Below are 54,184 nucleotides of genomic sequence, written 5' to 3' on the forward strand. Positions count from 1 at the left end.
GGTCCTTGCCGGTGGCCTTGGTGTACTGGCTCTGCGTTCCCGTGAACAGCATCTGGAGGGCGATGGCCCCGGCCACCGCGACGGCGATGCCGTTCACCATGCGTGCCGCGGTGCCGCTGCTCAGCTGGAGCCGCCGCACCGCGAGCTGCCAGGACAGCGCTCCCGTGCCGAGGCGGACGACGACCGCCTCCACGACCCAGGGGAGCAGCGCGGTGATGCCGATCAGCAGCAGGATCACACCGCCGATGACGAGGTACTGGTTGAAGTCGCCGTTCTCGTGGCCCTTGCCGATCATCGGGTAGAGCATCGCGAGACCGGCGAGCGGCGGCAGCAGCCGCCACCACAGCCGGCGGCGGCGCTGCGTGGCCGCCCGTACGACGCCGAGCGGCTCCACCACCACGCCGCGCATCGCGAGCAGCGTGACCAGGACGGCGGCGACCGGCACCGCCAGCGCCACCAGCGCGGCGAGCAGGGGCGAGGGGTCCAGGTAGCTGGGCCAGACGCTCACGCCGAGAACCTGGGTGGAGCCCAGCGTCGAACGGCCGAGGAGGAAGAAGCCGGTGCCGATGACCAGGCCGAGCAGGGCGCCGGCGAGAGCCTCACCGGCCGCGATCCGCCGCGTCATGCGGCTGTCCGAGCCGACCAGGCGCAGCGCGGCCAGGCGCCGGTCGCGGCGCTCGCCGCCGAAGCGGACGGCGGCGGCGATGAACACGGCTACCGGGGTCAGCAGCACCACGAACACGACCAGGATCATGAGCAGCAGCACCGGGTCGGTCTTCTCTGACGCCGTGTCCGGTTCGCCGTACCGGGTCAGCCGGTGCACCGGGGAGACGTCCGTGAGCTTCAGTCCCGAGGCGCCCGCGTAGTAGGCCAGTTCGTGGGAGCCGATGAGCCCGCTCTCGCCGATCGTGCCGGTGATCTTGTACGGCAGCCGCTGGCGCAGCAGCTCGGCGCCGTCCGAGGCGAGCAGGTCCTCGAGCGCGGGGGAGACGACCATCTCGCCCGCGCCCGGGAAGCTGTCGACGCCCGGCGGCAGCGGCGCCCGCCGGCCCTCGGGCTCGACGATCCGGCCGCGGATGTCGTCGTCGTGCCAGGTGGTGTCGGTGTCGGCGATCAGGAACGTGTCGTCGGCCTTCGGCGGGGCCTTGTCGGTGAACGTGAAGTCGAAGCGCGCGTGCTCGACCCTGTCGCGGGCGGCGAACACGTTGGGCAGGGCGGTGCACAGCAGGAGCAGAGCCACGCCGATGCCGACGCCGACGGCGGTGAGCGTCATCCGGACCCAGCCCTCGCGCCCTCCGGCGAGCGCGAAACGGGCCCCCAGGGCCAGGTCCTGGGCCCACTGGCGAGGACTCATACGGCGCGCTCCATGTCACGGGACTTGCCGTCGCGGACGACGACCTCACGGTCGGAGTACGCGGCCACGCGCGTCTCGTGGGTGACGAGGACGACGGCGGCGTCGGTCGAGCGGGCCGCCTGGGTCAGCAGCTCCATCACGCGTTCGCCGTTGAAGGAGTCGAGCGCTCCGGTGGGTTCGTCGGCGAACAGCAGGCGCGGCCCGGTGACCAGCGCGCGGGCCACGGCGACGCGCTGGCCCTGGCCGCCGGACACCTCGCCGGGGCGCTTGGCCTTGAGGTCGTCGACCTCCAGGCGCTCCATCCAGCCGAGCGCGGCCCGCTCGGCGTCCTTGCGGGAGGAGCCGTTCAGCCGCAGCGGCAGGGCGACGTTCTCCACGCACGTCAGCTCGGGCACCAGCTGGCCGAACTGGAACACGAACCCGAAGTCGGTGCGGCGCAGAGCGCTGCGCCGGGCATCGCTCATCGTCGTCAGTTCGCGCCCCGCGTAGGTGATCGATCCGGAGTCGGGCGGCACGATCCCGGCGAGGCAGTGCAGCAGCGTGGACTTGCCGGACCCGGAGGGCCCCATGACGGCGACGACCTCGCCGGGGCGTATCGAGAACTCCGCGCCGTCCAGCGCGTGGGTCGGGCCGTACGCCTTGCGCAGGTCGCGCGCGGTGAGCAGGGCGCCGGGGGTGGAAGTCGTCATCGTTTCACGGCCTCACGGAGTCGGTCGAGCCGGGCGGCGGTCAGCTCCAGCCACCGCAGGTCGGCTTCGAGGTGGAACAGGGCGTGGTCGCAGATCAGTTGGTCCGCGAGGTCGCCGCCTCGCTTGCGGTCCGTCAGGATCCGCATGCTGCGCAGGTGTTCGGAGCGCTGGGTGTCGAGGATCTCGGCGGCGTCGCGCCGGGTGAGCAGCGCGAGGACGACCTTGGTGTACAGGGTCGACTGGAGGTGTTCCGCCGGCTTCTCCGGGGTCGCCAGCCAGCGCTGTACGTCGGTGATGCCGGCGTCGGTGATCGCGTAGCGCTTGCGCTCCGGACCGCCGCCGGCCTCGATCCCGTCGACCTCGACGAGGCCGTGCTTCAGCAGCCGGGACATCGTCGAGTAGACCTGGCCGTAGTGCAGCGGCCGGTCGTGACCGAACTTCTCGTCGAAGGCCCGCTTGAGGTCGTATCCGTGCCGCGGACCCGACTCCAGGAGCCCCAAAAGGGTGTGACCGATGGACATGACGCTCACTCTACACACTGTGTATACATCCCGTGTATACACCGGGTGTGCAGGCCGTGGCGGGGTGTGCGGCGGTGCAGGTGGAGGCGGGGGTGAGGGTGATCGTCACGGTTCGGAAACGGGCGCCGTGGAGCCAGTGTCGCCGCTTACCGCTTCCCGCCCACCGCCTGCTGCCCTCTGGGTGGCAGGCGGTGGGCCGCCTGGGCCCGGTCGGTCAGCTCTCCGCTTGTCGCGCCCGGGTGGTCAGTCCCGGTGTGACGAGGGCGAGCCAACGGGCGCGGGCCGCGGGTGGCTGTTCGGTGGGTGCGGTGGAGAACAGCAGGTAGATGTCGCCGACGGTGACGTCCGGATGGATGTCGCCGTCGGCCTGGCCGGCTCGGACGATGGCCGCGACGGCGGCGCCGCCACGGTCCTCGTCGTCGTGGTCACCCGGTTCGGCGCCGAGGGTCCGGGCGGCCGCCTTCACGGCGCGGTCGGTCACGGAGGCCTCGATGACGCGGCCGAGGAAGGCGGTCAGCTCGTCCGCGGCCCGGGCGCCGGCGGTGACGCGCGCGAGGGCCGCTTCCGCGTCGTCCGCGACCCGGGCGACGCGCCCGGCGACGACGGCCCCGACGAGGTCGGTCTTGGTCGGGAAGTGCCGGTAGAGCGTCCCCACGGCCACCCCTGCCGCGGCGGCGATCTCGTCCATGCCGACCTCGGGGCCGTGTGCGGTGATCTGCTCGCCCGCGGCGGCGAGGATCTTCTTCCGGTTGCGGACCGCGTCGGCGCGCGGCGCCCTGGCCTGGGTCATGGGACTCGTCTGCCCTTCCACTTGCGTAAAGGTGAACCTGGGTTCAGGATAGATGGTGAACCGAAGTTCATCTTAGTCGTGAGGAACCCTGCCATGCCTGCCAAGACCGCCCTCGTCACCGGTGCCTCCTCCGGGATCGGCGAGGCCACCGCCCTCGAGCTCCACCGCCTCGGCTACACCGTCTACGGGGCGGCCCGCCGCACCGATCGCCTGCGGGAACTCGCCGGGCACGGCATCCGGCCGCTGGCGATGGACGTCACCGACGACGCCTCCATGCGGGCCGGCATCGAGAAGATCACCGCCGAGACCGGCCGCCTCGACGTGCTGGTCAACAACGCGGGCTACGGCTCCTACGGCGCTCTCGAGGACGTCCCGCTGGACGAGGCCCGCCACCAGTTCGAGGTCAACGTCTTCGGCGCGATCCGGCTGGCCCAGCTCGCCCTGCCCCACATGCGTGCCCAGCGCTCCGGCACCGTCGTGAACATCACCTCGATGGGCGGCAAGATCCACACTCCGCTCGGCGGCTGGTACCACGGCACCAAGTTCGCCCTCGAAGCCCTCAGCGACTGCCTGCGCCTGGAGGCCAGGCCCTTCGGCGTCGACGTCGTCGTCATCGAGCCCGGCGGCATCGCCACCGAGTGGGGCGGCATCGCCGCGGACACGCTGGAGAAGTCCTCGGCAGGCGGCGCCTACGCAGCCCAGGCCACCGCCGTCGCCTCGGCCCTGCGCTCCGAGGCCAACGCCAAGCGCAATTCCCCGCCCTCCGTCATCGCCGAGGCGATCGGCAAGGCCGTCACCGCACGGCGCCCGAAGACCCGCTACGCCACGGGCTTCGGCGCCCGTCCGCTCATCGCCTTGCGCCGCGTCCTGCCCGACCGTGCCTTCGACATGGTCATCTCCCGGGCCGTCGGCCTCCCGGGCTGACAGCCCGTCCGGCCGGCGCCGCGACTCACCGACAGGCGAGGCGACACGCGAGGTCGAACAGGTCCGGCAGGCGCGGCACCCGCCCGCCGAAGCCCGGGAGCGGCACATGCAGCGGCTGCGTCCAACGGACCGGAATCGCGTCCAGCCCGTAGTACGCCCCCGCGAGACCCGGCACGGTGGTGCCGGCGCCGTGAGGCAGGGCGTGGGTTGTGCCCTGCCCTGCCTTCGCCGTCCCGGGTGCGTTGCCGTGTTGCTTCTGGCTCACGTCTCCGTGGGGGCCGGCGGGGGCCGTCCCCGTTCACGGTGTGGAGGTGGCTCAGGGAGCAGGGCAGTCGTGCAGGGTGTCCAGGGGAACGCTCACGCAGTACCGGTCTCCTCTCTCGGTGACGTTCGGAGGGAGCGTGAACACGGCGATCCGTGACCTGGGCATCGTCACCGACCCGATCCGGCGCATCAGCTTGAAGTTCTCGGACGAGCCCGACCGCTGGTAGAGGCCGACCGGAACCTGCTCGTCCTGGTCGAAGTTGAAGACGGCCAGGCGGTGCTTCGCGCCGGTGATCCAGCGCTGCCCCCGAGTCGAGGTGCCGGACACCGTCACCTTCTGCCGGTGCGACGCGCTCGTTCCCGCTTGTACCGCGCTGGTGGTGACCGCGCCCGCCGTGACGACGTCGTCGCGCACGCCGGAAGGGGGCACGAAGCCCCACTCGTGACTTTCCAGCAGGCCCGACCCCGCGTCGAACACCTGGAGCCGGTGTCCGTCGAACAGGGTCTCGGGAGGCTCGACCCGGTCCACCGTCAGGGGGGCCGAGGACGGTGACACCGTGGTGCGGTAGCCGCGCGAACCGACGGTGACCGTGACGGTCACGGGCTTCTCCGCCGAGAATCCGTGCAGACAGAGCGCGGTGTCCAGGGCCAGTGGGAGGCTCGTGGGGCCGTCCATGCCGCTCAGCCAGACCGCCGGCGAAGTGGCGAACCCCGGCGGCAGCTGCGCCAGGTCCGAGACGCAGTCGGGACCTCTCCCGCCGGCGCCCGGATGAATGACCAACTGCCCGGCCAGCACCGCTGACTTGCGCTTCTTTTTCTTCTTCTTCGTCGGGCGCGCGCCGATCGCCTGGTCCGTGACCGGGCTCGCGGACCGCACCCGCGTCGCCACGTCCGTGGCGGGGCCGGTCCCGCCGCCCGATCCGCATCCCGCGGCGGCGGTCACGCACAGCAGGGCGAGCCACCCCGCCAGTCTCCGTTGTTTCATCACGTCGCTTTCCTTCCTCGTTTCAACCGCTGCTCCCCGACCCGCACCTCGCACGGGCCTCGGACAGTCGGGATGCGTAATCCGTGCGGTAGTCGGCGTAGCGCTCCTCGGGCGCGGTGCCGGTCTGGATGGCGCTGCTCAGCTGGCTCAACGACGCCTGATGAGCCGAGGCGGCCGTGCCGAAATCGCAGTGCGCGAGCGCCACGGAGGAGAGCTGCGCCTCCCACAGCGCGCGCACGGCGAAGCGCGCTTCCAGCGCGAGTGCCTGCCTGAGGTCGGCGATCGCCGCGTCGTACCGGTCGTACAGCAGCTCGTGGTGGGCGGCGACGGACGCGGCGAGTGCCACGAGCGACCTGGTGTCCGGGGAGCGCGGGGCGCCGCGTACGCGTCGCAGCGACCGTTCGATGGTGCCGTCGTCCGCGACCAGCCCGGCGCTGACACGGCAGTTCTCCGCCTGGGCCAGGCCGATCGAGGCCTTGAGCCGGCCCGGCCGGGTGAACGCGGGATCGTCCGCCAGCCGTCTGAAGGAGGCGGAGGCCTCGGCCAGGTCTGCCGCGCGCACGGTGCCCTCGGCGCAGGAGGGATGCGGTCCGAGCGCCCGCAGATAGGTGTTGTCCGCCATGCTGAGCCTGGCCCGCAACCGGATCGGAGAGGAGTCCGCGATGGCCAGGTACTCCGTCCGGGCGGCGTCGAGTCCCGCGCGACGGATGTTCTCCGGGTCCGCGACGGCGAGGTCCTCGAGCGCGTGGCCCCGGAAGAGACGGACGAGGTCGGGTGTCACGAATCCGCTGCCGCTCTCGGACGCCGGGCTGCCGCCACCGCCCGGCAGCAGCCGGGCCAGGACACGTTCGGCCTGTGCCGCATTCCCGGCCCGCCAGGCATCCAGCGCGGAGGTGAAGTCGGCCAGTCCGCGGGCCCGCCGCACCAGTTCCGAGACCATGGCCGTGCGGCTGTACGCGGACTGCCACCCCGCGTCCATGGGGAGGGCTTCGCCGGTGTACCAACCGGCGAGCTCCGGAGCGTCCGTCACCTGGTCCGCGCGCACGTAGACGACGGGCCTCACCAGCGTCTGCCCGGCGTCGCCCGACGTGACGATCCCGCCGAGGAGGATCGCCGCGTTGGACCGGTCGACGAACTTCGCCGTCCGGTTCTCCAGGTCGTGACGGTCGCCGTGCAGAAGCCGGACGAGCGGCAGCGAGTGTTCCGCCGCGTAGTCGCGCACGGCCGAGCCCGGGAGGACCTTGCCCAGATCATGGGCGAAGGTCGCGGAGACGTCGTCCAGGACCTGCTGGTCCTGCCCGGGCCCGCTGCCCTCGAAGCCGACGACGGCGACATCGCGGGGACCCGTGAGGCGGTGCAACGGGGGAGGCGGAGCCTGGAATCTGAGGAGGAGGAAGACGGTGCCGGCGAAGACGCCGGCCACCCCGGCGGCGAACACGGCCCGTTTCCATCGAGGAACCCCGGCGAACCGGTCCCGCAGCAGCTGACCGACCGACCCGAGGAAGCCGCTCACCCCGACGAGCACGCCGACGAAGGTCGCCACCTTGCCCGGACGCGCGCCCAGCGCACTCGCCAGCGCGAGCGAAGCCGCCAGCGCCAGACTGACGCCCGCGACGACCACCCAGGCACGGGAGACGCGGGGGCCGGCGCCAGGATCCCCGTCGGAGGGGTCGCGCGCCGGATCGGGAAGGTGATGTCCGCCCATTTGTCAGCATATTACGTATGCATACTCACGATCGTCGTCAGGCGCTCCGCGGCGGTGATCATCGGAGCCAATTCGATGGGTAGGCGCGCGTGACGTGGGTACTTGCGTGCGGCGGGCCCCGGCGGACGGGTGCGCGCGGCAATGGTGCTTCGAAGCATGAGGAGATCGAATGAGGCTGCGCGAGTCGGCTCTGGTGCTGGCCTCCCGGTGTTCCACCGAGATACTGGACGGCCGCTACCGACTGGACGCGCGCATCGGCTCGGGCGGCGCGGCGGACGTCCACCGCGGCTTCGACCTCCGCCTCAAGCGCGCGGTGGCGGTGAAGGTCTTCCGGCCCGGCGCCGGGGCCGGATCCGAGGAGGGGCTGCGCAGCGAGGCGATGCTCCTCGCCCGCTTGCAGCACCCCGGGCTCGTCACCGCCTACGACGTGGGTCGTCACGACGGCCGGGCCTACCTGGTCATGCAGCTGGTGGAAGGCCGCACGCTGAAGGCGCGCATCGCCGAGAGCCCTCTGTCCTGCGACGACACCGCGCGACTGGGCGCCGGCCTCGCCCGGGCCCTGGCTCACGCCCACGAGGCCGGGATCGTCCACCGTGACGTGAAGCCGTCCAACATCCTTCTCGACCCGTCGGACCGCCCCTATCTGACGGACTTCGGTATCTCCCGGCTCGTCGACGCCACCACCGACACCGTCACCGGCACGCTCGTGGGCACCGCCGCCTATCTCTCGCCCGAGCAGGTGCTGGGCCGGACCGTCGGCCGGCCCGTCGACGTCTACGCCCTCGGGCTCGTCCTCCTCGAATGCCTCACCGGCAGGCTCGAGTACGACGGCGGTCCCCTCGAAGCGGCGATAGCACGGCTCCACCGTCCCCCCGCCGTCCCCAGCGCGCTGCCCGCCGAACTCGCCACCCTGCTGCGGGACATGACCGCCCTGGACGAGCAGGACCGTCCGTCGGCGCCCGACTGCGCACGGACGCTGGCCACCCTGGCGGGAACGCCCCTCTCCGGGCATGTGCCGACCACCGGGCCCGCGGCCCGTACGGCGGCCATCGTGCCGAGCCGTGAATCGGTGCGCGGCGACGACGCCACGCACCGCAACGCCTCGCCTGCCGCGGTACGGACCGCCGCGAAGGCCGCTCCCGCGCGCCGCCGGGTTCTGGTGGCCGGAGGAACCGTCGCGCTCGTCACCGCGATGGCGGCCACGCTGGCCGTCACCGAGGCGCTGCCCGATCACGGTCGTGACGGAAGCACGCGACAGGCCGTCAGCCGGCCCGCCGGGAGCGCCGACGCCGAAGGCGGCTCCGCGGAGACGAACGCGGCGCCCGCCACCCCTGTCGATCCCTCCGCCTCGACGCGCGAGTCCTCCGGCAGTCGCCTCCGTGACGTCACCGCCGTGAAGAGCTCCCCTTCCTCTTCCGCAGGCAGGAGCCCGAACGCCGTAGGCGTGCCCCGCGCTTCCTCCGGCCGCGCTTCCGACGTCGGGGCGCAGGCCGCTGCGAAGCCCTCGTCGGCCGGCAAGAAGCCCGGCAATCCGAATGCCACCAAGAAGGGCCAGGAGGCGGCGGAGTCGAAGCCGGGGAAGCAGAAGCAGAAGAAGCAGGGCGAAGGCGAAGCGGACTGACGCATGCTGCTTCCCCGGACCGGCCTGCCGAGCTGTCCGAAGGCCGGTACCGGGCGGTGTGCGGTGGGCGAGACTGGCCCCGGACGGCGGGTGGGCCGCCGTACGCGGTCTGTGGTCCTGGGGGGACGATGGGGAGTCTGACGGACAGAGTCGTGCTCGTGACAGGGGGAGGACGAGGGATCGGGCGGGGCATCGCCCGCCGCCTGGGGGCGGACGGAGCCCTGGTGGCGGTGCACTACGGACAGCGTGAGGACACGGCACGCGAGACGGTGGACCTGATCACGGCCGCCGGCGGGCGCGCCTTCCCGGTGCGCGCCCTGCTCGGGGAGCCGGGTGACGCCGTGGCGCTGTTCAAGGAGCTGGACGTGCGGCTCGAGGAGCTGGGCGAGCCCGCGGTCCTGGACGTCCTGGTCAACAACGCGGGGTTCAACGTCCCAGGTCGGATCGCCGAGGTGCGGCCGGAGGACTTCGACCGACTCATGGCCGTACACGCGAAAGCGCCGGTCTTCCTCGTCCAGCAGGCGATCGAACGGATGCGTGACGGGGGGCGCATCGTCAACATCGGCTCGGCCGCCACTCGGGTGGCGTTCCCCGAGTCGCTGGCCTACGCGATGGCCAAAGGTGCGCTGGAGGTTCTCACCCTGGCGCTGGCACGGGAGTTGGGGCCCCGGCAGATCACCGTCAACTCGGTGTCGCCCGGATTCGTCAAGACGGACATGAACCGCAAGCGCTGGAGCGACCCGGAGGGCGAAGCCGCCCACGCGGCGCACTCGGTGCTCGGGCGGATGGGGCGGCCCGAGGACGTGGCGGACATCGTCGCCTTCCTGGCCTCGGACGACGCGCGCTGGGTGACGGGCCAGAGCATCGACGCATCCGGAGGTTCGTTCCTGTAGGAGTCGTCCCGGGATCCTGGGGTCTGCCACCTCCGCGGTGACTGCGGCCTCCCTCCGCCGGTGGCGCGGCACACGGTCGCCAGGTCTCTTGCGGCGCGCCCGGCGGGAAGCCGCAGGGCTGACTCCGCGCGGCCTCCCGGCGTCATTCGCTGAAAGCTGCCGCCGGGTCAACCCGCCGTCGGTGTGCACAACTTGCACGAATTCTGGTGTCCGAGGGCTTGCCGGACGACACAGGTCAACATTTAAATCAAGTCGTGAACTAAGCGGGCGGCCTGGCCCAGCCTGCCGCGCTGCGCGTTCCGCTCCCGCCACCCGTACGACCGTCACGGCACGGTCCTTCACGACCGTCCTTCATCCACCCCCAGGGGAACATGGCATGAGACTCAGATCCCTCGGTGTCGCGCTCGCCAGTACGGCGGCGTTGATCACCCTCCCCGTCGTCGCGTCACCTCAGGCCGTCGCGGCCGACGCCAACCTGTCCCAGGGCCGGCCGGTCCTGTCGTCCTCGACGGAGAACGCGGGGACGCCCGCCCTCGCCGCCGTGGACGGCGACACGGGCACCCGCTGGTCCTCGGCCGCCACCGACGACCAGTGGCTCCAGGTCGACCTCGGGTCCGCGGCCTCGATCAGCCGGGTCGACCTGAACTGGGAAGCGGCCTACGCCTCGGACTACAAGATCCAGGTCTCCGCGGACGGCGGCTCCTGGACCGATCTGCGGACCGTCACCGGCGGCGACGGCGGCACCGACAGCCTCACCGTCTCCGGCCAGGGCCGCTACGTCCGTATGCAGGGCGTCCACCGGGCCACCCCCTGGGGCTACTCGCTCTGGGAGTTCCAGGTGTTCGGGACCACCGGTCCGACCCAGCCCGGCATCTGCTCGACGGCCAACTCGGCGCAGGGCAAGGCCGCTTCGGCGTCCTCGACGGAGAACGCGGGCACCCCCGCGTCCGCGGCGTTCGACGGCGACGACTCGACCCGCTGGTCCAGCCAGTCCGCCGACCCGCAGTGGCTGCGCGTCGACCTGGGCTCCTCCCAGGACATCTGCAAGATCGACCTGAACTGGGAAGCGGCGTACGGCAAGGACTTCCAGCTCCAGGCTTCCGCCGACGGCCAGAACTGGAACACCCTCAAGACCGTGACCGGTGCGACCGGCGGACGCGCCTCCTACGACGTGAGCGGTACGGGCCGCTACGTGCGCGTCCTCGGGACGGCCCGCGGGACGGTCTACGGCTACTCGCTCTGGGAGTTCGCCGTCCACACCACGTCCGGCGGCACCGGAGGCCCCGTCCAGGGCGGCGGGGACCTCGGACCGAACGTCATCGTCGTGGACCCCTCCACTCCCGACCTCCAGCAGAAGTTCGACCAGGTCTTCACCCAGCAGGAGTCGGCGCAGTTCGGCTCCGAGCGTTACCAGTTCCTGCTGAAGCCGGGCACCTACAACGGCATCAACGCCCAACTCGGCTTCTACACCTCGATCTCCGGCCTCGGACTGAACCCCGACGACACCCAGATCAACGGTGACATCACCGTGGACGCGGGCTGGTTCAACGGCAACGCCACGCAGAACTTCTGGCGTTCGGCGGAGAACCTCGCGATCACCCCGTCCAACGGCACCGACCGCTGGGCTGTCGCCCAGGCCGCGCCGTTCCGCCGCATCCACGTCAAGGGCGGCCTCAACCTGGCTCCCAACGGCTACGGTTGGGCCTCCGGCGGATACATCGCCGACTCCAGGATCGACGGCACCGTCGGCCCGTACTCGCAGCAGCAGTGGTACACCCGGGACAGCTCCGTCGGGGGCTGGACCAACGGCGTGTGGAACATGACGTTCACCGGCGTCCAGGGCGCCCCGGCGACCAACTTCGACACCGGTCCGTACACCACCCTGGACAACACGCCGACCTCGCGCGAGAAGCCGTTCCTCTACCTCGACGGCAACGAGTACAAGGTCTTCGTACCCGCTAAGCGTACCAACGCCCGCGGTGTGTCCTGGCCGGCCAACGCCGGGACCTCGCTCCCGCTCAGCCAGTTCTACGTCGTCAAGCCCGGTGCGACCGCCGCCACCATCAACACGGCGCTCGCCCAGGGCCTCAACCTGCTCTTCACCCCCGGCGTGTACCACCTCGACCGGACGATCGAGGTCACCCGGGCCGACACCGTGGTGCTGGGGCTCGGCCTGGCCACGCTCGTGCCCGACGGCGGCGTCGACGCCGTCCACGTCGCGGACGTCGACGGCGTACGGCTCGCCGGCTTCCTCATCGACGCGGGAGCCACCCGGTCCGACACGCTGCTGCGGATCGGCCCGGCCGGCGCTGCCGCCGACCACTCAGCGAACCCGACCACCATGCAGGACGTCTTCGTCCGCATCGGCGGCGCGGGCCCCGGCCTCGCCACCAACTCGGTGGTGGTCAACAGCGACGACGTCGTCGTCGACCACACCTGGATCTGGCGCGCCGACCACGGCCAGGGCGTCGGCTGGGAGACCAACCGGGCCGACTACGGACTGGTCGTGAACGGCGACGACGTCCTCACCACCGGCCTCTTCGTCGAGCACTTCAACAAGTACGACGTGCTGTGGAACGGCGAACGGGGCCGCACGATCTTCTTCCAGAACGAGAAGGCCTACGACGTGCCCAACGCCGCCGCCATCACCCATGACGGCATCGTCGGCTACGCGGCCTACAAGATCGCCGACACGGTGAACGTGCACGAGGCCTGGGGTCTGGGGAGCTACTGCAACTTCACCTCCGACCCGTCCATCGTGCAACGCCACGGCTTCCAGGTACCGGTCAAGCCGGGCGTCAAGCTGCACAGCATCCAGGTGATCTCGCTGGGCGGCAAGGGGCAGTACGCCCACGTCGTCAACGACACCGGGGCCCCGACCTCCGGGACCGACACCATCCCGTCCAAGATCACCCAGTTCCCGTGACCCGAGGCGGGCGATCCCGCCCGCCTCCCTGACGGCCAAACCGACCACGACACCGACCGAGCCACCGCCGCGGGCCGCTCTCCCGGCCCGCGGCGGAGATGCTGTCGGCACGGTTCGGTTCCGCCCCCCCCGAGCCCGTCGAGGTGGTGTTCCACAACCCCGCCGTCGCCACCTCCAACCTGGAGTTCTCGGCGAAGGCCGCCGCGTGGGACACCGTCGACGAAAGTCTCAAGACGTTCGCCCACATGGCGGTGGCCGCGCAGGTCGGATGCAGCTGGTGCCTGGACGCCAACTACTTCGCCGCACTCGACCAGAACCTCGACCTGGACAAGGCGAGCCAGGTGCCCGACTGGCGTGCGTCCACGGTGTTCACCCCGCTGGAGCGCGAGGTGCTGGAATACTCCGAGGCCATGACGAACACCCCGCCGACTGTCACCGACGAGCTGTCGGCGAGCCTGCTCGAACCGTCACGGCCGATCCCTTCGTCATCCACCGCGGCCTGCTGTTCACCGTCGCCTACGAGATGCTCGGTTCGGCCGCCGACGCCGAGGACGTCCTCCAGGAGACCTGGCTGCGCTGGGCCGGCGTCGACCGTTCCCAGGTGCGCGAGCCACGCGCCTACCTCGTACGAGCCGTCACCCGGCAGGCCCTCAACCGGCTGCGCTCGCTGTCGCGCAGCCGCGAGGACTACGTCGGCGAATGGCTCCCGGACCCGCTGCTGACCAGCCCCGACGTCGCCGACGACGTCGAACTCGCCGAGAGCGTCTCGATCGCGATGCCGACCGTGCTCGAGACGCTCGGCCCGGCCGAGCGGGCGGTGTTCGTCCTCCACGAGGTCTTCGACCTGCCCTACGCCGAGATCGCCGAGGCCGTCGGCAAGTCGCCCGCCGCCGTCCGCCGGATCGCCCGGCGGGCCCGCCACCACGTGGCGGCCCGCAGGCCCCGGGTGCGGGTCAGCCCCGTGGAACGGCAGGCGGTGGTGGAACGGTTCCTGGCGGCGCTGCGCACGGGCGCCCTGCTGGATCTGCTGGACGTCATGGCGCCCGACGTCGTCCTGGTCACCGGCAAAGGCGGCGTGGTGCCCGCCGCGCCGGCCCCCCTCCACGGTGCCGAGCAGGTGGCGTCACTGCTGGCCGGTGTGCAGGGCAAGGTGGCCGCACTGGAGTTGGCCACCGTGTGGCTCAACGGCGCGCCCGCGGGACGCATCGCGTTCGACGGCGTGCCGGCGGCGGTCAGCGTGGACGTGCGGGACGGGCGCATCACCCGGATCCACGTCGTGCGCAACCCGCACAAACCGACCCGCCTCGACACACCGGCCGCACTCACGAGGTAGCGGGCGTCGGACGACGCCGAAGCCGCGATGCGCGTGGCGAGCCCCCGCGCGCGTGGCCGGCTGAGGTGTCTGGCGGGGCAGCAGGCCGACGTGCCGCTCCTGGTGTGCCCGCGTCTGCATCCGGCCGACGGCCGAGCGGCGAACCAGACACGTGGTGCCAGGTCGTCGGCGCGGAACGGGAGGCGGGGCATGGATCTACGAGGTGCACGGATTCTGGTGCCGGGTGCCACCGGAGAGATCGGGTCGGCGCTCGCCGCACGGCTGCACGCCCTCGGTGCCCGCACGGCACTGGCCGGACGTGACCGCGAGGCCCTCACCCGTGTCTCGACGGCGTGCGAGCACGCTCCCGCTCGCACCTTCGACGCCTGGGACGCCGACTCCTGTGCGAAGACCGTCGACTGGGCGGCGGCGGAACTGGGCGGCCTGGACGGCGTCGTCGTATGTGTCGGAGTCGCGGCTTTCGGGCCTGCCGGGGAGGTGGAGGACGCGGTGTCCGAACACCTGATGGCGGTGAACGCGCTGGCCCCCATGGCGTTCCTGCGGGCCGCCGGGGACCGGTTGCCCGAGGGCGGCGTGCTCGCGGCCGTCACCGGGATCGTCGCCGAGGCGGCACCGGCCCGGATGGCGGACTACGCCGCCGCCAAGGCCGCGCTGGCCACCTGGCTGACGTCGGTCCGCCGCGAGCGGCGACGCCAGGGCGTGACCGTGCTGGAGATCAACCTGCCCCACATGGACACCGGCTTCGCCGGGCGCGCCGTTGTGGGCCAAGCGCCGCCACTGCCGCGGGGACTGCCCGTTTCGGAGGCAGTGGACGTGATCGTGCGGGCGCTCCGCGAGGGCGCGAGACGTGTGTGTCCCGGCAGCGGTGCGGCGCTCGAAGTGGTGCGGTAGCGCGGACATGCCGAGGAGACGTCCCGGATACGGCCCTTCGTCCCGCAGCGCCCGGCCCGCGGAGGCATTGACCCCGCTGGCTCCGCATACGGTGCGGCGCGTGCTGTTCCGGCAGCGCTGGCGAGACCTGGTGTTCCTGCACTGGCCCGCCGACCCGTTCGAGGTGGCCCGGCTGCTGCCGGCCGGCACCGTCCCCGACCTCCACCAGGGCCGGGCCTATGTCGGCCTGGTCTTCTTCCGCATGGACGACCTCGCCTTCGGCCGGACGCCGGCCCTGCCGTACCTGGGGAGCTTCGGCGAGGTCAACGTCCGCCTGTACAGCCGCGACGCCACGGGTCGGCGCGGGGTGGTGTTCCGTTCGCTCGACTGCGACCGACTGCTGCCGGTGCTGACGGCCCGCGGCGTGTTCGGCCTGCCCTACCGGTGGTCCCGGATCCACAGCCAGTGGTTCGACAGCCGGCTGCTGTACCGCACGGGGCGGCGCCAGGGTGCGCGAGCCGGGGCACGGGTGTGGCTGGACGTGGCGGACGAGCCGGTGGCGGCCACGCCCCTGGAGGAGTTCCTCACCCAGCGCTGGGGGCTGCACGAACGGTTCCTCGGTCGCACTTACTACCTGCCCAACGCACACCCCGCCTGGTCCTTCCGCAGGTGCAGCCTGATGGGCTGGGCGGACGACCTGGTCGCTGCGGCCGGGCTGTCCAGGCCGCAGGGCGAGCCCGTGAGCGTTCTGTACGCTCCCGGCCTCCCGGTGGTCTTCGGCCCGCCGGTGCCCCTGCCCGCGCCCGGCACGTGGTCCGGCTGACCCACCCCCGCACGAAGCGCCGGGCTCAGTGCGTCGACTTCCGCCGGTCCATGGCGGCCAGCAGCTCTCCGGCCGCCCACCCGGGTCCCCGCCGCCGTACCGCCGCGGCCAGTTCGGGCATACGCGGGCTCACGGTCGCCCACACCGCCCTGAGCGCCGTGGGGACGTCGGCCGGCGACAGCGTGTTCGGGTCGAGCACCGCACCGGCACCGGCGCGCTCCGCGTCCCGGGCCACGGAGAACTGGTCGCTGGAGAACGGCAGCACCACCGCGGGCACGCCCGCCCGCAGGCATTCGGTGAAGGAGTTGCTGCCACCGTGGTGCACCATCGCGTCCACCTGCTCCAGCAGGGCGCGCTGGGGCACCGACGGTGCCACCACGGCCCGTTCGCCCGCGAGATCGGCCAGCGCGGTGGTACGTTCCCCGGCCGCGACGACGACCGACACGTCCGGCATGCCGTCGAGCAGCCCCGTGACGACACCGCGCAGGACGTCGTCGCGCGCGGACAGGAACGTACCGAGTGCGACGAGGACGACCCTCTCGCCGCGCGAGCGCAGCATCTTCAGGTGCGCCTCCCACTGCGCGTCGAGGGGATCGGGGGCCGCGGCCATGTGCCCGGCGAACAGGCGCACCGGGCCCGGCGCAGGCGTCGGCAGCCAGCCGAACGCGGGGTAGGCGTAGACGACGGCGTGCGGCGAGCTGAGGGCGAAGGCCCGGCCCGGAGCCGGCAGGGAGGGCGCGTGCCGCCGGGCGAAGGCCGCGAACAGGGCGGTGAAGGCCTCGTCGTTCCGCCGGGCCGCGGCCCTCAGTTCCCGCAGCCGCTCCGGAACGGGCCGCAGCGCGTCGGGCCAGGCGTAGGGGACGCCGAAGTAGGCGTCGGGGCCGGAGAGCACATAGCTGGGATGTCCGGGGCAGAAGGTCGCGTAGGGCACACCCAGGCAGTGCAGGGCCAGGGTGACCGGGTAGCTGAGCTGGTCCACGACGTACCAGTCGGGGCGCAGCCGCCGGTCGGCCGAGCGCAGCGAGTCGAGGACCCCGTCCGGGTCGGCCAGCATGTCGGCCCGCCGATGGCGGGCCTGGGTCAGCAGCGCCGGTACGGCACCCTCCCGGGTTGCGTCCAGGAACTCCGCCAGCCGGGCCGCCTCCCGGGCATCCTGCTCGGTCGCCTCGGCCACCCCGGTGTTGGCATTGCGCGTCACGGACAACGGCTCGAACCCCACCCCGGCCTCCCGCGCCAGGTGCTCGAACGCGGGAGCACAGGCGAAGTACACGTCCGCACCGCGCCGGCGCAGAGCCCCGGCCAGGACCGACAGCGGTCGTGCGTGGGACATGAACGGGGGACTTACGACAACGACACGCGGCATGCGAACCCCTCGGCCAAGGCATCTTCGGCCCGCTGTCCACAAGAGCCGGGCCAGCGCATCGTAGCCACGTCCGGGCAGGTCGGACGGTGTGGCAATCAGCACCGGAGGCAGGTGCATCCGGAAGGCCGACACCCCGCGAACCACAGAGGTCAGCGCCGTCCCGAGACAGGAGAACCCGTGGCCGGCACCGTTTTCGCGCCCCCCTCGGCGGCTCACGATCCCGCACGGCCGGGAGGAACGGGCCACGAGGCCGGCGACCCCTTGGTCGCCGCCCGCACCGCGTTCTTCGACGGCTCCGGCTGGACCGCGCACCTGTCCGAGCCGAGACCGGACAGGCGTCTTCCGGACGCGCAGAGTGAACTGGCGCAACTGCTGGAAGCCGAGTACGGGCTGCCGTCGCGGGCCGTCCCGCCCGGCGAGGGACCAGCGGTGGACCACCGGGACAAGGCCGTGGCGGGGCTGCGTCGCGCCGCCCGGCTGGGCGTCCCACTGGCGCCGGAGGCCCTGCTCGCCCATCGGGAGGGCGACCCCCGCCTCATGGCCGTGCTGACGGAGCTGTGGCCGCAGACCGTTCGCTGGCACGGCCCCCGGCACGCAGAGGAGGTACTGCGCGCCATGCTCGGTGAGTCCTGCGACGGACCGGTCGCCGGCCACCTGCTGGACCTCGCGGTGGCCGCCGGCCTGCATCCCCTCACCCCGGTCGAAAGCGCATCGCTCGCGCGCACCACCACGCACCGGGCCGTCCGCCACTCAGCCTGGCGTTACCTGCTTCGACTCCCCGGCGGCCCCGCCCATGTGCCCCGGCCCTCCGAGGCCGGGGACGCCTACGAACGGCTCCTGCTGGCGCCCCCGGTACCCGCGTTCGGCCCGGAGCGGCAAGAGCCCGCGGGCCGACTCGTCGCCCAGAGCATGCTGCTGGGCGCCCTGGACACCCCGGGGCAGGGAATGAGCGGTGGACTGGCGGTGCTGCTGGGCGGGCTCGGCGACCGGCTGGCCGCGACCGAGGGGATATCCGGCGTCATCACCGTCGTCACCGCCGGGCACGAGGACCTCGCCGCCGACGACCGGCTTGCCCACGAACGCGCCCCCGGGCACTGGGTCCTGCGGCTCCCCGTGGACGCCCCCTCGGCCCCGGCCCAGGTCGAGATGCACCGCCACCGCGCCGCGCTCACCTGGTGGGCGGTCCGCCTGCTCGGCGCCATGCCGCGGCCCCTGGATGTCCTGCACGTCAGATACGCCGACGACGGCAGCCTGGCGCTCGCCGATGCCGCCGAGCGCCTGGGCGCCGCGCTGGTCTTCACGGCCACACCCGACCCGCATCGCGGACTCGCCGAACGCCATGCCGCGTGCGATGTCGCCGACCCCGCGGCGGCGGAGGCCCTCCGCAACGACCTGCACCGGGTCTTCCTGGCCGACCGGCTCGTGGAGCGCGCGGACACGGTCGTCGGTATCCCCGGACGCGGCGGCACCCGCGAACTCGTCCGCCACTTCCCCGGCCTCGCACGGCTCGACGAAGGGCGCGGACCCAGCGCCCCACCGGAAGGCATTGCTCCTTACCGGCCCGCGCCCGACGAGGACGACCGGCGGCGCGAGGCGCTGAACCGGCTCTACCGGGACGGGACAGACCCCGGCGCCCTCGACCCCCGGGACCGTGACCTTCCCGTACTGCTGTGCGTGGGCCGGCTGCACCCGGTCAAGCAGCAGGACCTCCTGGTCCGGTCCTGGCTGGCGACGGGCGCCCACCACACCACGACCCTCGTCCTCATCGGCGGCAGCCCCGGCACCGGCACCGCCGTGGAGGACGACATCCGCCGCCGCATCGACACCCTCCTCGCCCCGTACCCGCAGGCCGCGCGCCGCCTGGCGCTGCTGCCGGCCCTGCCGAACACCCAGGTACGCCGAATGCAGCGGGCCCTGGCACAGCGCACGGCCGACGCCTGCTGCTGGTACGTCTGCCCGAGCGCGAAGGAGGAGTTCGGGATAGCGGTCCTGGAGGCGATGGACGCCGGCCTTCCCGTCGCCGGTCCGCGCCGCGGGGGAGTCGCGCACTACCTCCGCGACCAGGTCAACGGCCTCCTGATGGACACGTCCGGCCAGGCGGGCCTGATGCGGGGCCTACGGCGGATCGCCGCCACCTCCGTCGACGACCGGCGCCGTTACGCGGCCGAGGGCAGGAAGCTGGTCGCCGAGCGGTTCTCCGTGACACGCATGGCGGACGAACTGGCCGCCGAGTACACCGCCCTGCGCACCGGCTGACCAGTGCGCAGGGCCCGCGACGACAGGGCTGAGCGGCGTCCGGCCTCACCGCAGGAGGGTGCCCTGCCCTGGAACGGCCGCGGCCCGACGATCTGCGGCTGCGCCGTGTGGACGCCGGTGACCGGAAGCGTGGCCGCAGGCGCCGGGGGTCTGAGGGCCCCCGGCCGCGTGCCCGCCGGGACGGTGTGTCAGAGCACGGGGAGCCGGTCCACCAGCAGCTCCACTCTCTGCGCGGCGTCCTCCGGCAGCAACCGTCCCGCCCGGCTCAGGGTCGCAAGGCCGTGCAGGGACGCCCAGAACACCTCGGTGAACAGCCCCGTGGGGACGCCGTCCCCGGCGACCTCGCCCAGGCTCTCCAGCAGCGCGGCGAAGGCGTCCTTCAGGGGCTCGGGGGTGTCTTCCTGCGCGTACGCCAGGCCGCCGTCGAGCTGGAACAAGGCGTCGTAGACCGCGGGGTTGCGCGCGGCGAAGTCGAGGTAGGCACGGGCGAGCGCGGCGACCCGCTCGCGTGGGGCGTCCGCGGCCGAGGTCGCAGCACGCACCGCCGCGGCCAGCTCGGCAGCGCCCTCCAGGGCGACGGCCCCGATGATCTCCCGCTTGCCGCGGAAGTGGCTGTAGAGGACGGGCTGGCTGTATTCGATGAGCTCGGCGAGCCGGCGGGTCGTGACCGCGTCCCAGCCCTGCTGCTCCGCGAGTTCGCGGGCTGTCGCCACGATGAGGCGCTCGCGCTCCGCCCGTTCGCGCTGCTTGCGTTCTTGAACCGACATGACCCGACTCTAGCACTGCTAGACATTCGAGCGTCAGTAGGACTAGCGTTGCCTCATCATCTAGCGGCGCTAGATCCCAGGAGGGGTCATCATGCTCAACGCACTCCAGGTGTTCACCACCGTGATCGTCGGCCTGATGGTGGGGGTCGAGTTCTCCGTCGCCTTCGTCATGAACCGGATCTTCAACGCCCTTCCCGAGGACAGCGACCAGCTCGCTCGCGCCCACGGGGGCCGGATGCTCGGTGCTCTCATGCCGTTCTGGTACATCGGCTCGCTCGTCCTCAGCGTGGTCTGGGCCGTCGCCGGATGGGACCACCCCGGTGCCGGACTCGTCGTCATCGCCGCCGCGCTGCTGATCGCGAGCGTGATCATGTCGCTCCTGCTGCTCGTCCCGATCAACAACCAGGGCAAGACGTGGACCCCCGAGAACCGGCCCGCGGACTGGAAGGAGCAGATGAACCGCTGGGACCGCTACCACTACGTCCGCGTCGCCATCATCGTCGCCGCCTTCGCCTTCCTGGTCACCGCCCTGGTCTGAGTCATGTGGACTCCGGCGCGGGGACGCCGAGGCAGCTCGGAGGTCGCGTGACTGCCGACCTCGTCACCCCGGGTGAGTCCCTGAACGACCCGCACCCGGTCGGCGGCCGGGAGAGCCGACGCGGTCTCGGACCTGCTTGGCAGGCTCGCCGTGACCTGCCCCCCCCGACCCGTCGGCGGTGCGCTCTTCGACGACGAGATCCGGTTCCTCCGTCGGGCAACGTGGTGCATGCATGCAGGAAGAGAAGGCGGGTAATGGCGCAGGTGTGAGTGGAGCATGAAGACGGCACCCGGGGGATCGCACACCGGCGGTGTCAGCCGTATCGGACCGGTCGAGCACCTGATCCGCGCGGGATACGCGCTGGACGAAGGCGACGGCTGCATCGCCGAGGCCCGCCGGCACGCGCTGGCCTTCTTCGACCAGGCCGAAGCCGACTATCGGGTGCTGGTGCGCGCCCGCGCGCGGGATCTTACGCAGCTGGTGGTCAGCGAGTTGGTCACCAACGCCTGCAAGTACGCCCCCGGCCCAGTGCTGGTGGAACTGGGCATCAACCTTCACGCGGTGGATGTCGTCGTGTGGGACAGCAATCCTGTCGTGCCCGCGGCCCGGGCGGCTGATCCCGACCGGGTGGGCCAGCACGGTCTGGAGATCGCCAAGGCCGTCAGCGAGGTGCTGTTCGTCGAGCCGCAGTCGGTCGGAAAGCGCATCACCGCCCGTATTCCCCTGGCCGCCCCGCCCCGCATCACTACCGTCGGCTACTGACGGACAGGCCGGCCGGCCAGACCCGCAGCCTCTCTTCCGCAGACCGAGGGTGGTGGATGAGGTGACGTCCAGGGGGTCACGGGCCGTTCCGGATGCCTCGTCGGCCCCCCGAGGGGGGTCGGCGTCGTACCCGGGGGACGGCTCAGGAACTGCCGTGCATGATGGCCCCGTTGGCCTCGACGAAGCCGACGTAGTACAGCAGCGCGGCGATAGTGGTGACGGCGTGCCCCATGATGTAGATGCTCTGGCCGGACGGGTTGGCGCGCGCGTTGCGGATGAACCTGCTGATGGCCCCCCACTGGTTCTCCACGTTCGCGGCGAGGATGGGCCCGCGATCCCCGTCGACGTAGTTCAGCGGCCGGTTCCGGTTGGGATCGAGGATGTTGCCCCGGACGACGTCGAAGACGACGCCGAAGCGCGCGGCCTCGGAGAAGATCTGGGTCGCCATCAGCACCGCGCGTCCCGTCGTCTCGTTGTACGCGGCCGCACGGCCGAGATCGCGCATCGCGGTGTAGATGTTCTCGGGGTTCGGAGCCAGTGTCCCCCGGGTGCTGCCGCCCGGGATGTCGTTGTAGTTGCTGCTGGCGATCCGGCGATTGGCGGGGACCGTCACCCCCAGCGCCGTCTGGAACTCGTTGATCCGGTCCTGGAACGCCCAGTGGGAGTTCGTCTGCGGGGCGTAGAAGCCGGCGACGTAGAGGTCGTTCGCCCACAGGTAGACGGACGCGAGATGGACGTTGTTGGTGTCGAGGACGCGCACCTGGATCAGGCGCCCGCGCTCGGTGGTGGTCTCGGTGACGCTGTTGATGCCGGTCACGTCACCGTAGGTGTAACGGTGGATCGCGTCGATCAGGTTCCAGTAGTTCTGGTGGTGGGTGTTCCCCCCACTGGTGATGCTCGAGACGTGCCAGTCGATCACCTGGTAGTTGGTCGCGGACGCGGTGCCGCTCAGCGCCGTCACCAGGCCCATCGAGACGGCCAGGGTCAGCAGGGCGGAGCAAAGTCGTTTCAGCACGGTGTTCTTGTGTCTCCGGATCAAGGGTGGTCAGTCCTGTCGAGGCACGAGGCTAGGAGCCCTCGGGTCGGTGCAGTTGTCCCGCTGCGCATCGGCACGTATCCCAGAACGCACAGGTGTGCCGACCGAAGTGCTCTCCCGCCCCGTCACCCGGCCGCCGACATGCGTGCGACCCTTCCGGCACGGTCTTCGCCGGAGATGCGGGCGGAGGGTGCAAGCGATCATGCTCAGGCGGTGCGGGTGACCTGGCATCCGGCTCCCTCGGAAGGGGCGGTTTGGGGAAACCCCGGGATCGTGCGGCGCACCTTTCTCATGACGGCATGCGGCCGCTTGCAGGATCGTCAGAATTCGCCGGGTGACGCGTCTTCCACGACTTCCCGCTGATCACGTTGAGCGGCGACGGCACCCGTCCGGCAGCGAGCCGCGACAACGAGGTTCATGTGTGGAACACCGGCATCGTCTCGGGAACCGGCCGAGGCGAGAAGATCGCCGGACCTCACCGGCCACGTCGCTGACATCTACCACCTGGCACTCAGCGAGGACGGCAACACACGCGCCGCGACGGCCGAGGGCACCACACGTCTCTGGACTCTCGGACCCTGGGAATTTTTCCTGGGGAGGGCAGGCGTGGATGTGTGAAGCGGGGGTATTCGGGCGGCGGCGTCGGCTGCAAACGCAGCTCGATCGGTTCGACGGCGGGAGGGGTATTCATGGCAGTCATCAGCGTGACGGAGGCAGGTACGCAGGCAGGGGAGCTTCCCGAGGTCGCCGATCCTTCCCGGGTGGCGCCCAAGGACGCCCGTGCGCTGTCCCGGCTGTTCTTCGACCAGCTCGCGGTGCTGGAGGAAGGCACGCCGGAGTACAGCTACGCGCGCAACACGCTGATCGAGATGAACATGTCCCTGGTCCGCTTCGCGGCCGGCCGGTTCCGCAGCCGGGGGCCGGAGGAGATGGAGGACATCGTCCAGGTCGGCATGATCGGTCTGATCAAGGCGATCGACCGGTTCGAGCTGACCCGCGAGGTCGAGTTCACCTCCTTCGCCATCCCCTACATCGTCGGCGAGATCAAGCGGTTCTTCCGCGACACCACCTGGGCCGTGCACGTCCCCCGGCGGCTCCAGGAGGCCCGTGTCCAGCTCGCCCGCGCCACGGAGGAACTGCGCAGCCGACTGGGCCGCACCCCGACGGTGAAGGAGCTGTCGGAGCTGATGAGCCTGCCCGAGGACGAGGTCCGTGAGGCCCGCCTCGCGGCGAACGGCTACAACTCCTCCTCCCTCGACGCCACGCTCAGCGCCAGTGAGGACGGGGAGGCGGCCCTCCAGGACTTCATCGGCGTCGAGGACACCGCCCTGGAACTGGTGGAGAACTTCCACGCCCTCGCGCCGCTCATCGCCGAACTCGGCGACCGGGACCGGCAGATCATCCACATGCGGTTCGTGGAGGAGCTCACCCAGGCGCAGATCGGCGAACGGCTGGGCGTCTCGCAGATGCACGTCTCCCGGCTGCTCTCGCGCACCCTGGCCCGGCTGCGCGAAGGCATGCTCACCTCTCACTGACCTGGATGCGACAGGTGCCCGAGGGCACTCACTGACGGGTGGGACGCGCGGGGCAGCGCGACGAGCCGGGCGTCAGGCCCGTGTGAAGCCGCTGCTCCGCTCCGCCTTCGCCACGTGCAGGGTGTAGCTCTCGTACCACTCGGCCCGCCCGCGTCGTTGCGCCGCCCGATGCTCGGTGTCGGCGCTCCACTGCGTGAGGGCGTCGGCATCACGGAAGTACCCGACCGTGATGCCCAGCCCACCGGGTGTCTGCGCGTGGTCCATCCCCAGGAACCCGGGGATCGCCTTCACCAGTTCCTCCATCCGTGCGTCGGTCTCGCGGTAGCCGTCCTGTTCCTGGGTCCGCACCGCGGTGAAGACAGCGACGTAGTAAGGGGGTTCGAAAGCCTGGACAGGCGCGACGGGCACTTCCGGGTGATCGTTCATGGCGCCACCGTAGGGCGGGACGCGTCCGGTGATCCAACGGATTCCGGTCGTCTCTTCTCGCCGGTGCGCACCCGCCCGCTCATGGCGTCCGCGCCCGCCGCCCTGTCGTCCTCGACGGTTTGCCGGCATGCGACCGCCGGCTCGTCCGAAGTGTCCGATCGGCCCGTCTCGGTAGCATGCGGCGCATGGCCATCAGACTTGAGAACGTCGGCATCGCCGTGCGCGACCTCGAAGCAGCGATCTCCTTCTTCACCGATCTCGGCCTCACGGTCATCGGCCGGGACACGGTCAGCGGCGAGTGGACCGACACCGCCGTCGGTCTCGACGGCAACCACGCCAAGATCGCGATGCTCCAGACGCCGGACGGCCAGGGCCGCCTGGAACTCTTCGAGTACATCCACCCCGAAGCGATCGAGACCGAGCCCACGCTTCCCCACGAGATCGGCATGCACCGGGTCGCCTTCCAGGTCGACGACATCGACGCGGCCCTCGAGACGGCCGCTCGGCACGGTGCCGTCCGCTGCGCGGTGTGGCGACGTACGAGGACATCTACAAGCTGACGTACGTCCGCGGTCCCAGCGGCATCCTGGTGATGCTCGCCGAGGAGCTGAAGAAGAACTGACCCTGTTGCCCCGACTACTCAACAATGTGACTACTCTTGTTCTTGAGTAGGGTCCGGTGCCGTACTCGTGCGGCCTCGTCCCCGCGCCGGGCGCGGGCTCCGGGCCTGGTGCCCGCGTGCCGCAACCGTCCCGGGGGGAAGGCAGACCAGAGATGCCGAACGGTCCGTACCTGCGCTACGTCGCCCTGGGCGACAGTCAGACCGAGGGACTCGGTGACGGGGACGACACCGTCGGCCTGCGCGGCTTCGCCGACCGGCTCGCCGAGCACCTCGCGGCCGTCGATCCCGCACTTCGATACGCCAATCTGGCCGTGCGGGGACGCACCGCCGGGCAGATCCGCACCGAACAGCTCGCGCCCGCCCTGGCGCTGCGCCCCGACCTGGCCACCGTCGTCGCCGGGGTCAACGACCTGCTGCGGCCCCGGTTCGACGTCGTGGAAGTGGTCGGTCAGGTGGAGGAGATGTTCGCCGCGCTCACGCGGGCCGGGACCCGTGTCGTCACGCTGACCTTCCCCGACATCGCGAAGGTCGCCCCGCTCGCCCGGCCGCTCAGGTCCCGTGTGTTCGAACTCAATGCGGGTATCCGGGCCGCGGCCGCCCGACACGCGGTGGTGGTCGCCGAGACCGGCCGGCCGGCCGTCACCACGGACCCGCGGCTGTGGACCGCGGACCGGCTCCACGCGAGCCCCCTCGGCCATGAACGGATCGCCGCGGCACTCGCCCGAGCCCTCGAACTGCCCGGAAGCGACGACGCCTGGACGCTCCCGCTCCCGCCGCAGCGGCTGCCCACGGCCGGTCAGGCAGCGGCGGCCGAACTGCGCTGGGCGGCCTCCTACCTCGGCCCGTGGCTGGGACGCCGCCTGCGCGGACGCTCCTCGGGCGACGCCCGCACCGCGAAGCGCCCGCACCTGCGGCCCGTCGAGGCCGGCCCGCGGCTCACTCCCGACGCGACGGCGGACCCGGTCCGACGGGAAGCGCCGTAGCCGCATGTCGTGCGCACGGGCGGGCCGAGAACCCGGCGGGGTATCGGCCTCACCCGCGAGGTGTCGCGTGCGTGCGCCGCGTGCGTGTGGCGGCGTGTGCGTGTGGCGAACCGCCCCGGCAGGGGGCCTGCCCGGTCGTTCGACCGGGCAGGACCTGCCGGGGCGACCCCGTCGCCGACCTGTCTCCCGCCATGGGGCGGGCCCGTCCTAGAGGACGGCGACCGTCTCCGTGTCGGCGTAGCGGAACCCGTCGTTGTCGAAGTAGAAGACGGTGACCTTCACCTTGTCCCCCTTGTCGAAGTGGGAGCCCGCGGCCGGGCGCAGGGTCACCAGTGCGACGTGGTTCTCGTAGTCGCAGACCAGCTTGTCCTTCTTGACGGTGCCCGCCGCGATCGACTGGTCGTGGGAGCTGTGGTTGAGCGTCGTCGCGTTGGCCACCAGCTGGTGGTCGATGCCGACGTCGCAGGAGTAGGTGACCTTCACCTGCACGCCGGGAGCGTGCTGCGACACCTTGTCGATGGTCAGCAGGTTCGCCTTCGCCGCGGCCGAAGGCGCGGCCGCCAGTGCGCCGCCTCCGATGAGCAGCACGGTGGCGGCGGTTCCTGCGACACGTCGACGCAGACTGGATGACGTCATCTCGGTTTGTTCCTTCCCCCTTGCGCGGTCACCCTGGTCGAGGTGTGGAGAAATCTCCAACTAGGCGGGCAACCGCGACAGTTGGTTGATTCGCCCTGGATGCTACGTGATCTTCGCGTGCGGGAGGTGCCGGATCGCCGCCGACGTCTGGTGAGGAACACCGCACCGTGCCGGATGAACCACTCACCGCTCCTCACCGTCGCGGGGGAGGGGGGGCCGCAGCAATTGCCGTGCGCCCGTGCACCGGTGTGCCCGAATACTTTTGAACACGTTCAATTGCAGGCGTACGATGCCCGCATGAGCGACAGGGCCGCCCTGGTGAAGGGCATTCGCGTCTGGTTGGTCCTCTTCGTCGTGTGCCTGGTGATCAGCGGCGCGACCGCGTTCCCGCTCGTGCACGAACTGCGCTGGACGGAAGAGCTGTTCCGTCATCTGTCCGTACCGGAGCGGCTGCCCGGGCTCATGGAGTGGATCGAGCGCGTGCGGCGCGGCCTCGACACGGCCGACGCCGACTATCCGTTCCTCCTCTACGGCACGGACTGGCTCGCCTTCGCCCATCTCGTCATCGCCGTCGCCTTCTGGGGCCCCTACCGCGACCCGGTCCGCAACATCTGGGTCGTCGAGTTCTCGATGATCGCCTGCGCCGGCATCATCCCGCTCGCCCTCGTCTGCGGCCCCCTGCGCGGCATCCCGTTCTGGTGGAGCGTGATCGACATGTCGTTCGGCGTGTTCGGCGTGATCCCGCTGTACGTCGTGCGGAAGAAGATCAAGAGGCTGGAGGCGATGACGGCCGGCCGCCCCGCACCGGCCCTCGCCTGAGCGCGGGTCGAGGCCGCGGCCGCGGCCCGCTGCGCGAGCTGGATTCGGGGGCAGCGCCGGTCGGCGGAGGCGCCCGGCGGTCTGAGTAACCGTGCTCATGCGGGACGGGTCGCTCGCGCGGCAGGCTGCGTCCATGACCGACATCTCGTCACCCCCGCGGCGCGGCCGCCCGTGGTCGCGCCGTACCCGGCCTGGCGTGGACCTGGCCTTCGCGATCCCCCTCTTCGTGCTGGAAGTCGGCTGGTTCGCCCTGGACCGGGTCTACGGCTTCGGTCTGGAAGTGTGGGCGGCGCAGGGCGATCAGGCCAGCGTCGACGCGGCGGGTCTCGCGCATCTCGGGAGGGTTCGGACGCTGCTGGTCGCCGTACTCGTCCTGGCCGTCGTCGCGGCGGTCTTCCGTGCCCGCTGGACCGTGGCCGCGCATCTGGTGGTGGCCCTCCTGGTGGGCGGAGTGCTGAACGCCGAACGGCACGAGTACGAGGGACACGGCTCCGCGGCTCCCGCCTGCGTCCGCCACGGAGCGGACTGCGGACCCATCACCGTCGTGCTGTAGGGGATCGAACAGCTGGCTGAATGTGGCTATGATCTTCGCGGCAAGGTTGTAGCGCAGTGGTCGTCGCGCCCAAGCATCAAGCTGGAGGACGTCGGTTCGAATCCGGCCGGCCTTGCCGCCCTAGTCGTGGAACAGTCGATTGGCGTCGGTTCGTCCTGGGCGGGCGGAGGGCGATGCCGCCCTCGGCGGGCCGGGCGCCGGCGATGGACCGGTGGAGTGGTGATGACGCAGCCGACGCCCGTACGCTGCCCCGCGATCGAGCACCCCGACATCCCGATCGGCGATCCCGGCGCACTGGAACCGCTGCTCGACCGCCTGCGGTCCGCGCACCCGGTCGACGCCGACGAGACCTTCCCGCTCGGCACGCTGCGCGCGGACGGGCGTGTCGACCTGTGCAAGCAAGGCCTCGGCACGGCGGGAGCGGCACGGCTCATGCCGGTCGCCGCCTCCTCCGCGCACGCCACCCACCTGCTGCTCGGCACCAACGCCGTCGGCGACGACGGGGCCCGCGCGGTCGCCGACGCGCTGGCGGACGGCCACGGCGTCCACACGCTCTATCTCGGCTGCAACCGGATCGGCCCCGCGGGCGCCGGCGCGCTCGCCGACGCGCTGGCGACGGACGGCACCGTCCGCGCCCTGTGGCTCAAGCGCAACCCGGTGGGCGACGACGGCGCGCGGGCGCTCGCCACGATGCTCCGCCGCAACACCGCACTGCGCACGCTCGACCTGGTCAACACCGGCCTGACCACCGGCGGGTTGACGGCCCTGCTCGACGCTCTGAGCAGCAGGCCCCGTCCGGTGGAGCGACTCTTCCTCGGAGGCAACGGCCTGACCGCGCAGGCCGCCCCGCTGCTGGCCGCGCTGATCCGGGACGCCGGGGTGCGCGAGCTCTACCTGCCCGCCAACCACCTCGGTGACGAAGGCGCGGCGATCCTCGCGGCCGCCGCGGCCGACCCCGCCCGGCCCGTGCGACTCGGCCTGGGCGGCAACGGCATCGGCCCCGTCGGCGCCCGCGCCCTCGCCGGGTCCCTCGGCGCGATCGAGGCGCTCGACCTGGGCCGGCCGATGTCCGAACGCAGCCTCGGCGCCCCCGCGAACACCCCCGGCGACGCGGGGGCCCACGCGCTCGCCGCCGCACTGCCGGGCAGCCCGTTGCGCCGACTGGAGCTGTGCCACACCGGCCTGACCGGACGCGGCGCGAAGACCCTGCTGGCGGCCGTGCCCGACGGCTCGCCCCTCGAGTACGTCGGTCTGGGACCGGGACTGCCCCGCAAGGTGAAGCGGTCGTTCGTCCAGCGCCTGCGCCCCGTCGGCACGGCACACCCCGACCTGCGTGCGATAGGGAGCGTCTACCGGTGACCGCCCAGGCCGTACCCCGTTGCTTCCCGCCGGACGAAGCGGCTGGCCGGCGCCGGATCCGCCGCTACGCCGTGCCCCGCTGGATGATCGAGCGCGCCGGGGAACGCCGGCTGGCCGGCGACTGGCGCGGAGCCTGCGCTGCGGCCGGGCTGGACATCGCCTTCGACCTGTCCGAGGTCGCGGACCACTGCGGCGACGACGTGGCCGCGCTGCTGGAGGAGGACCTCCGTCACCTCGCCCCGGACCTGCTGCGCTGGCATCTGCCGCGGCTGCTCGGCGGGCGCACCACCCTGGCCACGGGCACGACCGTCGTCCTCGCGCGCTACCGGCCGAGGACACCGGACGAGCGCCGCCGGACCACGCCGTATCTGCACGTCGTCACGGGCGCGATGACGGAGGGACCGCAGCGGGTCGCCCTGCGGTTCGAGACGGTCGAGGACGAGCGTGCCGCGGGCGTCTTCGGCCCCACCACGCACGACTGGCGTTCCGCACGGCACCTGTGGGACGACCGGCACAGCGCCGAACTGCGCGAGCGGTGCGGCGGCGACCCCGGGCGACCGCCCTTCTTCCACCCCGACGCCACCGTGCGCGGCCCGGAGGAGCTCCCGTCGGACGGCTCCGGTGCGGGGGACCCCGCCGCGCGCGCCGAGTGGACGACGACGCTGCACCAGCAGGGCCGGGTGCAGGCCGCCTTCGCCGAAGCCGGAATCGACCTCGACCTGACACCTCCGCAGAAGTCGGGCTGGTACCAGGCCGATCCGGAGCCGCTGCTGGCCGCGCTCGCGCTGAACCACACCCGCCTGGAGCCCGAGGCCCGCCGCCTGGTCGCCGAGGGCACCGGAGACCGTTTCCTGATCGGCGCGCACTTCCGCACCTACTTCCTGCTGGAGCCGTCGGGCACCGCCGGACTCTCGGTGCGCGTGGTGGACCGGGACGAGGTCCGGGGCCTGCCCTTCCTCGCAGGCGCCCTGTGGCGCAGACTCCCCGACCTCGACCTGCTGCGCGCCGGGGGAGTCGCACCCGAGCACCTCCACCCGCTCGTGCGGGCCTCGCTGTTCCCCGCCCTGCACGTTCCCGAGGACCTCGCGGGTCCGCCCGGACCGACGGCTCCGGCGCCCGTCCGGGTGCGTTGCCGCGGGGAGTGGCACGAGGTGGGCTTCCGGCCCGGCGGACTGCTCCACATGCCGCACAGCGACGAGGAACAGCGGCGCGAGCGCGCCCTGCGCGCCTTCGGCGGCGCCGTCGCGGGGTGCTTCGCCGTGGAGCAGACGTGGACCTCCGGGGCGGGACGCCTGCCCAAGGCGCTGCGGTCCCAGCGCACCGAACTGTTCCTGCGGGCCCAGCACGGTGACACCCCCGGTGTGCTGGAGCTTCTGGACGCGGGTGTCGACCCGCGGGTGCGGGACGGCCACGGGCGCACCCTGCTGCACGTGCTGAACCTCCTCGACCACGAGCGCCTGCTGCCCCGTCTGCTGGCGGAGGGCCTGGACCTGGAGGCCCGGGACCGGCGTGAGCGCACCCCGCTGTTCGTCGCCGTCAACGACCTCGGTTCGAAGGCCCTGGTGGAGGCGCTCGTCGCCGCCGGGAGCCGGCTGGACGTGATCGACGGCACGGAGCTGTCGCTCTCCCAGATCGTCCGCCGCTACAAGCGGTCCGACCTGGCCTTCCTGCGCGAACGTGTCGACGCGGAACATCCGGGCGTCGGCGCCGAGTGGTGGGACGAGTGGATGGACGAACAGGACGGAGAGCACGACGAGGACGACGACAACGACGAGGAGGGGATGTCCCCTTGAGCAGCGCCCGTACCGCGACCACCGCGCCGTCGGGCCCGCTCGCGGCCGCCGACGACCTGAACCGCCGACTGCGCACCCTGCGGACCGAACCCGCCACCAACCCTCAACTGGAGGCACTGGCACTGGCCGTGACGGCCAATCAGCCCGTGCTGCTGTGGGGTGAGCCGGGCATCGGCAAGTCGGCGGGACTGGAGCAGCTCGCCGCCGGGCTCGGCCTGCCGCTGGAGACGGTCATCGCCAGCGTGCACGAGCCGTCCGACTTCGCGGGCCTGCCGATCGTCGGTGACGATCCCGCCGTCACCGGTGTGCCGATGGCGCCGCCGGACTGGGCGGTCCGGCTCGCCCGGGCGGGGCAGGGACTGCTCTTCTTCGACGAGCTGTCCTCCGCGCCGCCGGCCGTGCAGGCGGCCCTGCTGCGGGTGGTCCTCGAACGGCGGGTCGGCAGTCTGCTCCTGCCGGAGGCCGTGCGGATCGTCGCCGCAGCCAACCCGCCCTCCAGCGCGGCGGACGGCTGGCACCTCAGCCCGCCCCTGGCCAACCGGTTCGTCCACCTCGAATGGACCCACGACCCGCGCACCGTCGCCCGCGGCATGGCCGGCACCTGGCCGGAGGTGACCGTCCCCGTCGTGGACGCGGGCAGGGTCCCCGGCGCCGTTGCCCGGGCGCGTGGCGCGATCTCCGGCTTCCTCACCGCGCGACCCGGCCTCGTGCACCACATCCCCGCCGATGCCGAGAGCCGCGGCCGGTCCTGGCCGTCGCCGCGCACCTGGGAGATGGCGCTGAAGCTTCTCGCCGCGGGGTACGCGTCGGGCGTCGGGCGCGAGGCGCTGGCCGCGGCGCTCACCGGCGCGGTCGGGGACGGCGCCGGCATCGAGCTGCTGTCGTACCTCGAACACCTGGACCTGCCCGACCCCGACCGCGTCCTCGCCGATCCCGACGCCTTCGCCCTTCCCGACCGCGGTGACCGTCAACTGGCCTTCCTCATCGCCGTGGTCGCCGCCATCCAGAGCGACCTGACCCGGCCCCGCTGGGAGGCGGGCTGGGCCGTGCTGGCGAAGGCGGTGGACGCAGGCGTCCCGGACGTGGCGGCCCGCGCGGCCACCGACCTCGCCGCGATGCGCCACCTCGACTGGCCCGTACCGCCCGGCATCGACGGCTTCCTGGAGCTGCTCCAGATGTCGGGAGCCCTGCCCGGCGGCGGCCGGTGAGACGCGCGGGGCGGACGGCGGACGCGCCCGGCGGCCTGGACACGACCAAACTGCTCGCCGCCCGCTACAAGGCGGCGAACGACCGTCCGTATCTGGCGTCGGCGCTGTACGCGCTGACCGTCGTGCCCAGCGCCCAGGTGCCGACGATGGGAGTGGACCGGCACTGGCGCTGCTACGTCTCGCCCGCCTTCGTCGACGCGACGCCGGTGCCCGAGCTCGCCGGGGTCTGGGTGCACGAGGCGGCACATCTGCTGCGCGACCACCACGGGCGCGCCGACCGGCTGCCGGCCGCCGCCCAGCGCGACCCGCACCGGGTCAACGTCGCCCAGGACTGCGAGATCAACGACGACCTGCTCGCCGACGGTCTGCGGCTGCCCGAGGGACGCATGGAACCGCGGCTCTTCGGGCTCCCCGAGGGCCAGTTGTTCGAGGCGTACCTGGACCGGCTCCCGGAGCACGTGCGCGGGCCGGACTGCGGGTCGGGCGCCCACGGCCGGCCGGCGCCCTGGGAACTGGACGAGGACCCCGGCCCCGCCCGGCTCCGCGAGGTGGAGGCGCAGGCCCTGCGGCGGCTCACCGCCGAGGCGATGCGCGCCCACCAGCGCACCCGTGGCAACCTGCCCGCGGGCTGGCAGCGCTGGGCCGAGGAGGTCCTGGAACCCACGGTCGACTGGCGGCGGGCGCTGTCCGGAGCGGTCCGGGAAGCCGCCGCCTGGGCCGCGGGCGCCGTCGACTACACCTACCGCCGTCCGTCGCGCCGCACGCCGGCGCTGCGGGGCGTCGTGCTGCCGAGTCTGCGCCGTCCGCTGCCGAGGGTGGCCGTCGTCATCGACACCTCGGGCTCGATGGGCGAGGCCGAACTGGCGGCGGCGCTGGGGGAGGTGACGGGCGTCCTGCGCGAGGTGGGCATCCGGGGCAACCGCGTGACCGTGCTCGCCTGCGACGCCGACGTGCACGCGGTGTCGCGGGTGGTGGCCACCGAGCAGATCACCCTGGGCGGCGGTGGCGGCACGGACATGCGGGTCGGGATCGAGGCGGCCCTCTCCGTGCGCGAGCGTCCGGGCATCGTCGTCGTCCTCACCGACGGGTACACCCCCTGGCCCGACGAGAGCCCGCCGTGCCGACTCCTCGCGGCGCTGATCGGGTCCGAAGCGCCGCGGCCGCCGCACTGGGTGGAGACGGTCCGCATTCCCGCGTGACGGCATGGGCGGAACACCTCGCGGCACGCGGTGCGCGCTGCGCACGCGGTGCCCGGACGCGCCCGCGTGCACACCCGCGTGCCCAGGGGGCTCCACCGGGTGCCCGCTCCGTCACCGGGCGATCGAGACGGCGAAGGGCGCGAACCCGCTCGCCCGGATCACGTGCGGTACGAACAGGACGGCGGCCTCGGTGGCCCGCGCGGTCTCGATGCCGCCGAGGTCGACGATCCACTCCGGGGACCAGCCGAGGTCCGCGAGCAGCCCGCAGACGGTCTGTTTGGCCTGCTGGTCCTCGCCGGAGAGGAAGGCCGTCGGCGGCCGGCCGAGCGCGGAGGGCGCGGTCATCACCGTGTAGAGCATGGTGTTGAGCGTCTTGACGACGCGCGTGCCGGGAAGCGCCGTCTGGAGCTGTTCCGCGAGGCTCGTACCGGGGTGGAGCAGGGCGGCGGGCAGCCCGTCGGGTCCGTCGACGGTCGCGTTGGAGACGTCCACCAGGATCTTGCCGTGCAGTTCCTCGCGCAGTGCGGTGAGCCGTTCCAGCGAACCGGCGCCCGGAGTGGCGTTGACGACGATCCGCGCCGTCCGGACGGCTTCCGCGGACGCCTCGGGGGAGCGGCCCGCCACGGTCACCTCGTGTCCCGCCGCGGTGAGCGCCGCGGCGAGGTTGCCGCCCACGCGGCCGCTGCCCAGCACGGTGATCTTGTTCATGTCGGCCAAGTCCTGTCTGTGTCAGATGTGTTCGAGTGCGGTGCTCTGGTGAGGTGACGGCGGGTCAGCGGGCGAGCGTGGCCACGGCGGCGGCGTGCACGCCGGGCGCGGCGGCGAGGAAGCTGTCGCTCCGCGGACTCCACGGGCGGCCCTCGGCGTCGGAGACGCGTCCACCGGCCTCGGTGACGAGCAGCGCGCCCGGCAGCAGGTCGGCGCGGGCACCGGAGAACTGCCAGAAGGCGTCCATCCGGCCGGCGGCCACGTGGAGCAGGTGCAGGGTGGCGGGCACGGCCGTACGCACCACCAGAGCGTCCAGCAGCATCGAGGTGATCGAGGCCCCGACGCGACGGACGACCTTCTCGTCCTCGTCCGGCCTCGCCTGGCTCGTCGCCACGAGGCCCATACCGAGGTCGGTGGTCGGGGAGACGTGCAGCGGCCGGCCGTCGAGCCGGGCGCCGCCGCCGGCGAGCGCGGTGTACGTCTCCCCGGTCGCCGGCAGGTGGACCGCGGTGAGCACCGGCACGTTGTCGCGTACGAGGGTGGCGGTCACCGCCCACTCCGGCAGTCCGTGCAGGTGGTTGACGTTGCCCTCGGCCGGGTCGACGACCCACCATTCGCCCGGAGGCAGCGCGCCGCCCTCGAGCTCCTCCTCCACCCAGCGGGCCTCCGGACGCAACTGGGTGAGGCGGGGGCGCAGAATGCCGAGGGCGAGTTCGTCGTTGACGGCCAGCGCGCGCATCAGCTCCTCGCGGGTCTCGTGGTGGACGACGTCGCCGAAGCGCTCGCGCAGCGCCGAGGCCGCGTCGCGTACGGCGTCCGCGGTGCGCGCCAGCACTTCGGCGTCCGCGGCAAAACCGGAGGGCCCGGCCGAAGCGGCCGAAGCGGCTGCGTCTACAGGAGTGGCGGAACCCGTGGGGACGGCGGGACCGGTGGGCGTCTCGGACATGACGGAACTCCATCGAAGCGAGGGGATGAGGTCGATCGGGCGGCAGCCGCGCCGCGGTGCGCCCGTACCTCGACCGTATGAGCCGCCATCATTAACATCAAGTGCATGTAAAGCACGGCTAGCATGACTGCCATGCAACTGGATCTGAATCTGCTCGCCGCGCTGGACGCCCTCCTGGAGGAGGGCAGCGTGGCCGGTGCGGCCGAGCGCCTGCACGTCACCGCTCCCGCGATGAGCCGGAGTCTCGGCCGGATCAGGCGCACGACGGGGGATCAGATCCTGGTGCGCACCGGGCGCACGATGACGCCCACGCCGTACGCGATCGCCGTGCGGGCACAGGTCCACGACCTGCTCCAGCAGGTCCGGGGCGTGCTGGCGCCGAGCCGTGAACTCGACCTGGCGACGCTGGAGCGGACCTTCACGCTGCGCTGGCACGACGCGCTCGTCACCCACGCGGGCCCCGCTCTCCTGGCGGCCGTGCGCGAGCAGGCGCCCGGTGTGCGACTGCGCTTCCTGGCCGAGTCCAGCGTCGACACCCCCGAGCTGCGCCGGGGCGAGGTCGACCTCGCCGCGAACGCCGACCGCCCCACCGCGTCCGAGATCCGCGCCGAGCGGGTGGCCGAGACCCGGCACGTCGTCGCCGTGCGGGCGGAGCACCCGCTCACCCGGGCCGGGACGGTGACGGCGGCGCACTACGCGGCGGCCGACCACATCGCCGTCTCACGCCGGGGAAGGCTCTCCAGCGTCCTCGACGGCGCCCTCGCCGCCCTCGGCCTCACCCGGCGAGTGGTGGCGTCCGCGCCCACCGAGGGAGCCGCCTTCGCGTTCGTGCGGAACTCCGACCTGCTGGTCACCGTGCCCGAATCCACCGCGCGACCGGCGGCCGCGGAGCTCGGCCTGACGCTGCTCCCGCTTCCCCTCGACCTGCCCCCCGCCCCGGTCTACCTGTCCTGGCACCAGCGCTACGACACCGACCCCGCACACCGGTGGCTGCGCGACCTGGCGCGCGGCGCGCTGACCGACCCGGAGACCGCGGGACACCGGCCGGCCCCCTCGGAGCCGGTGCGCGAGAGCGGGTGAGGGGGAGGCCGGGGGACCCGGTGTGCGGCAGCTGAGCCGACCGGTGTCACGGCGTCCCGGGCGTGGGCATGATGGAAGCCGGGGGACGGTGCCGGCGTAGGGGGGGGCGGACGTGTTCGACGGCATCAGGAGCGGCCGCGGGCTGCGGAAGATCACCCAGGCGTGGTTCTGGGAGGACGTGCGCGACGGGGTGTCCGAGTTCGTCCGCTCCCGCGCGGTGTGGGTGGTGGTCGGCAACGTCGGCACGTTCCTCAGTGCCCTGGCCGGACTGGTGCACCACTGGTCCCGCCCGGTCTCGTTCGCCGACGGCGCCGTCCTGCAACTCGTCTGTGCGGCCTGGCAGGCGGTCGCCCTCTTCCCGGTCGTGCTGCCCGGACGGGCGGCCACGGAACGGGACGTCGTCGGTCTGGGCGATCTGTACCAGGGCATGACGGTGCTGACGGTCTGCGGCAGCTGGATCTTCGGCGTGTTCCCTGGCTTGGGTCTGCTCATCTTCCTCGACGCGGACGTCGACGGCCCGCTGTGGGCCGCGCTGTTCGTCTCGGGAACCACCCTCATGCTGGCCTGCGTCGCGGGACTGATGACGGCGACGGCCGTCTCCGACACGGTGCGGGCACGGCACAGGGGGACGATCGCACCGCCGGGCGGGTCCGGCTGGTACGACGGCGGCGACGGCACCGACACCGCCGACGTGGACGCGAGCGGTTCCGACGGCGACTGACCGGCGCCGGACCCCGCGCCGACCGCGGTCTCCCCGTCGCCTCCTGGCCGCCCGTCAGCCGCCGCTCGGCCCCTCCTCACTGCTCGAAACGCCACCGTCCTTCCGAGACGACGTCCACCTTTTCGTCCCGCACGCGAAGCGCCGTGTCGTCGTCGATGAAGTAGATCGGGAAGTCCGCCCGCGCGGTGATGCGATCGGCCCAGGCGTCGTCCCGCTCGGGGAAGTCCGGTGAGTACAGGTGGGGCTTGAGGTACCAGTCGAAGAGCCCGAACGGCGGCTCCAGGGCCGTCGCGCCGAGCACATGGAGGTCGGCGGTGTCACCGATGACGTCGGCGGAATGGTCGGTGAGATGTCGGCTGAAGATCATCGATCCGGCGCTGACCCCCACGTAGACGCGTTCCTCCAGCGCCTCCAGGATGCCGTCGGCCAGGCCGTTGCCGGTGATGCTGCGCGCGAGGTGGTAGTGGTTGCCGCCCTCGGCGTAGATGACGTCGGCGCGCCGCAGCCGGTCGAGCACCATCCGGCTCGGCAGGCCGTTCAGCTCCAGGACGTCGAACTCCCGCCAGCCGAGGCCGTGCAGCCGGTTCATGTCCTCGACGACCCATCCGTGGTCCCCGGGTTCGGCGACCGACGCGGTGGGAACGAACACGACGTTCGCCGATCCGAACGGCTTTCCCAGCATGTCCCGCAGCGCGTCCCGCAGTGTCTCGTTGCGCAGGCCGCTCGCCGTCAGCAGTAGGTTCATCGGGCGAGCCAAGCACGGCTGACGGACGCACGCAACGAAGCCCGGCATCCACCCGCACCGGCCCGTACGTCCTGCGGGCCGCCTCCACGATCAAGCAGGCGACCCGGGGCCCGGCGGGTCAGCGGACGACGTCGAACACGTTCTTCTGGAGACCGTTGGCGTACACCTCGTGCTCGACCAGCTTCAGCTTCTGGGTGTCCTTGTCCGTGGTGCTGAAGAGCCGCTTGCCGGCTCCGAGCAGGAGGGGGAAGACGAGCAGGTGGTAGCGGTCGACGAGGCCCGCGTCCGAGAGGGCGTGGTTCAGGGAGGCGCTCCCGTGGACGATGATCGGACCGCCCTCGGTCCGCTTGAGCGCGGCGACCTCGTCGAGCGACCGCAGGATCGTCGTCTCGCCCCAGTTCGTCACCAGGTCCTCCTCGCCGAGGGTCGTCGAGACGACGTACTTCGGCATGACCTTGTAGTCGGCGAAGTCCTCCATGTCGGGCCACACCGCGCTGAACGACTCGTAGCTGGTCCTGCCCAGCAGCATCGCGGCGGCCTCCTTCTGCTCGCGCCCCTTGATCTCGAACGCCTCGGGGAGGAACTCGACGTCCTTGAAGGTCCAGCCGGCGTTGCGGTAGCCGGGTTCGCCGCCCGGAGCCTCCACGACGCCGTCGAGCGAGATGAAAGCCGTGCTGATCAGGGTGCGCATCGTGGTTCCTCGTTGTCTCGTGTCGGGTTCTCGGCGGACTCGGTCGGCGTGGGCCCGGACCGCCCTCGCGGCCCCGGCGCGCCCACCATGACTTCTGACTGCCGATCATGAAGGAACTCATCGGTGCGCGCCGACCTTCGACCGACTTCGGCGGACCGATCCCCGCGACGGCGATGCGTCCCGCGCCCGTCGGCGGCGGTCGCCGGAGGTGCTGCTCCCGACGGGCGACGCCCGTCCGGGCTCCGCCGAGCGGGTGGTGCCCGACGCGGCTCAGGTGCCCGGGGCGTCGTCCGTGCGCAGGGCCGCGCGCAGCGCGGAGCGCACGCCCGTGAGGACCACGGTGATCAGGCACAGCGCGATGACGGTCTCGGCCCACAGGAAGGCGAACCAGTCGAGCACGCAGCCGATCGGTGGTGAGCCGGGGGCCGTGTTGCGGAAGGCGGCGAGAGCGAACAGCGTGGCGGCCATCCAGGCCAGGGCGGGCCAGACGAGGCCCTCGCCGCGGGTCGTCAGGTACCAGGCGCCGAGCAGCACGGACGCCGCCAGCGCCCACATCACGACCATCATGAAGACGGCGAAGACGAGAAGGCTGCCCGATCGTGACAACCGCAGCCGCACGACGGCCTCCTGCGCGGAAGCGGGGGACGTCGTGGAGATGGAGAACAGCGTGGCGTTGTTGGAGAAGAGCATCCGCACCGGCACCTGCCTGCCCCCTTGGGTGGCCCAGACCTCGATGTCGGTCTCGTAGGTGTCGAAGGGATAGTCGCTGATCGACCCGCCGGTGAGAGCGATCTGCACGTCCTTCGGGGTGATGCGTTCGTGCGCCGGGAAAGTCAGGTCGCTCAGGGTCGCCACGGAGGTCTGGAGGCTGAGATCGGCGACCGGAGCGCTCCCGCCTTCCTCACCGAGGGTCCCGCGTGGTGTGACCCGCATCCGCAGGACCAGCTCTCGCGCTGCGGCGTCGACGCTCTGGACGGTGGCCTCCACGTCCACCCGGTCGGCGGCCGTGGATCCCACCGTCCGCACTGTGTCGTTCGTCTGCCGCTCGGTGTACTGCACCCACGACCCCACGGACACCGCCACCACGATCAGGACCGCGATGGCGACGAGGGCCGGCAGGACCGACGCCCGGCCGCGCCGGCGGAGCGAGGGTGCGGGCGAGGGCGGGGCCATGGTGACTCCGAGGGGAGGAAGGGCGGAGGGCTGGTCCCGTCCGGCGCCGGGAGCGGACCTCGCGCCCGGCCGGTGAAGGCATGGCGGGTCGGTCTGCCGACCGGCAGAGCGGTGCAGACGGCAACGCTTCGATCGGGCTCGTTCACTCTAGGTGATCAACGCGGTGTCGAGGCCGAAGCGGCCGTGCCCGGCGGCGCTCCGTCGCTCGGTGACGGAACGTCAGGCCTTGTCTCGCGCTGCCCTGTCGATCATGAGGGGCGTGTCCTTGAGGCCCGTCGTGCGTCGCGTCGCCGTGGCCGAAAAGGCATGGGTGCGGTGCGGTCGTGCACAAGTGTCGTGCATATGTCGCAGGCATCGGCGCGCCGCGGTGACAATTTGATCACCAGTCATGGCCGCGCGAGGAGCCCGAACCGGGCTCACTCCTGCGCTGCGTGTTCCCGGACCGACGCCGTCGGTGCGACCGGGACCGCCGGCTGAGGTACGCGACACCGAGCACCAGGAAAGGCCCCCCGTGAACAGACCGCCGTTCTCGCCCGCTGTCGCCTTGTCGGCCAGGCAGGGCCTCGGGATGACTCCTCAGCAGGTGGCGGAGCAGATGAACGCGTGCGGCGCTTCCACGGACGTCTCCCTCGTCCACGCGTGGGAGAGCGGTGAGTACAGCCCCACCGAGCCCGAGTTGATCGCGCTCGCGGACGTGCTCTGGTGCCGTACCACGGACCTGATGGGGGTCGAGGAACCGCGGACGCTGGGGGAGCACCGCCTGGCACGGCAGTTCACCACGGCCAAGCTGGCCGACTCCATCGGGATGGACGCGGCCCAGTACGAGCAGGCCGAGGAGCGACGGGCGTGGTCCGGCGACGAGCGGCAGACGGCTGCTCTGCTGCGACTGCTGAACCTCACTCCGTTGCAACTCGCCAAGGCCGTCGAACGGTCCGCTCCGCCGCGTCCGGACGTCGCGGCGCCCCCGAAGTCGCCTCTCAGGCAGGGGCGTTCATGGTGAGTCGCAGCCGGCCCTCCGTGGGTCACCGGTGAGTGAGAGGGGGCGTTCACGCAAGGCGGATGCCCCCTCGGCCCGTGTGCTGACGCTCAACCGCCGTGGCCTGCCGTCGTGCCGTCCGCTCCGAGCGACTCCACCGCCCTCCCCGGTACGAGGACGGCCAGCGTGCTGCGCGCTTCACGCCGCAGGGTACGGCGACGGGCGAACGTCGCGGTCAGGGCGAGGATCGAGACCGTACCGCCGTAGAACACGGCAGCGACCATGGAGAGGAGCCCGATGGTCATCGGGCACGCACCCTTCTTCCCCCGTTCGGGCCGCCCGGCCGTAGCCCGGGGCGGACGTCGATGCGTTCCGTTCCCAGAGTACGCACGTCGTCAACTCCTTCTGCCCGTACGGAGGGTCACGCGGGCGGCGGCACCGAGGAGTGCCGGCCCGCTGCGTCGGCGGGAGTGCCGCCGGCGTCGCCCAGCAACTCCGTGGCGGTCTCCAGGAACCACTGCCGGTGGGCCAGTACGGCCTGGTGGACGGGGTGCGCGGGATCGGGGTACTCGGCCGCCGCCTTCAGGAAGGCGCAGCCGCGGAAACCCGGTGACCGGATGCCGTCGGTGATCCAGCGGCTCACGGCCCGGACCGTGTCGGCTGCCGGCAGGCCCTGTGCCCGGACGGCGGCCACCTGCCCCCGGATGCCGTGATCGGCCTGCCGGAGGTAGGAAAGGATCAGTTCTTCCTTTCCTTTGAAGTGCCGGTAGAGCGTGGCCCGGGTGACCTGGGGGACTGGCCTGCTGCTCGCCTCCGCCCGCACCCTGAACCCGCTCAGCGCGACGTTGCTGGTGATCTACCCCTTGTTCGACGTGGCGTGCGCGGTGGTCGACCTCAGGTCCGCCACGGCGCAGCGTGGACCGGTGCGCGGCCTGTACCTGAACATCGCCCTGAGTGCCCTCACCACCGCGGGTCTGGCGGCGGCCGCGACCGCCGGTATCCCGGGCGTCCTGCGGGTCTGGGGCGCCTGGGCCGTCACCGCCGGGCTCGTGCAGCTGGCCGTCGGCATCCACCGACGCGCCATGCCCGGACGGTGGCCGATGATCGCCAGCGGGGCGATCTCCACGCTCGCCGGAGCCTCCTTCGTGGTCCAGGCCGCAAAGGCCGACGCCTCCCTGAGCTCGCTGGGCGGCTACGCCTTCCTGGGCGGTGTCTTCTTCCTCGTCTCCGCACTCCGCCTGGGACGAGCCGAGAAGATCACGGGACGGCTCGGCTCGGCGCGAGGCGGCCACCCCTTCGGAGGCTGACCTCTTCGCAGACCGTCTGCGGACTGCGCGGTCGGCCCCTCGGGCGACCACCGCAGTCCGCTTGCCCCGTCGCCGTCCGTGCGCCCGTGGGCGGGGTGGGCACGTGGCCGGCGCCGGGCGGGCGGTTCAGCCGGCGGCGAGTGCGGCCTTCCAGGCAGGGCTGTCGACGTAGTGGTTGTCGAAGCGCTCCGAGGACTCCTTGATCTCCGCGAAGTCGGCCTCGCCGCGCATCACCCGCCCCAGGAGCCGCAGGTAGTCGAAGCGGGCCATCCCCGGAGTGAAGGTGAACAGCACGTCGGCCGTGTGTCCCGGGGCGGCGGCGAAGGCGTGCGGGGTGTGCGGCGGGACGAGCAGGAAGTCGCCCGCGTTCAGCACGGTGACCGATTCCCCCAGCAGGACGCGCAGGGATCCGTCGATGACGTAGAACATCTCCGCGGCCCGGGTGTGGAAGTGGGCCGGGGCTCCCACCGCTCCCTCGGCGAAGGTCGAACGGTAACTGGTCAGCAGTCCGCCCGTGCCCTCGGAGTCCGCGAGCAGCGTCATCGTGCTGCTGGGGTCGCTGGTCGTCTCGGCCGCGGCGGCCCGGGTCACGACCGGCGCGAAGTCCGTACGGATGCTGCTCATGGTGTGCGCTCCCTGAATCGGCGGCTGACGGGCGGCGAACCCACCGCCCGTGTGATCACCATTCTGGTCGCTCCGTTGACAGGAGGCATGGGGCAATCAGGGTGCGGAATCATGGGTCAATTCCGTGACGCGTCCGTCCGTCGGAACCTCGGAACGCCGAGGTCGAGACCGCGTCGAGCCCTGGGGTGGCGGTCGGTGAGGCGCCCTGCCACCCACCGGGATCGACGCTCTCGGTCAGTCGATGCCTTCGACGATGCGGAAGTCGCGCTCGACGCCGTCGGAGAGGGCGGCCAGCGCCTCCTGGTAGGCCGCACTCTCGCGCGCCGCTACGGCCTGCTCGAAGCTGTCGAACTCGATCAGGACGGTGCGCTCGGCGATTCCGGCGTCATGCGCCACGACCCGGCCGCCACGGACGAGGACCCGGCCGCCCTGGGCCTCGACGGCCGCGCGGGCCAGCTCGTTGTAAGCGGCCAGCTTCTCCGGGTCCGCAATGCTGCGGTAGACGCTGACCCAGTAGCCCTTGGGCATGGAACCTCCAGTGCGGGGACGGGTGAACATCCGACTTACGGACCTGGACGCCGTGGCAAGCGCGAGGACGAGGAGCTCTGCTCCTTTGTCGGCCCGCTCAGCCGAGCGACACCGCCTAGGCTTTCCTGGCCAGTCCGGCGGCGATGAGGTGTTCCCAGACGGTGAGTTCGCGTGGTTCGCCATTGCTCCAGGGGTTCTCGGTCTCGTCCGGGTGCCACAGGGAGGCGGGGACGATCCCGGGATCGAGGATCTCCAGGCCGTCCAGCAGGGCGGCGATCTCCGCGTCCGTACGCCACCGGCCGCGGCCGAACGTCTGCTGGAGAACCTTCTCGGCCTCCTCGGTCTCGGGGTTGTTGCCGGAGCGGAAGTGGCTGATGAAGAAGTAGCTCCCGGAGGGGACGTGGTCGCGCCAGTAGCGGACGATGCCGGCCGGGTCCTCGTCGTCGTTCACGTGGTGGAGGATGGCGCTGAGGATCACGGCCACGGGGCGGGTGAAGTCTATGAGTTCGAGCGTGTCGGGGTGCGTGCGGACACCCTCGGGGTCGCGCACGTCGACCGCGAGGACGCGGGTGCGGTCGTTGTTCTCCAGCAGCGCGCGGCCGTGCACCAGCACTTGGAGGTCGGTGTCGACGTAGACGACCCGGGACTCGGGAGCGTGCCGTTGCGCGACCTGGTGGACGTTGTCCGCGGTCGGCAGGCCGCTGCCGAGGTCGATGAACTGCCGTATCCCCGTGGTGCTGGCGATCTCCCTGACCGCCCGGGTCAGCGCCGAGCGGTTGGCGAAGGCGATGGCCACCGAACCGGGCAGGTCGCGCTTGAACACGTCGCCGATCTCACGGTCCACGGCGTAGTTGTCCTTGCCGCCGAGGAGGTAGTCGTAGACGCGGGCGATGCTGGGCTTGGTCGGGTCGATGGATGAGCCTTCGTACGTCATGGCGGCCATTCTTCCCCGCAACGTGACCTGTGCACACCCGCTTTGAGCCTACTCCGTACCGTGTGCCGGCAGGCGGCGGTGACGCGCACCACGGCTTCGCGTCCGACGTGCAGGTCCGGTGCGGGCGGCATCGAGCAACGGACGTCGTCCCGCAGCAGGGCCGCGAGCGCGCCGACGTCCGTGGCCACGCTTGCGTCGGTACAGCGACGCACCAACTCCCTCCTTTCGGCGTCCTGTTCGCCGCCGGTCCAGGCAGGCGTGGGTGGCGATCCGGTACAGCCAGGCTCATCACCGGTGCGGTGAGCTGCGGTGGGCTCCGTTGCCGTGCCGGGCCGTGTCGGGCCGTGCGGGTCGGGCCGGTCGACCGGGCCGGATCAGTGCGAGAAATCTCTGATGATTCTGGAGCCGTTCGAGGTGTCACAAACCGCGCGATTCCTTGCGGGCGTCTCCTTCGACGAGCTGTGGAAGATCGCCGGCGCCGGGCTCGGCGGGCGCGGCCAGGGCGGGGAGGAGATCAGGCAGGAGCTCCTCGACCGTCACAGGGACCTTGCGGAGTTCTACGGCAGGGCGGCTGCGGCGGGCCATGCCGTGGTCAGGGTGGTGTGGGCCTGAGACGCGGTCGCGCGCCGGTCACGCCCCTTCATCCTCCGGGGCGCAGACGCCGCCGGGTCAGATGCCGGCCGGTCCGGCCGCTGCCACGGCCTCGGCACCCGACCGCCGCAGTGACCGGTACGTGGTCCAGCGGCGCTGCTCGCGGGTCAGGTGCGCAACGGCGCGGCCGACCCATTGCGGGTCGCCCAGGAGAGGCAGCTCTTCGTGGGCGACGAGGTGCCGCAGCAGATACTCCAGGCGGAGCGCGTCAACGGCTCGGTACGGTCGCGTGTGCTGGTCGAAGCGCAACTGGTCGTCCTCGTAGGGGTGCCGCAGCGTCATGCGCATCCAGCCGCTGACACCCGGCGCGACCGTGCCCTTCAACGTGTACACGCCCCTGCCGTCGGTGCTCCAGGACTGGTTGCCCCAGGTGATCCAGATGCCGGTCATGATCCTGCTCCAGGGGACCGACCGCCCTGCGGAGCCGGGCACGTGCTGCCGGAGCCCGTCCGGGCGGACCTCCACCCAGTGGGTGTCCGGGCGCGTGGCGTCACCGAATCCCCAGACGTCGCCGACCAGTTGCAGGGGTCCCAGGTACGATCCGGTCTCCTCCATAGGGGGATTGAATCACGTGACCTGTGTGCTGCTGCCGGGCCGTTCGAGGCACAACCGGACCGACTAGTCTGACAAGAGCCGTCATTGACACGGGGGAGGGATCCGATGAAGGCCGAACCGCGGCACGTCCCGGCGACCGTCACGACCGAACGCCTGGTCCTGCGTCCGTTCACACCGGGTGACGTGGACGACCGCTACGCCTACCAGTCGTTGCCGGAGGTCGCGCGGTACCTCTACCGGGCTCCGCTCACCCGGGAGGGCTGCGCGGAGTCCATCGCCGCACGGGCCGGCGGGACCGCCTGGGAGGCCGATGGCGACGTGCTGCTGCTGGCCGTGTGCCGCGCGGACGAGCCGGGGGTCGTCGGCGAAGTGGTCCTCACCTTGAGCAACGCGGCGGCCCGCCAGGCGGAGATCGGCTGGGTCGTCCACCCCCGGTACGCCGGACGTGGCTACGCCACCGAAGCGGCCCGCGCTCTGGTCGCGCTGGCCTTCGACCGGCTCGGTGTGCATCGGGTCTTCGCCCGCCTCGACGTTCTCAATACCGCCTCGGTCCGAGTCTGCGAACGCCTGGGCATGCGCCGCGAAGCACATCTGATCGACAACGACCTCGACGGAGATCGCTGGGGCAGCGAATACGTCTACGCGGTGCTCGACCACGAGTGGGTGAACTGACAGACGGCATCGAGGGGCGGCCCCGCGTGGCCCTTTCGTGCGCCGGCCCCCGAACGAGACGCGGGCCGGCAGCCGATGCGTGGTCCTAGCAGCGCTCCGTCGGTGCGTCCGCAGCATGGCCGGCTACGGCGTCTGCGCCGAAGGACGCGGTGAGGGCCCTGGTGATCAGGTCGGGGAGCGGGGTGCGCCCGTTGTCCTCTGTCCAGCGCGTCAGGGCTGTGTGCGTCGCGGCCAGGCAGGCGCTGGTTGCCGCCCGGGCCCGGAACGCGGCCTCGGTATCGGTCGGATCGTTGCCGAGAGCGTCCACGATCGCTTCTTGCAGTGCGTACTGGCTGTCCAGGTGCCTGGCCCGCAGCGCGGGCGTCGAGATCATGAGGTGGAGGCAGTCGAGCAGGAACTGCTCACCCGGCGCCTGTTCGTCCCCCATGTGCGCGGTGAGGGCTGCGGCGGCGTCGACGAGCGCATCTCCGACGCGACGCACCAGGGGTTGCGTCGCGGACGATGCCGCGACCCGCTCCGCGATGAGCTGGGCGGGCTGGTCGATGAGGACGAGGTCCTCCTTGGTGGGGAAGTGCCGGTACACGGTCATGGCCGAGACGCCCGCGGCACTGGCGACGTCGGCCACGGTCACCGCGTCGTAGCCGCGGTCCGTGAACAGCCGCACGGCGTGTGCCTGAACCAGGCGCCGCGTCTCGGATCGCCTTCGCTCCCGCAGGGTTGGTCGACCTTCATTCACATGGTAGACACTAGCATGATGTTAGTGACTAACATGAATGACGGGGTGGCGACGTGAGCGGACCGAGGAACAGGACGGCTCTGGTGACAGGAGCCTCGCGCGGCATCGGGCAGGCGATCGCGGCCCGGCTCGGGGCCGAAGGGGCCACCGTGATGGTGCACTTCGGCTCGGACGAAAGCGGTGCGGCGGCGACGGTCGATGCCGTGCGGCGCGTCGGCGGCACTGCGCTCGCCGTGCGAGCCGAACTGGGTGTGGACGGTGACGTCGAGGCACTCTTCGCCGGTGTCGAGGAAGGCTTGGCCGGCCGGCCGCTCGACATCCTGGTCAACAATGCGGCGGCCCCGCCGGCCGGACCGATAGGAGTGACCACCCGTGCGGAGTTCGATCGCATGTTCGCGGTGAATGTGCGAGCCCCGTACTTCATCGTCGAGCGCGCACTGCCCCTGCTGCGCGAGGGGAGCCGGATCATCACGATCTCCTCGGTCGCGACCCGGATGGCCAACCCCGCGCAGACCTCCTTCGCCATGACCAAGGGCGCGATCGAGACCATGAGCATGACCCTGGCCAACCAGCTCGGTCCCCGGGGAATCACGGTGAACGCGGTCGCTCCCGGAGCCACCAGGACGGCCGCCAACGGAGCGGTCTTCGACGTCCCGGGCCTCACCGCCCGGATCGCCGGCTTGACGGCGCTCGACCGGTTGGGCAGCCCGGACGACGTGGCCGACGTGGTCGCCTTCCTCGCCTCCGACGCTGCCCGCTGGGTGACCGGCCAGGTCATCGACGCGAGCGGCGGCCTGCACCTCGGACCGCGCGTCTGACCGACGAGGGTGAGGCGACAAGAGAACGGCGATGCGACGAGAAAGCATTGCCCCGGCGGGACACGCGGCTCACGCGGACGGCGTGTCCGCCTACTCGGCCGCCAGGATGCGGTCCAGGGAGCGGCGGCCCATCCGGCTCATGGCCGGGTTGCTCAGGACGTAGTACCAGACCAGCCCCATGGCCTGGACGAATGCCCACGCCTTGCCGCGCTCCCATTCCAGGTCGCCGCTGCCGAGTCGGGCACGGAGTACCTGGCGCGGCCCGGCCTCGAGCAGATGCCACGCGCTCACGAGGTCCAGCGCAGGGTCGGCCGGTCCGAAGCCGCCGACGTCGAGGACGCCCGTCAGCCGACCGGCGGACACGAGAACGTTGCCGGGGATCAGATCGCAATGAGCCATGACGTCGTCCGCCGCGCCTCGGGGCAGATCCCGCAGAGTCGCCCAGATCCGGCGCAGCCGAGGGACGTCCAGGAGCTGCTCACTGCGCCCGAAGCAGGTCTCCATCCACGTGTCATGGGGACGCAGGTCGCCTCCCCGGCCGGTGCCGGTGAACGTGCGCCCTTGCGTGTCGATCGCGCGGAGGTCGCCGATGAGGTCGGCCAAGTCGCCTGCGAACGAAGATGAGTTGCTCGTGTCCTCCGTGTCGGCCATGACACCCGGAAGCCATGTCTGCACCGACCAGGGCAGCGGGTAGCCGGCCCCGGGTTCACCGAGCGCCACCGGCTCCGGTGTGGGGAAGCGTGTGCGGCCCGCCAGTTCGCGCGCCGCTTCCGCTTCGGACTTCAACTGGCGCCGCGTCGACTCGACGTCCGCCGGCTCGAGAGGGAACCGGGCCGCGAACCGGTCGCCGATACGGAAGATGGCGTTGACCGTGCCCGGCCCGGCGATGTTCCTGACCGGCAGGCTCCGCCACTCGGGAAACTGCTGCTCCACCAACACGCGCACCGTCTCAGGGGACACCGTCAGCTGGTTGGCGTGCATCTTCATGAGGGAAGCATCCGCACCCCGATCTTCGGCCGCAATCCATTTGTGCCGCGCGGCTGCGAGAAGGGGCAGGGGGTTTCGGCCAGTCGTTCTGGACGGGCTGAGCGAGCATCTGGTTCGCCTCGCGCCGACGGAGAGCTGCTCTACCAGGTCCTTTAGTTCAATGTTCACGTTTTCATCACGCTTTCATCAGATCGGCCCTCGAAAAGTTCCGGCCATGCGTCGCGCCCCTTACGGTCGTCTAGCGCCAACTGATCTTTGGGGGACACATGTCGTACAACCAGCCGCCGTCCGTCCAGCCGCCCTTCGCCGGGCCCATGGCCGGGCAGGGTGGCAAGCCCGGGTGGGCGCGGAAGCGGATCGTCGTTCCGGCCGCGATCCTCGTCTTCTTCGTGGGAGTCGGGATCGGCTCCTCCGGCAACGGCGGCCAGGAGAAGGTCGCTGCCGGCAGCGACGTCAGGCCTCAGCCCACGGTCACCGTCACGAAGACCGCCGAGGCGCAGACGGCCAAGGACGAGAGCGGCGAGCAGGCGAGTGACAGCAAGCCCGTCACCGACGAGGCCAAGAAGGCGGCCGTTCCCGACTTCGTCCGGATGGGACTTCAGTCCGCCCAGGACAAAGCGCAGAAGGTCGGCTTCTACAAGCTCACCTCGCATGACGCGCTCGGCCGGGACCGGATGCAGGCATTCGACCGGAACTGGAAGGTGTGCAGCCAGAACGTGAAGGCCGGCGTCGTCAAGTCCACGGACACGGAACTGGACTTCGGCGCGGTGAAGCTGGCGGAGACTTGCCCGGCGAAGGACGAAGCGCCGCCGAAGGCGCAGGGCGGCAAGATGCCTGCCTTCGCCGGCAAGTCGGTGAAGGCGGCACGTGCCGCGCTCGACTCCGGTACCTCGATCACCGTGCAGGACGCCCTCCCGGACGACCGCTGGATCCTGGTGGAGTCGAACTGGAAGGTGTGCACGCAGAGCCCGTCCGCGGGTGCGTCGCTGACCGGGCAGCCCGTCGAGTTCACCGCCGTCAAGTTCGAGGAGTCCTGCCCGTAGCCGTTCGTACGGGGCGATGGCCCCTGTCCCGGCAGGTGCAGCCGCCGCGGGACGGCTGGACCGCGTCTGTCGCCGTGGGCGTCGTCTGCCGCACGATGGGGGCACTGTCCGGTACGAGACGACCGATTGCCCTGGAGGGGCCGTGAGACGTCCGCACACCCGCCTGCCGATGTTCACCGCGGTCGTGACAGCGGTGCTGGCCCTGCTGTTCGGAACCGGTACGGGCGCCACGGCCCTCCAGGTGCCCACGATCCGCGGGGGCACCGTGCTGTACGCGGCCACGGGCGCGCAGTGCGTCGTCGGCTTCAACGCGGTGAACGGGGTCAACCACTACGCCGTGATGACCGGCCACTGTTCCGGCACCCACGCCACCACGTGGTACGCGGACGCGGCCCGCACCGTGCCGGTCGGTGTCACCGCGGGCGCTTCCTACCCGATCGACGACTACGGCGTGGTCCGCTACACCACCGGCGCGCTGATCCTCCCCGGAGACATCGCGTTGGGCGGGGGTGCCTACCAGGACATCACCGGGGCCGCGAACCCGACGATCGGGCGGTCCGTCTGCCACGTCGGACGGACCAGCGGCGTCCACTGCGGGACGGTGACCGCGGTCAACGTCACGGTCAACTACGCCGACGGCACGGTCTACGGCCTGTTCCGCTCCACCGCGTGCTCGGAAGCCGGTGACATCGGGGCGCCTGCCTACTCCGGGCCGACGGCCCTCGGGTTCGCGGTGGGTTCGTCGGGCAACTGCTCGTCCGGTGGCGTCACCTACTACCAGCCCGTCGCGGAGGTCCTCTCGGTCTTCGGCCTGACGCTGTACTGACCGTCCCGACACGACCGGCCGCCCCCGACGCGCTCGCGGGTGGTCGTCCGTGGACGGCCACGCCGGCGGGGGCGACGTGAGCCGCGTCAGGGCGTGGGACCGGCGAGGTCGACCCGATTGTGCATCACGTCGAGGTGGTGACGGTCCCGGTGAGGCACGTGGTCGTCCCGACCCGGGAGGCTGAAGACCGCGCAGACGTCGTGCTCGCAGCCCGCCGCGTCCAGGGCCGCCAGCAGGCCCTCGCGCAGCACGGCGGCCTCGGACGATTCCGAGTCGGGCAGGACGAGAGAGGGGAGTTTCACGGTCGGGCCGGGCCACATCGGGGAGCGGGGTCGGACACCGCGTTCCCTCCGGAAAATGGCCCTTTCGTCCCGGGTCCGTTCATGCATGATGAGCGGATGAACCACAATGACCAGCGCTTCCACGTCATCGTGCTGTCGAACTTCGCGAGAGGCTTCGACAAGTACGCCTACGCCTACGGCAAGGCGGGGATTCCGGAGAGCACCTTCCCCGACCGTTTCCATCTGCTGACCCGTGCCGAACTGGGCATAGGCATCGGCAAGGCGCGGCGACTGCTGGACCGGCTGGCCATCGCGGGCGACCGCCTGCTGGTGCTGGAAACCACCGTGGATCCCGACCGGCTCGTGCCCAACGTGGCGACCGGTCTCGGCACGGAGCTGCACGAGGACCGTATCCGGCTGTCGGCGATCCACGAACTCGACGGGGACGGAGACGAGTTCACTCTGCGCCCGACCACCGTCGAGGACGCGATGGCGGCCTCCCTGAGCCTGCACACGGCGGCACACCGTCGCTACGCCGACACGACACCGCGCTCGGTGTCGGTCCTGCCGGTCGCGTCCGCCTGCCAGGCCCGGTGCTCTTTCTGCTTCTCCTCGGCGTCGATCTCCAGCGACCAGGCGCCCGCCCGGGTCCCGTGGGACGCGGTCGGCCACTGGCTGGAGCGCGCCCGTGCGGCGGGTGCCGAGCGTGCGGTGATCACCGGCGGCGGGGAGCCCACGCTCATACCGTTCGAACAGCAGGTGAGACTGGTGTCCGCGTGCTCGGCGGCCTTCCCGAAGGTCGTCCTGATCACCAACGCGCACACCCTGGCGAAAGGCGAGCACGCCGACCGTGCCGACCGCCTCGCCGCACTGAGCGCCGCGGGACTGAGCGTGCTGGCCGTTTCCCGCCACCACCAGGACGACGACGTCAACGAGCGGCTGATGATGCTGCGCACGCCGGTGGCCTCCGTCGTCGACACCTGGCGCGCGGAACGCGACCGGTGGCCGGGACTGCGGATGAGGCTGATCTGCGTGCTCCAGCACGGCGGCGTCGCCGACGCGGCCGGGGTCGCCGCGTACCTTTCCTGGGCCGCGGCCCTCGGCGTCGAGGAGGTCTGCTTCAAGGAGCTCTACGTGTCGACCAGCACGGAGTCGCTCTACTTCGACCGCGCCGCCAACGTCTGGAGCCGGGAGCACCAGGTGCCGCTGGCCGTCGTCACCCGCTTCGCCGAGGAGCACGGCTTCGAACCGGCGAGCCGTCTGCCCTGGGGCGCGCCGGTCTACCAGGGCACCTGGGACGGGCGCCCGCTGCGCGTCGCCGCCTACACCGAGCCCAGTCTGCTCTGGGAGCGCGCCAACGGCATCGCCCGCAGCTGGAACGTCATGGCCGACGGCCGCTGTTACGCCTCCCTGGAGGACCGGGCCAGCGAGATCGTGGCGGAAGGCGCGCCGGCATGAACTTCGAGGAGTTCCAGGCGTTCCGGCAGCGGCAGCTCTGCGCCTCCTCGGCCCTGCTCGACGCCGCCGAGACCAACCTGTACCGGGCGCTCGCCGCGCTGCGACCGGAACAACCGGCCGAGATGAACACGGTGCACCGGTGCGATCTCGCCCGCGCCTGGCTGCGGCGCTACGCACTGCCTGAGGAGTGGTCCGGCCGTGCGATGGTCTGCCGAGGGGTCCGGCACGGGCTCGCCGTGGTGTTCCGGCAACTGCACGCCGAAAAGGCGCGGTTGTGGCTGCCCGGCGATGTGTACCCGGTCTACTTCGAACTGGCCCGCGCCGCGGGCCTGGAGCCGGCGTCCTACCCCACGCTGCCGGTACCGGTCCTGCCCGGTTCACCGGCGGACCACCGGCCCGAGTATCTGCTGCTCGCCAACCCGAGCAGGCCGCTGGGCCGCTACCTGTCCGACGACGAGTGCACCGCGGTGATCTCGTGGCTGGAGGCATCGCCGCGCCGCCGCCTGCTGATCGACAGCGTCTACGACCTCGGCGCCCCGTTCGCCCCCGGAACCCGGCGCCTGCTGGACACCGGTCGCGCCGTCCTGCTGCACTCGGTCACCAAGGGATGGCTGTGGCCGCGCACGTTCGGCATCGTTGTCCTGGATCCTGCGCAGACCGCATGGGCCGAGGCGTTCCGGGCGGATCCGCCGACGCCCGCCCAACTGCGCCTCGCCGACCGTCTGCTGACCGGACACGGTGAGGTGCCCCGGCAGATCGTCGACGACCTGGCGGCACGCGCCGAGCGGCTCTTCGACCGGTTGCCGGACGACGTGCTCACGGCGATCCCCGCGGCGAGCCGGACCTGCCCCGGCAACTACTTCTTCCCGGTCGGGATCCCGGCGGAGACGCTCCGGCGCGACTACGGCGTGCTCGCCATCCCGGTCGGTGTGTTCGGGGACAGCGCCTGGCCCGGCTCCGTCCTGACCAGCCTCGGATGACGTCAGGCCAGGCGCAGGTCGATCCAGGGGACGGTGTCGCCGTCGCGCAGCAGATACCGCTCGAGCTCCACGAAGCCGTGCCGGCCGGCGAAGCGCAGCCCGTCCTGGTTGGAGGCCAGCACCACGGTCTCGATCACCTGGGCGTCCAGCGCACGGGCCTGGCCCAGGGCGCGTTCGTACAGCCGGGTGCCGAGGCCGCGGCGGCGGTGTTCGGGCAGGACGCGGGCGATGACCGTGGCCGTGGCGCCGTTGTCCTCGGTGGGCGGGCGTACGGTGGTGCAGCCGATCAGGACGTCGCCGAGGTGGGCGACCTCCATACGGTTGCGGCCGGTGCGGGCACGGACGTCGTCGAGTGACAGCACGTCGCCGGGGATGATCAGGTTGTGGACGTGCTGCCAGTCGTGGATCGAGGCGTCGTCGTCCACCTCTTGGATGCGAAGGTCGGTCACCGGCCCAGCCAACAGCTGCCCGCTGTCGTCCGTCAAACGCAATTGCCGGAGGAATCGGTGCAGTTCAGCCCGCACCGGGAGCGTCAGCGGCTCCCGTCGGGGCGCGGCCGTCGGGGCGTGGCGCGGAGTACGTGGGGCGGCCGGTGGGGGAGTGCTAGCGTCGCCCCATGCCTGAACTGATCGCACCCGCGGCCCGGCTTCGGTCCTCGTGGCTCGCCGCGTGCGCGGAGTGGCCTCCCGGTGCCCATCAGGACGGGACGGGTCTGCGCCTGGCTCCCGAGGGCGATCTGCGCGACCCCGACGTGTTCCGCACCTGGGTCGAGCGACTGCGCCGGCAGTCGGACCGGTCGGTCGCCGTGGGAGAGGGCCGCGTCCACGCCACCCACTGGTGGATCGTGGAGGACGACAGCTATCTCGGGGCCATCGATGTGCGGCACTACCTGAACGCCCTGCTGCTCGACGTCGGCGGGCACATCGGTTACAGCGTCCGCCCTTCCGCCCGCAGGCGGGGACTGGCGACCTGGGCCCTCGGCGCGGTGCTTCCGCGGGCCCGTGCGCTCGGTCTGGACCGGGTCCTCGTCACCTGCGACGACGACAACACCGGTTCCGCACGCAGCATCGAGCGCAACGGCGGCGTCCTGGAGGACGTCCGCGCTGCCGGCTCCGGCCTCAAGAGGCGGTACTGGATCGACCTGTAGGAAGGGTGAACCGCCGTCCCCGCCCGCGTCGCACCGCGCTCCGT

Annotated in this window: 58 protein-coding genes and 4 pseudogenes (2 of these 62 cut by a window edge); 32 read left to right on the top strand and 30 right to left on the bottom strand. The window is 71.8% G+C overall.

The window, feature by feature from the left end; all coding sequences use genetic code 11:
• From Saso_RS11580 to Saso_RS11595, 4 genes are all read right to left on the bottom strand, one after another.
• Positions 1-1,354, bottom strand: partial view of an ABC transporter permease gene (locus Saso_RS11580; protein ID WP_189919146.1) — the 5' portion only. The gene continues 995 nt to the left of window position 1, outside the view; only the first 1,354 of its 2,349 coding nucleotides appear in the window; it begins with the start codon at positions 1,352-1,354; its stop codon lies beyond the left edge, outside the window.
• Positions 1,351-2,043 carry an ABC transporter ATP-binding protein gene (locus Saso_RS11585; RefSeq protein ID WP_189919148.1) on the bottom strand — a complete coding sequence of 231 codons (693 nt, stop codon included), beginning with the start codon at positions 2,041-2,043 and terminating at the stop codon, positions 1,351-1,353. The genes Saso_RS11580 and Saso_RS11585 overlap by 4 nt, the downstream gene beginning before the upstream one ends.
• On the bottom strand, positions 2,040-2,564 hold the full coding sequence (locus Saso_RS11590) for a PadR family transcriptional regulator (RefSeq protein ID WP_189919150.1): 525 nt from the start codon (positions 2,562-2,564) through the stop codon (positions 2,040-2,042). The genes Saso_RS11585 and Saso_RS11590 overlap by 4 nt, the downstream gene beginning before the upstream one ends.
• A gap of 214 nt (positions 2,565-2,778) precedes the next feature.
• Positions 2,779-3,354 (bottom strand): TetR/AcrR family transcriptional regulator, encoded by a 576-nt coding sequence (locus Saso_RS11595; protein WP_189919152.1) that lies wholly within the window; start codon positions 3,352-3,354, stop codon positions 2,779-2,781.
• A 93-nt stretch (positions 3,355-3,447) separates the two neighbouring features.
• Between Saso_RS11595 and Saso_RS11600 the strand changes: the two genes are divergently transcribed.
• Positions 3,448-4,278 (top strand): oxidoreductase, encoded by an 831-nt coding sequence (locus tag Saso_RS11600; protein WP_189919154.1) that lies wholly within the window; start codon positions 3,448-3,450, stop codon positions 4,276-4,278.
• A gap of 25 nt (positions 4,279-4,303) precedes the next feature.
• Here Saso_RS11600 and Saso_RS11605 read toward each other — a convergent pair.
• From Saso_RS11605 to Saso_RS11615, 3 genes and pseudogenes are all read right to left on the bottom strand, one after another.
• Positions 4,304-4,447: pseudogene (locus tag Saso_RS11605) on the bottom strand (ADP-ribosylglycohydrolase family protein); the annotation flags it as partial.
• A gap of 147 nt (positions 4,448-4,594) precedes the next feature.
• Positions 4,595-5,527: a hypothetical protein gene (locus Saso_RS11610; RefSeq protein ID WP_189919156.1), complete on the bottom strand. Its 933-nt coding sequence runs from the start codon at positions 5,525-5,527 to the stop codon at positions 4,595-4,597.
• A 22-nt stretch (positions 5,528-5,549) separates the two neighbouring features.
• Positions 5,550-7,232, bottom strand: a complete 1,683-nt coding sequence (locus Saso_RS11615; protein ID WP_189919158.1) for a hypothetical protein — start codon at positions 7,230-7,232, stop codon at positions 5,550-5,552.
• Between the two features lie 169 nt (positions 7,233-7,401).
• Between Saso_RS11615 and Saso_RS11620 the strand changes: the two genes are divergently transcribed.
• The 4 genes and pseudogenes from Saso_RS11620 to Saso_RS39030 form a co-directional block, all read left to right on the top strand.
• Entirely contained in the window at positions 7,402-8,853 is a 1,452-nt protein-coding gene (locus Saso_RS11620) for a serine/threonine-protein kinase (RefSeq protein WP_189919159.1), read from the top strand.
• 128 nt (positions 8,854-8,981) lie between these two features.
• Entirely contained in the window at positions 8,982-9,746 is a 765-nt protein-coding gene (locus Saso_RS11625) for an SDR family oxidoreductase (protein WP_189919160.1), read from the top strand.
• Positions 9,747-10,122: 376 nt separating this feature from the next.
• Positions 10,123-12,672: a discoidin domain-containing protein gene (locus Saso_RS11630; RefSeq protein ID WP_189919161.1), complete on the top strand. Its 2,550-nt coding sequence runs from the start codon at positions 10,123-10,125 to the stop codon at positions 12,670-12,672.
• A gap of 98 nt (positions 12,673-12,770) precedes the next feature.
• Positions 12,771-13,016, top strand: a pseudogene (locus Saso_RS39030) (carboxymuconolactone decarboxylase family protein); the annotation flags it as partial.
• Here Saso_RS39030 and Saso_RS39035 read toward each other — a convergent pair.
• On the bottom strand, positions 12,965-13,165 hold the full coding sequence (locus Saso_RS39035; protein WP_368858629.1) for a hypothetical protein: 201 nt from the start codon (positions 13,163-13,165) through the stop codon (positions 12,965-12,967). The pseudogene Saso_RS39030 and the gene Saso_RS39035 overlap by 52 nt on opposite strands.
• A 30-nt stretch (positions 13,166-13,195) precedes the next feature.
• Between Saso_RS39035 and Saso_RS11635 the strand changes: the two genes are divergently transcribed.
• The 3 genes from Saso_RS11635 to Saso_RS11645 all read left to right on the top strand — a co-directional run bounded on the left by Saso_RS11635 (position 13,196) and on the right by Saso_RS11645 (position 15,698).
• The gene (locus tag Saso_RS11635) at positions 13,196-14,005 is read left to right on the top strand and encodes a sigma-70 family RNA polymerase sigma factor (RefSeq protein ID WP_229901130.1); all 810 of its coding nucleotides are present in this window, start codon (positions 13,196-13,198) and stop codon (positions 14,003-14,005) included.
• A gap of 189 nt (positions 14,006-14,194) precedes the next feature.
• Positions 14,195-14,896, top strand: coding sequence for an SDR family NAD(P)-dependent oxidoreductase (locus Saso_RS11640; protein ID WP_189919163.1), 702 nt, complete (start codon positions 14,195-14,197; stop codon positions 14,894-14,896).
• Positions 14,897-14,996: 100 nt separating this feature from the next.
• A complete protein-coding gene (locus tag Saso_RS11645; RefSeq protein ID WP_229901131.1) occupies positions 14,997-15,698 on the top strand; it encodes a YqjF family protein in 702 nt (233 codons plus the stop codon).
• 25 nt (positions 15,699-15,723) lie between these two features.
• Here the strand turns inward: Saso_RS11645 and Saso_RS11650 are convergent, their stop codons facing one another.
• On the bottom strand, positions 15,724-17,028 hold the full coding sequence (locus tag Saso_RS11650; protein WP_229901132.1) for a glycosyltransferase: 1,305 nt from the start codon (positions 17,026-17,028) through the stop codon (positions 15,724-15,726).
• A 210-nt stretch (positions 17,029-17,238) separates the two neighbouring features.
• Between Saso_RS11650 and Saso_RS11655 the strand changes: the two genes are divergently transcribed.
• On the top strand, positions 17,239-19,317 hold the full coding sequence (locus Saso_RS11655; RefSeq protein ID WP_189919166.1) for a glycosyltransferase family 4 protein: 2,079 nt from the start codon (positions 17,239-17,241) through the stop codon (positions 19,315-19,317).
• A gap of 188 nt (positions 19,318-19,505) precedes the next feature.
• Here Saso_RS11655 and Saso_RS11660 read toward each other — a convergent pair whose 3' ends face one another.
• A complete protein-coding gene (locus Saso_RS11660) occupies positions 19,506-20,084 on the bottom strand; it encodes a TetR/AcrR family transcriptional regulator (RefSeq protein WP_189919168.1) in 579 nt (192 codons plus the stop codon).
• 91 nt (positions 20,085-20,175) lie between these two features.
• Between Saso_RS11660 and Saso_RS11665 the strand changes: the two genes are divergently transcribed.
• Complete coding sequence (locus Saso_RS11665; RefSeq protein ID WP_189919169.1) at positions 20,176-20,622, top strand: DUF1772 domain-containing protein; 447 nt, start codon at positions 20,176-20,178, stop codon at positions 20,620-20,622.
• On the opposite strand, the gene Saso_RS39040 is transcribed toward Saso_RS11665, so the two are convergent.
• On the bottom strand, positions 20,562-21,005 hold the full coding sequence (locus Saso_RS39040) for a DUF6192 family protein (protein ID WP_372442422.1): 444 nt from the start codon (positions 21,003-21,005) through the stop codon (positions 20,562-20,564). The two genes, Saso_RS11665 and Saso_RS39040, sit on opposite strands and share 61 nt — an antisense overlap.
• Between Saso_RS39040 and Saso_RS11670 the strand changes: the two genes are divergently transcribed.
• Positions 20,899-21,384 carry an ATP-binding protein gene (locus tag Saso_RS11670; RefSeq protein WP_189919171.1) on the top strand — a complete coding sequence of 162 codons (486 nt, stop codon included), beginning with the start codon at positions 20,899-20,901 and terminating at the stop codon, positions 21,382-21,384. The genes Saso_RS39040 and Saso_RS11670 overlap by 107 nt on opposite strands.
• A 142-nt stretch (positions 21,385-21,526) precedes the next feature.
• On the opposite strand, the gene Saso_RS11675 is transcribed toward Saso_RS11670, so the two are convergent.
• The gene (locus tag Saso_RS11675; RefSeq protein ID WP_189919173.1) at positions 21,527-22,399 is read right to left on the bottom strand and encodes a ribosome-inactivating family protein; all 873 of its coding nucleotides are present in this window, start codon (positions 22,397-22,399) and stop codon (positions 21,527-21,529) included.
• A 710-nt stretch (positions 22,400-23,109) separates the two neighbouring features.
• Here Saso_RS11675 and Saso_RS11680 point away from each other — a divergent pair.
• Complete coding sequence (locus Saso_RS11680) at positions 23,110-23,955, top strand: RNA polymerase sigma factor SigF (RefSeq protein ID WP_189919175.1); 846 nt, start codon at positions 23,110-23,112, stop codon at positions 23,953-23,955.
• Positions 23,956-24,027: 72 nt separating this feature from the next.
• Here Saso_RS11680 and Saso_RS11685 read toward each other — a convergent pair whose 3' ends face one another.
• The gene (locus Saso_RS11685; RefSeq protein ID WP_189919177.1) at positions 24,028-24,381 is read right to left on the bottom strand and encodes an antibiotic biosynthesis monooxygenase family protein; all 354 of its coding nucleotides are present in this window, start codon (positions 24,379-24,381) and stop codon (positions 24,028-24,030) included.
• A gap of 185 nt (positions 24,382-24,566) precedes the next feature.
• Between Saso_RS11685 and Saso_RS11690 the strand changes: the two are divergent.
• Both Saso_RS11690 and Saso_RS11695 read left to right on the top strand, forming a co-directional pair.
• A pseudogene (locus Saso_RS11690) lies at positions 24,567-25,003 on the top strand (VOC family protein).
• Between the two features lie 152 nt (positions 25,004-25,155).
• Entirely contained in the window at positions 25,156-25,986 is an 831-nt protein-coding gene (locus Saso_RS11695; protein ID WP_189919179.1) for an SGNH/GDSL hydrolase family protein, read from the top strand.
• Positions 25,987-26,193: 207 nt separating this feature from the next.
• Here the strand turns inward: Saso_RS11695 and Saso_RS11700 are convergent, their stop codons facing one another.
• Complete coding sequence (locus Saso_RS11700; RefSeq protein WP_189919181.1) at positions 26,194-26,622, bottom strand: hypothetical protein; 429 nt, start codon at positions 26,620-26,622, stop codon at positions 26,194-26,196.
• Between the two features lie 297 nt (positions 26,623-26,919).
• On the opposite strand from Saso_RS11700, the gene Saso_RS11705 reads away from it, so the two are divergent.
• From Saso_RS11705 to Saso_RS11730, 6 genes are all read left to right on the top strand, one after another.
• Positions 26,920-27,441, top strand: coding sequence for a hypothetical protein (locus tag Saso_RS11705; protein WP_189919183.1), 522 nt, complete (start codon positions 26,920-26,922; stop codon positions 27,439-27,441).
• Between the two features lie 133 nt (positions 27,442-27,574).
• Positions 27,575-27,994 carry a DUF6234 family protein gene (locus Saso_RS11710; RefSeq protein WP_229901133.1) on the top strand — a complete coding sequence of 140 codons (420 nt, stop codon included), beginning with the start codon at positions 27,575-27,577 and terminating at the stop codon, positions 27,992-27,994.
• Between the two features lie 222 nt (positions 27,995-28,216).
• Positions 28,217-29,353, top strand: coding sequence for a leucine-rich repeat domain-containing protein (locus Saso_RS11715; protein ID WP_189919185.1), 1,137 nt, complete (start codon positions 28,217-28,219; stop codon positions 29,351-29,353).
• Complete coding sequence (locus Saso_RS11720) at positions 29,350-31,146, top strand: ankyrin repeat domain-containing protein (RefSeq protein ID WP_189919186.1); 1,797 nt, start codon at positions 29,350-29,352, stop codon at positions 31,144-31,146. Before Saso_RS11715 ends, Saso_RS11720 begins: the two co-directional genes overlap by 4 nt.
• Positions 31,143-32,354, top strand: a complete 1,212-nt coding sequence (locus tag Saso_RS11725; protein WP_189919187.1) for an AAA family ATPase — start codon at positions 31,143-31,145, stop codon at positions 32,352-32,354. Before Saso_RS11720 ends, Saso_RS11725 begins: the two co-directional genes overlap by 4 nt.
• The gene (locus Saso_RS11730; protein WP_189919188.1) at positions 32,351-33,553 is read left to right on the top strand and encodes a vWA domain-containing protein; all 1,203 of its coding nucleotides are present in this window, start codon (positions 32,351-32,353) and stop codon (positions 33,551-33,553) included. Before Saso_RS11725 ends, Saso_RS11730 begins: the two co-directional genes overlap by 4 nt.
• A 111-nt stretch (positions 33,554-33,664) precedes the next feature.
• On the opposite strand, the gene Saso_RS11735 is transcribed toward Saso_RS11730, so the two are convergent.
• Together Saso_RS11735 and Saso_RS11740 are read right to left on the bottom strand one after the other, a co-directional pair.
• Positions 33,665-34,261, bottom strand: coding sequence for an NADPH-dependent F420 reductase (locus Saso_RS11735; protein ID WP_189919189.1), 597 nt, complete (start codon positions 34,259-34,261; stop codon positions 33,665-33,667).
• A gap of 64 nt (positions 34,262-34,325) precedes the next feature.
• Positions 34,326-35,207 carry an inositol monophosphatase family protein gene (locus tag Saso_RS11740; protein WP_189919190.1) on the bottom strand — a complete coding sequence of 294 codons (882 nt, stop codon included), beginning with the start codon at positions 35,205-35,207 and terminating at the stop codon, positions 34,326-34,328.
• Between the two features lie 132 nt (positions 35,208-35,339).
• On the opposite strand from Saso_RS11740, the gene Saso_RS11745 reads away from it, so the two are divergent.
• The gene (locus Saso_RS11745) at positions 35,340-36,287 is read left to right on the top strand and encodes a LysR family transcriptional regulator (RefSeq protein WP_189919191.1); all 948 of its coding nucleotides are present in this window, start codon (positions 35,340-35,342) and stop codon (positions 36,285-36,287) included.
• A 112-nt stretch (positions 36,288-36,399) separates the two neighbouring features.
• Positions 36,400-37,008: a hypothetical protein gene (locus Saso_RS11750; RefSeq protein ID WP_189919193.1), complete on the top strand. Its 609-nt coding sequence runs from the start codon at positions 36,400-36,402 to the stop codon at positions 37,006-37,008.
• Between the two features lie 76 nt (positions 37,009-37,084).
• Here Saso_RS11750 and Saso_RS11755 read toward each other — a convergent pair whose 3' ends face one another.
• The 3 genes from Saso_RS11755 to Saso_RS11765 all read right to left on the bottom strand — a co-directional run bounded on the left by Saso_RS11755 (position 37,085) and on the right by Saso_RS11765 (position 39,617).
• The gene (locus Saso_RS11755; RefSeq protein ID WP_189919194.1) at positions 37,085-37,753 is read right to left on the bottom strand and encodes a Type 1 glutamine amidotransferase-like domain-containing protein; all 669 of its coding nucleotides are present in this window, start codon (positions 37,751-37,753) and stop codon (positions 37,085-37,087) included.
• A 118-nt stretch (positions 37,754-37,871) separates the two neighbouring features.
• Complete coding sequence (locus Saso_RS11760) at positions 37,872-38,444, bottom strand: dihydrofolate reductase family protein (RefSeq protein ID WP_189919195.1); 573 nt, start codon at positions 38,442-38,444, stop codon at positions 37,872-37,874.
• 270 nt (positions 38,445-38,714) lie between these two features.
• A complete protein-coding gene (locus tag Saso_RS11765; protein WP_189919196.1) occupies positions 38,715-39,617 on the bottom strand; it encodes a DUF4436 family protein in 903 nt (300 codons plus the stop codon).
• Between the two features lie 568 nt (positions 39,618-40,185).
• Between Saso_RS11765 and Saso_RS11770 the strand changes: the two genes are divergently transcribed.
• A complete protein-coding gene (locus Saso_RS11770) occupies positions 40,186-40,617 on the top strand; it encodes a helix-turn-helix domain-containing protein (protein ID WP_229901134.1) in 432 nt (143 codons plus the stop codon).
• A gap of 86 nt (positions 40,618-40,703) precedes the next feature.
• Here Saso_RS11770 and Saso_RS11775 read toward each other — a convergent pair whose 3' ends face one another.
• Together Saso_RS11775 and Saso_RS11780 are read right to left on the bottom strand one after the other, a co-directional pair.
• On the bottom strand, positions 40,704-40,898 hold the full coding sequence (locus Saso_RS11775; RefSeq protein WP_189919197.1) for a hypothetical protein: 195 nt from the start codon (positions 40,896-40,898) through the stop codon (positions 40,704-40,706).
• A gap of 140 nt (positions 40,899-41,038) precedes the next feature.
• Positions 41,039-41,431 (bottom strand): annotated as a pseudogene (locus tag Saso_RS11780) (TetR/AcrR family transcriptional regulator); the annotation flags it as partial.
• Between Saso_RS11780 and Saso_RS11785 the strand changes: the two are divergent.
• The gene (locus Saso_RS11785) at positions 41,376-41,900 is read left to right on the top strand and encodes a hypothetical protein (protein WP_189919198.1); all 525 of its coding nucleotides are present in this window, start codon (positions 41,376-41,378) and stop codon (positions 41,898-41,900) included. The pseudogene Saso_RS11780 and the gene Saso_RS11785 overlap by 56 nt on opposite strands.
• Before the next feature lie 126 nt (positions 41,901-42,026).
• Here the strand turns inward: Saso_RS11785 and Saso_RS11790 are convergent, their stop codons facing one another.
• The 3 genes from Saso_RS11790 to Saso_RS11800 form a co-directional block, all read right to left on the bottom strand.
• Positions 42,027-42,524 carry a cupin domain-containing protein gene (locus tag Saso_RS11790; RefSeq protein WP_189919200.1) on the bottom strand — a complete coding sequence of 166 codons (498 nt, stop codon included), beginning with the start codon at positions 42,522-42,524 and terminating at the stop codon, positions 42,027-42,029.
• Between the two features lie 234 nt (positions 42,525-42,758).
• Complete coding sequence (locus Saso_RS11795; RefSeq protein WP_189919201.1) at positions 42,759-43,052, bottom strand: DUF1330 domain-containing protein; 294 nt, start codon at positions 43,050-43,052, stop codon at positions 42,759-42,761.
• Between the two features lie 115 nt (positions 43,053-43,167).
• Positions 43,168-43,995, bottom strand: a complete 828-nt coding sequence (locus Saso_RS11800) for an SAM-dependent methyltransferase (protein WP_189919202.1) — start codon at positions 43,993-43,995, stop codon at positions 43,168-43,170.
• Positions 43,996-44,310: 315 nt separating this feature from the next.
• On the opposite strand from Saso_RS11800, the gene Saso_RS11805 reads away from it, so the two are divergent.
• Positions 44,311-44,598, top strand: a complete 288-nt coding sequence (locus Saso_RS11805; RefSeq protein WP_268253205.1) for a DUF1877 family protein — start codon at positions 44,311-44,313, stop codon at positions 44,596-44,598.
• 57 nt (positions 44,599-44,655) lie between these two features.
• On the opposite strand, the gene Saso_RS11810 is transcribed toward Saso_RS11805, so the two are convergent.
• Positions 44,656-45,192: a hypothetical protein gene (locus Saso_RS11810; RefSeq protein ID WP_189919204.1), complete on the bottom strand. Its 537-nt coding sequence runs from the start codon at positions 45,190-45,192 to the stop codon at positions 44,656-44,658.
• A gap of 105 nt (positions 45,193-45,297) precedes the next feature.
• Between Saso_RS11810 and Saso_RS11815 the strand changes: the two genes are divergently transcribed.
• Positions 45,298-45,864: a GNAT family N-acetyltransferase gene (locus tag Saso_RS11815; RefSeq protein WP_189919205.1), complete on the top strand. Its 567-nt coding sequence runs from the start codon at positions 45,298-45,300 to the stop codon at positions 45,862-45,864.
• A gap of 85 nt (positions 45,865-45,949) precedes the next feature.
• Here the strand turns inward: Saso_RS11815 and Saso_RS11820 are convergent, their stop codons facing one another.
• On the bottom strand, positions 45,950-46,528 hold the full coding sequence (locus tag Saso_RS11820; protein ID WP_229901135.1) for a TetR/AcrR family transcriptional regulator: 579 nt from the start codon (positions 46,526-46,528) through the stop codon (positions 45,950-45,952).
• Between the two features lie 155 nt (positions 46,529-46,683).
• On the opposite strand from Saso_RS11820, the gene Saso_RS11825 reads away from it, so the two are divergent.
• Entirely contained in the window at positions 46,684-47,418 is a 735-nt protein-coding gene (locus Saso_RS11825) for an SDR family NAD(P)-dependent oxidoreductase (RefSeq protein WP_307822220.1), read from the top strand.
• A 90-nt stretch (positions 47,419-47,508) separates the two neighbouring features.
• Here the strand turns inward: Saso_RS11825 and Saso_RS11830 are convergent, their stop codons facing one another.
• Positions 47,509-48,405, bottom strand: coding sequence for an aminoglycoside phosphotransferase family protein (locus Saso_RS11830; protein WP_203833519.1), 897 nt, complete (start codon positions 48,403-48,405; stop codon positions 47,509-47,511).
• Between the two features lie 266 nt (positions 48,406-48,671).
• On the opposite strand from Saso_RS11830, the gene Saso_RS11835 reads away from it, so the two are divergent.
• On the top strand, positions 48,672-49,448 hold the full coding sequence (locus tag Saso_RS11835; RefSeq protein ID WP_189919210.1) for a hypothetical protein: 777 nt from the start codon (positions 48,672-48,674) through the stop codon (positions 49,446-49,448).
• A 142-nt stretch (positions 49,449-49,590) separates the two neighbouring features.
• The gene (locus Saso_RS11840) at positions 49,591-50,274 is read left to right on the top strand and encodes a S1 family peptidase (RefSeq protein WP_189919211.1); all 684 of its coding nucleotides are present in this window, start codon (positions 49,591-49,593) and stop codon (positions 50,272-50,274) included.
• Between the two features lie 86 nt (positions 50,275-50,360).
• On the opposite strand, the gene Saso_RS11845 is transcribed toward Saso_RS11840, so the two are convergent.
• Complete coding sequence (locus tag Saso_RS11845; protein ID WP_229901136.1) at positions 50,361-50,576, bottom strand: hypothetical protein; 216 nt, start codon at positions 50,574-50,576, stop codon at positions 50,361-50,363.
• 96 nt (positions 50,577-50,672) lie between these two features.
• On the opposite strand from Saso_RS11845, the gene Saso_RS11850 reads away from it, so the two are divergent.
• Positions 50,673-52,013: a radical SAM protein gene (locus Saso_RS11850; protein WP_229901137.1), complete on the top strand. Its 1,341-nt coding sequence runs from the start codon at positions 50,673-50,675 to the stop codon at positions 52,011-52,013.
• On the top strand, positions 52,010-52,993 hold the full coding sequence (locus Saso_RS11855) for an aminotransferase class I/II-fold pyridoxal phosphate-dependent enzyme (protein WP_189919213.1): 984 nt from the start codon (positions 52,010-52,012) through the stop codon (positions 52,991-52,993). The genes Saso_RS11850 and Saso_RS11855 overlap by 4 nt, the downstream gene beginning before the upstream one ends.
• Before the next feature lie 2 nt (positions 52,994-52,995).
• Here the strand turns inward: Saso_RS11855 and Saso_RS11860 are convergent, their stop codons facing one another.
• Positions 52,996-53,442: a GNAT family N-acetyltransferase gene (locus Saso_RS11860; protein WP_189919214.1), complete on the bottom strand. Its 447-nt coding sequence runs from the start codon at positions 53,440-53,442 to the stop codon at positions 52,996-52,998.
• Between the two features lie 167 nt (positions 53,443-53,609).
• Between Saso_RS11860 and Saso_RS11865 the strand changes: the two genes are divergently transcribed.
• Positions 53,610-54,140 carry a GNAT family N-acetyltransferase gene (locus Saso_RS11865; RefSeq protein WP_189919215.1) on the top strand — a complete coding sequence of 177 codons (531 nt, stop codon included), beginning with the start codon at positions 53,610-53,612 and terminating at the stop codon, positions 54,138-54,140.
• Here the strand turns inward: Saso_RS11865 and Saso_RS11870 are convergent.
• On the bottom strand, positions 54,112-54,184 hold the 3' portion of the coding sequence (locus tag Saso_RS11870) for an NAD(P)-binding domain-containing protein (RefSeq protein ID WP_189919216.1). It continues 1,292 nt past the right edge of the window; 73 of the gene's 1,365 nt are visible here — the last part of the coding sequence; its start codon lies off the right edge, out of view; its stop codon occupies positions 54,112-54,114. The two genes, Saso_RS11865 and Saso_RS11870, sit on opposite strands and share 29 nt — an antisense overlap.

It is taken from the genome of Streptomyces asoensis, from assembly GCF_016860545.1.
Classification (GTDB): domain Bacteria; phylum Actinomycetota; class Actinomycetes; order Streptomycetales; family Streptomycetaceae; genus Streptomyces; species Streptomyces asoensis.

Excerpts from the sequence above, each read along its gene's own strand:
- Saso_RS11585 (WP_189919148.1), bottom strand. The coding sequence starts at position 2,043 with ATGACGACTTCCACCCCCGGCGCCCTGCTCACCGCGCGCGACCTGCGC.
- Saso_RS11590 (WP_189919150.1), bottom strand. The coding sequence starts at position 2,564 with ATGTCCATCGGTCACACCCTTTTGGGGCTCCTGGAGTCGGGTCCGCGG.
- Saso_RS11595 (WP_189919152.1), bottom strand. The coding sequence starts at position 3,354 with ATGACCCAGGCCAGGGCGCCGCGCGCCGACGCGGTCCGCAACCGGAAG.
- Saso_RS11600 (WP_189919154.1), top strand. The coding sequence starts at position 3,448 with ATGCCTGCCAAGACCGCCCTCGTCACCGGTGCCTCCTCCGGGATCGGC.
- Saso_RS11610 (WP_189919156.1), bottom strand. The coding sequence starts at position 5,527 with ATGAAACAACGGAGACTGGCGGGGTGGCTCGCCCTGCTGTGCGTGACC.
- Saso_RS11615 (WP_189919158.1), bottom strand. The coding sequence starts at position 7,232 with ATGGGCGGACATCACCTTCCCGATCCGGCGCGCGACCCCTCCGACGGG.
- Saso_RS11620 (WP_189919159.1), top strand. The coding sequence starts at position 7,402 with ATGAGGCTGCGCGAGTCGGCTCTGGTGCTGGCCTCCCGGTGTTCCACC.
- Saso_RS11625 (WP_189919160.1), top strand. The coding sequence starts at position 8,982 with ATGGGGAGTCTGACGGACAGAGTCGTGCTCGTGACAGGGGGAGGACGA.
- Saso_RS11630 (WP_189919161.1), top strand. The coding sequence starts at position 10,123 with ATGAGACTCAGATCCCTCGGTGTCGCGCTCGCCAGTACGGCGGCGTTG.
- Saso_RS11635 (WP_229901130.1), top strand. The coding sequence starts at position 13,196 with ATGCTCGGTTCGGCCGCCGACGCCGAGGACGTCCTCCAGGAGACCTGG.
- Saso_RS11640 (WP_189919163.1), top strand. The coding sequence starts at position 14,195 with ATGGATCTACGAGGTGCACGGATTCTGGTGCCGGGTGCCACCGGAGAG.
- Saso_RS11650 (WP_229901132.1), bottom strand. The coding sequence starts at position 17,028 with ATGTCCCACGCACGACCGCTGTCGGTCCTGGCCGGGGCTCTGCGCCGG.
- Saso_RS11660 (WP_189919168.1), bottom strand. The coding sequence starts at position 20,084 with ATGTCGGTTCAAGAACGCAAGCAGCGCGAACGGGCGGAGCGCGAGCGC.
- Saso_RS11665 (WP_189919169.1), top strand. The coding sequence starts at position 20,176 with ATGCTCAACGCACTCCAGGTGTTCACCACCGTGATCGTCGGCCTGATG.
- Saso_RS11670 (WP_189919171.1), top strand. The coding sequence starts at position 20,899 with ATGAAGACGGCACCCGGGGGATCGCACACCGGCGGTGTCAGCCGTATC.
- Saso_RS39040 (WP_372442422.1), bottom strand. The coding sequence starts at position 21,005 with ATGCAGCCGTCGCCTTCGTCCAGCGCGTATCCCGCGCGGATCAGGTGC.
- Saso_RS11680 (WP_189919175.1), top strand. The coding sequence starts at position 23,110 with ATGGCAGTCATCAGCGTGACGGAGGCAGGTACGCAGGCAGGGGAGCTT.
- Saso_RS11685 (WP_189919177.1), bottom strand. The coding sequence starts at position 24,381 with ATGAACGATCACCCGGAAGTGCCCGTCGCGCCTGTCCAGGCTTTCGAA.
- Saso_RS11695 (WP_189919179.1), top strand. The coding sequence starts at position 25,156 with ATGCCGAACGGTCCGTACCTGCGCTACGTCGCCCTGGGCGACAGTCAG.
- Saso_RS11700 (WP_189919181.1), bottom strand. The coding sequence starts at position 26,622 with ATGACGTCATCCAGTCTGCGTCGACGTGTCGCAGGAACCGCCGCCACC.
- Saso_RS11705 (WP_189919183.1), top strand. The coding sequence starts at position 26,920 with ATGAGCGACAGGGCCGCCCTGGTGAAGGGCATTCGCGTCTGGTTGGTC.
- Saso_RS11710 (WP_229901133.1), top strand. The coding sequence starts at position 27,575 with ATGACCGACATCTCGTCACCCCCGCGGCGCGGCCGCCCGTGGTCGCGC.
- Saso_RS11715 (WP_189919185.1), top strand. The coding sequence starts at position 28,217 with ATGACGCAGCCGACGCCCGTACGCTGCCCCGCGATCGAGCACCCCGAC.
- Saso_RS11735 (WP_189919189.1), bottom strand. The coding sequence starts at position 34,261 with ATGAACAAGATCACCGTGCTGGGCAGCGGCCGCGTGGGCGGCAACCTC.
- Saso_RS11740 (WP_189919190.1), bottom strand. The coding sequence starts at position 35,207 with ATGTCCGAGACGCCCACCGGTCCCGCCGTCCCCACGGGTTCCGCCACT.
- Saso_RS11745 (WP_189919191.1), top strand. The coding sequence starts at position 35,340 with ATGCAACTGGATCTGAATCTGCTCGCCGCGCTGGACGCCCTCCTGGAG.
- Saso_RS11755 (WP_189919194.1), bottom strand. The coding sequence starts at position 37,753 with ATGAACCTACTGCTGACGGCGAGCGGCCTGCGCAACGAGACACTGCGG.
- Saso_RS11760 (WP_189919195.1), bottom strand. The coding sequence starts at position 38,444 with ATGCGCACCCTGATCAGCACGGCTTTCATCTCGCTCGACGGCGTCGTG.
- Saso_RS11765 (WP_189919196.1), bottom strand. The coding sequence starts at position 39,617 with ATGGCCCCGCCCTCGCCCGCACCCTCGCTCCGCCGGCGCGGCCGGGCG.
- Saso_RS11770 (WP_229901134.1), top strand. The coding sequence starts at position 40,186 with ATGACTCCTCAGCAGGTGGCGGAGCAGATGAACGCGTGCGGCGCTTCC.
- Saso_RS11775 (WP_189919197.1), bottom strand. The coding sequence starts at position 40,898 with ATGACCATCGGGCTCCTCTCCATGGTCGCTGCCGTGTTCTACGGCGGT.
- Saso_RS11790 (WP_189919200.1), bottom strand. The coding sequence starts at position 42,524 with ATGAGCAGCATCCGTACGGACTTCGCGCCGGTCGTGACCCGGGCCGCC.
- Saso_RS11795 (WP_189919201.1), bottom strand. The coding sequence starts at position 43,052 with ATGCCCAAGGGCTACTGGGTCAGCGTCTACCGCAGCATTGCGGACCCG.
- Saso_RS11800 (WP_189919202.1), bottom strand. The coding sequence starts at position 43,995 with ATGGCCGCCATGACGTACGAAGGCTCATCCATCGACCCGACCAAGCCC.
- Saso_RS11810 (WP_189919204.1), bottom strand. The coding sequence starts at position 45,192 with ATGGAGGAGACCGGATCGTACCTGGGACCCCTGCAACTGGTCGGCGAC.
- Saso_RS11815 (WP_189919205.1), top strand. The coding sequence starts at position 45,298 with ATGAAGGCCGAACCGCGGCACGTCCCGGCGACCGTCACGACCGAACGC.
- Saso_RS11830 (WP_203833519.1), bottom strand. The coding sequence starts at position 48,405 with ATGAAGATGCACGCCAACCAGCTGACGGTGTCCCCTGAGACGGTGCGC.
- Saso_RS11835 (WP_189919210.1), top strand. The coding sequence starts at position 48,672 with ATGTCGTACAACCAGCCGCCGTCCGTCCAGCCGCCCTTCGCCGGGCCC.
- Saso_RS11850 (WP_229901137.1), top strand. The coding sequence starts at position 50,673 with ATGAACCACAATGACCAGCGCTTCCACGTCATCGTGCTGTCGAACTTC.
- Saso_RS11855 (WP_189919213.1), top strand. The coding sequence starts at position 52,010 with ATGAACTTCGAGGAGTTCCAGGCGTTCCGGCAGCGGCAGCTCTGCGCC.
- Saso_RS11865 (WP_189919215.1), top strand. The coding sequence starts at position 53,610 with ATGCCTGAACTGATCGCACCCGCGGCCCGGCTTCGGTCCTCGTGGCTC.